At 73.8% G+C, this 56565-nt stretch carries 55 protein-coding genes and 1 pseudogene (1 of these 56 only partly in view); 34 read left to right on the top strand and 22 right to left on the bottom strand.

Going from position 1 to position 56565, the window contains the following annotated elements; genetic code table 11:
* Positions 1–78 precede the first annotated feature (78 nt).
* From ACZZ97_RS12035 to ACZZ97_RS12015, 5 genes are all read left to right on the top strand, one after another.
* Positions 79–1041, top strand: coding sequence for a carbohydrate ABC transporter permease (locus tag ACZZ97_RS12035; RefSeq protein WP_463473308.1), 963 nt, complete (start codon positions 79–81; stop codon positions 1039–1041).
* The gene (locus tag ACZZ97_RS12030) at positions 1038–2024 is read left to right on the top strand and encodes a carbohydrate ABC transporter permease (RefSeq protein ID WP_314103034.1); all 987 of its coding nucleotides are present in this window, start codon (positions 1038–1040) and stop codon (positions 2022–2024) included. Before ACZZ97_RS12035 ends, ACZZ97_RS12030 begins: the two co-directional genes overlap by 4 nt.
* Positions 2025–2028: 4 nt before the next feature.
* Positions 2029–3720 (top strand): beta-N-acetylhexosaminidase, encoded by a 1692-nt coding sequence (locus ACZZ97_RS12025; RefSeq protein WP_314103033.1) that lies wholly within the window; start codon positions 2029–2031, stop codon positions 3718–3720.
* A gap of 141 nt (positions 3721–3861) precedes the next feature.
* Positions 3862–5484: an N-acyl-D-amino-acid deacylase family protein gene (locus ACZZ97_RS12020; RefSeq protein ID WP_463473307.1), complete on the top strand. Its 1623-nt coding sequence runs from the start codon at positions 3862–3864 to the stop codon at positions 5482–5484.
* Between the two features lie 91 nt (positions 5485–5575).
* Positions 5576–6211, top strand: a complete 636-nt coding sequence (locus tag ACZZ97_RS12015) for an NAD(P)-dependent oxidoreductase (protein WP_463473306.1) — start codon at positions 5576–5578, stop codon at positions 6209–6211.
* A 57-nt stretch (positions 6212–6268) separates the two neighbouring features.
* Here ACZZ97_RS12015 and ACZZ97_RS12010 read toward each other — a convergent pair whose 3' ends face one another.
* Positions 6269–6673, bottom strand: a complete 405-nt coding sequence (locus ACZZ97_RS12010; protein WP_123547776.1) for a RidA family protein — start codon at positions 6671–6673, stop codon at positions 6269–6271.
* A 100-nt stretch (positions 6674–6773) separates the two neighbouring features.
* Here ACZZ97_RS12010 and ACZZ97_RS12005 point away from each other — a divergent pair, with 100 nt between their 5' ends.
* On the top strand, positions 6774–8105 hold the full coding sequence (locus tag ACZZ97_RS12005; protein WP_463473305.1) for an alanine racemase: 1332 nt from the start codon (positions 6774–6776) through the stop codon (positions 8103–8105).
* A 169-nt stretch (positions 8106–8274) separates the two neighbouring features.
* Here the strand turns inward: ACZZ97_RS12005 and ACZZ97_RS12000 are convergent, their stop codons facing one another.
* Both ACZZ97_RS12000 and ACZZ97_RS11995 read right to left on the bottom strand, forming a co-directional pair.
* Positions 8275–9255, bottom strand: coding sequence for an NAD-dependent epimerase/dehydratase family protein (locus ACZZ97_RS12000; RefSeq protein ID WP_463473304.1), 981 nt, complete (start codon positions 9253–9255; stop codon positions 8275–8277).
* A gap of 79 nt (positions 9256–9334) precedes the next feature.
* Positions 9335–10285, bottom strand: a complete 951-nt coding sequence (locus ACZZ97_RS11995; protein WP_463473303.1) for a copper homeostasis protein CutC — start codon at positions 10283–10285, stop codon at positions 9335–9337.
* A 231-nt stretch (positions 10286–10516) separates the two neighbouring features.
* Here ACZZ97_RS11995 and ACZZ97_RS11990 point away from each other — a divergent pair, with 231 nt between their 5' ends.
* A complete protein-coding gene (locus tag ACZZ97_RS11990; protein WP_463473302.1) occupies positions 10517–12244 on the top strand; it encodes an AMP-binding protein in 1728 nt (575 codons plus the stop codon).
* 161 nt (positions 12245–12405) lie between these two features.
* On the opposite strand, the gene nagB is transcribed toward ACZZ97_RS11990, so the two are convergent.
* A complete protein-coding gene (gene nagB, locus ACZZ97_RS11985) occupies positions 12406–13194 on the bottom strand; it encodes a glucosamine-6-phosphate deaminase (protein ID WP_314102109.1) in 789 nt (262 codons plus the stop codon).
* Positions 13195–13197: 3 nt separating this feature from the next.
* Entirely contained in the window at positions 13198–14454 is a 1257-nt protein-coding gene (locus ACZZ97_RS11980; RefSeq protein WP_314102108.1) for a PTS transporter subunit EIIC, read from the bottom strand.
* 255 nt (positions 14455–14709) lie between these two features.
* Between ACZZ97_RS11980 and ACZZ97_RS11975 the strand changes: the two genes are divergently transcribed.
* Together ACZZ97_RS11975 and ACZZ97_RS11970 are read left to right on the top strand one after the other, a co-directional pair.
* Positions 14710–14943, top strand: a complete 234-nt coding sequence (locus tag ACZZ97_RS11975; protein ID WP_314102107.1) for a glucose PTS transporter subunit EIIB — start codon at positions 14710–14712, stop codon at positions 14941–14943.
* On the top strand, positions 14940–15401 hold the full coding sequence (locus tag ACZZ97_RS11970; RefSeq protein WP_314102106.1) for a PTS sugar transporter subunit IIA: 462 nt from the start codon (positions 14940–14942) through the stop codon (positions 15399–15401). The genes ACZZ97_RS11975 and ACZZ97_RS11970 overlap by 4 nt, the downstream gene beginning before the upstream one ends.
* A gap of 59 nt (positions 15402–15460) precedes the next feature.
* Here the strand turns inward: ACZZ97_RS11970 and ACZZ97_RS11965 are convergent, their stop codons facing one another.
* The gene (locus tag ACZZ97_RS11965) at positions 15461–16213 is read right to left on the bottom strand and encodes a GntR family transcriptional regulator (RefSeq protein ID WP_314102105.1); all 753 of its coding nucleotides are present in this window, start codon (positions 16211–16213) and stop codon (positions 15461–15463) included.
* Between the two features lie 458 nt (positions 16214–16671).
* Here ACZZ97_RS11965 and ACZZ97_RS11960 point away from each other — a divergent pair, with 458 nt between their 5' ends.
* Complete coding sequence (locus tag ACZZ97_RS11960; RefSeq protein ID WP_314102104.1) at positions 16672–17547, top strand: M23 family metallopeptidase; 876 nt, start codon at positions 16672–16674, stop codon at positions 17545–17547.
* 185 nt (positions 17548–17732) lie between these two features.
* On the opposite strand, the gene ACZZ97_RS11955 is transcribed toward ACZZ97_RS11960, so the two are convergent.
* The 4 genes from ACZZ97_RS11955 to ACZZ97_RS11940 form a co-directional block, all read right to left on the bottom strand.
* A complete protein-coding gene (locus ACZZ97_RS11955) occupies positions 17733–18944 on the bottom strand; it encodes an N-acetylglucosamine-6-phosphate deacetylase (RefSeq protein WP_463473301.1) in 1212 nt (403 codons plus the stop codon).
* Positions 18941–19327: a YrdB family protein gene (locus ACZZ97_RS11950; RefSeq protein WP_192040801.1), complete on the bottom strand. Its 387-nt coding sequence runs from the start codon at positions 19325–19327 to the stop codon at positions 18941–18943. The genes ACZZ97_RS11955 and ACZZ97_RS11950 overlap by 4 nt, the downstream gene beginning before the upstream one ends.
* A 122-nt stretch (positions 19328–19449) precedes the next feature.
* Entirely contained in the window at positions 19450–20343 is an 894-nt protein-coding gene (gene purU, locus ACZZ97_RS11945; protein ID WP_314102102.1) for a formyltetrahydrofolate deformylase, read from the bottom strand.
* 30 nt (positions 20344–20373) lie between these two features.
* Entirely contained in the window at positions 20374–20781 is a 408-nt protein-coding gene (locus tag ACZZ97_RS11940; protein WP_463473300.1) for a DUF1304 domain-containing protein, read from the bottom strand.
* Between the two features lie 354 nt (positions 20782–21135).
* Here ACZZ97_RS11940 and ACZZ97_RS11935 point away from each other — a divergent pair, with 354 nt between their 5' ends.
* The 6 genes from ACZZ97_RS11935 (at position 21136) to rbsD (ending at position 27347) form a co-directional block, all read left to right on the top strand.
* Positions 21136–22167 carry a LacI family DNA-binding transcriptional regulator gene (locus ACZZ97_RS11935; protein WP_314102100.1) on the top strand — a complete coding sequence of 344 codons (1032 nt, stop codon included), beginning with the start codon at positions 21136–21138 and terminating at the stop codon, positions 22165–22167.
* A gap of 2 nt (positions 22168–22169) precedes the next feature.
* Positions 22170–23693, top strand: a complete 1524-nt coding sequence (locus ACZZ97_RS11930; RefSeq protein ID WP_463473299.1) for a sugar ABC transporter ATP-binding protein — start codon at positions 22170–22172, stop codon at positions 23691–23693.
* A gap of 92 nt (positions 23694–23785) precedes the next feature.
* Positions 23786–24757, top strand: a complete 972-nt coding sequence (locus ACZZ97_RS11925) for an ABC transporter permease (protein WP_146903122.1) — start codon at positions 23786–23788, stop codon at positions 24755–24757.
* Positions 24758–24781: 24 nt separating this feature from the next.
* A complete protein-coding gene (locus tag ACZZ97_RS11920) occupies positions 24782–25831 on the top strand; it encodes a substrate-binding domain-containing protein (protein ID WP_463473298.1) in 1050 nt (349 codons plus the stop codon).
* Entirely contained in the window at positions 25831–26967 is a 1137-nt protein-coding gene (locus ACZZ97_RS11915; protein WP_463473297.1) for a ribokinase, read from the top strand. The genes ACZZ97_RS11920 and ACZZ97_RS11915 overlap by 1 nt, the downstream gene beginning before the upstream one ends.
* Entirely contained in the window at positions 26964–27347 is a 384-nt protein-coding gene (gene rbsD, locus ACZZ97_RS11910) for a D-ribose pyranase (RefSeq protein ID WP_463473296.1), read from the top strand. The genes ACZZ97_RS11915 and rbsD overlap by 4 nt, the downstream gene beginning before the upstream one ends.
* Before the next feature lie 175 nt (positions 27348–27522).
* Here the strand turns inward: rbsD and ACZZ97_RS11905 are convergent, their stop codons facing one another.
* Positions 27523–28770, bottom strand: coding sequence for an AI-2E family transporter (locus ACZZ97_RS11905; protein ID WP_463473295.1), 1248 nt, complete (start codon positions 28768–28770; stop codon positions 27523–27525).
* A gap of 29 nt (positions 28771–28799) precedes the next feature.
* Here ACZZ97_RS11905 and ACZZ97_RS11900 point away from each other — a divergent pair.
* From ACZZ97_RS11900 to ACZZ97_RS11865, 8 genes and pseudogenes are all read left to right on the top strand, one after another.
* Positions 28800–29591, top strand: a pseudogene (locus tag ACZZ97_RS11900) (LacI family DNA-binding transcriptional regulator); the annotation flags it as partial.
* A 29-nt stretch (positions 29592–29620) separates the two neighbouring features.
* Complete coding sequence (locus tag ACZZ97_RS11895; protein ID WP_463473294.1) at positions 29621–30121, top strand: substrate-binding domain-containing protein; 501 nt, start codon at positions 29621–29623, stop codon at positions 30119–30121.
* 247 nt (positions 30122–30368) lie between these two features.
* Positions 30369–31841, top strand: a complete 1473-nt coding sequence (locus tag ACZZ97_RS11890; protein WP_463473293.1) for a glycoside hydrolase family protein — start codon at positions 30369–30371, stop codon at positions 31839–31841.
* Positions 31842–31943: 102 nt separating this feature from the next.
* Complete coding sequence (locus tag ACZZ97_RS11885) at positions 31944–33233, top strand: ABC transporter substrate-binding protein (RefSeq protein WP_463473292.1); 1290 nt, start codon at positions 31944–31946, stop codon at positions 33231–33233.
* A gap of 107 nt (positions 33234–33340) precedes the next feature.
* The gene (locus ACZZ97_RS11880; RefSeq protein WP_223269518.1) at positions 33341–34213 is read left to right on the top strand and encodes a carbohydrate ABC transporter permease; all 873 of its coding nucleotides are present in this window, start codon (positions 33341–33343) and stop codon (positions 34211–34213) included.
* A gap of 1 nt (position 34214) precedes the next feature.
* A complete protein-coding gene (locus ACZZ97_RS11875; protein WP_123547795.1) occupies positions 34215–35048 on the top strand; it encodes a carbohydrate ABC transporter permease in 834 nt (277 codons plus the stop codon).
* A 70-nt stretch (positions 35049–35118) separates the two neighbouring features.
* Complete coding sequence (locus ACZZ97_RS11870; RefSeq protein ID WP_463473804.1) at positions 35119–36132, top strand: glycoside hydrolase family 130 protein; 1014 nt, start codon at positions 35119–35121, stop codon at positions 36130–36132.
* 149 nt (positions 36133–36281) lie between these two features.
* Positions 36282–38396, top strand: coding sequence for a hypothetical protein (locus tag ACZZ97_RS11865; protein WP_463473291.1), 2115 nt, complete (start codon positions 36282–36284; stop codon positions 38394–38396).
* Between the two features lie 276 nt (positions 38397–38672).
* Here ACZZ97_RS11865 and ACZZ97_RS11860 read toward each other — a convergent pair whose 3' ends face one another.
* Entirely contained in the window at positions 38673–39350 is a 678-nt protein-coding gene (locus ACZZ97_RS11860) for an NADPH-dependent F420 reductase (RefSeq protein ID WP_463473290.1), read from the bottom strand.
* Between the two features lie 150 nt (positions 39351–39500).
* Here ACZZ97_RS11860 and ACZZ97_RS11855 point away from each other — a divergent pair, with 150 nt between their 5' ends.
* The gene (locus ACZZ97_RS11855; RefSeq protein WP_463473289.1) at positions 39501–40262 is read left to right on the top strand and encodes an HAD family hydrolase; all 762 of its coding nucleotides are present in this window, start codon (positions 39501–39503) and stop codon (positions 40260–40262) included.
* A 158-nt stretch (positions 40263–40420) separates the two neighbouring features.
* On the opposite strand, the gene ACZZ97_RS11850 is transcribed toward ACZZ97_RS11855, so the two are convergent.
* The 5 genes from ACZZ97_RS11850 to ACZZ97_RS11830 form a co-directional block, all read right to left on the bottom strand.
* A complete protein-coding gene (locus tag ACZZ97_RS11850) occupies positions 40421–40663 on the bottom strand; it encodes a hypothetical protein (RefSeq protein ID WP_463473288.1) in 243 nt (80 codons plus the stop codon).
* Between the two features lie 308 nt (positions 40664–40971).
* A complete protein-coding gene (locus ACZZ97_RS11845; protein WP_133738304.1) occupies positions 40972–41412 on the bottom strand; it encodes an OsmC family peroxiredoxin in 441 nt (146 codons plus the stop codon).
* Between the two features lie 81 nt (positions 41413–41493).
* Positions 41494–41940 (bottom strand): MarR family winged helix-turn-helix transcriptional regulator, encoded by a 447-nt coding sequence (locus ACZZ97_RS11840; protein WP_463473287.1) that lies wholly within the window; start codon positions 41938–41940, stop codon positions 41494–41496.
* A 117-nt stretch (positions 41941–42057) separates the two neighbouring features.
* The gene (locus ACZZ97_RS11835) at positions 42058–42747 is read right to left on the bottom strand and encodes a hypothetical protein (RefSeq protein WP_463473286.1); all 690 of its coding nucleotides are present in this window, start codon (positions 42745–42747) and stop codon (positions 42058–42060) included.
* The gene (locus tag ACZZ97_RS11830) at positions 42744–43913 is read right to left on the bottom strand and encodes a hypothetical protein (RefSeq protein WP_463473285.1); all 1170 of its coding nucleotides are present in this window, start codon (positions 43911–43913) and stop codon (positions 42744–42746) included. Before ACZZ97_RS11830 ends, ACZZ97_RS11835 begins: the two co-directional genes overlap by 4 nt.
* A 149-nt stretch (positions 43914–44062) precedes the next feature.
* Here ACZZ97_RS11830 and ACZZ97_RS11825 point away from each other — a divergent pair, with 149 nt between their 5' ends.
* Both ACZZ97_RS11825 and ACZZ97_RS11820 read left to right on the top strand, forming a co-directional pair.
* A complete protein-coding gene (locus ACZZ97_RS11825; RefSeq protein WP_463473284.1) occupies positions 44063–44296 on the top strand; it encodes a hypothetical protein in 234 nt (77 codons plus the stop codon).
* A gap of 74 nt (positions 44297–44370) precedes the next feature.
* Positions 44371–44946, top strand: coding sequence for a GIY-YIG nuclease family protein (locus ACZZ97_RS11820; protein WP_463473283.1), 576 nt, complete (start codon positions 44371–44373; stop codon positions 44944–44946).
* Between the two features lie 60 nt (positions 44947–45006).
* Here ACZZ97_RS11820 and ACZZ97_RS11815 read toward each other — a convergent pair whose 3' ends face one another.
* Positions 45007–46386: a zinc-ribbon domain-containing protein gene (locus tag ACZZ97_RS11815; protein ID WP_463473282.1), complete on the bottom strand. Its 1380-nt coding sequence runs from the start codon at positions 46384–46386 to the stop codon at positions 45007–45009.
* Between the two features lie 217 nt (positions 46387–46603).
* On the opposite strand from ACZZ97_RS11815, the gene ACZZ97_RS11810 reads away from it, so the two are divergent.
* The 3 genes from ACZZ97_RS11810 (at position 46604) to bla (ending at position 49500) form a co-directional block, all read left to right on the top strand.
* The gene (locus ACZZ97_RS11810; protein WP_314104644.1) at positions 46604–47149 is read left to right on the top strand and encodes an MOSC domain-containing protein; all 546 of its coding nucleotides are present in this window, start codon (positions 46604–46606) and stop codon (positions 47147–47149) included.
* Positions 47150–47297: 148 nt separating this feature from the next.
* The gene (locus ACZZ97_RS11805; RefSeq protein WP_463473281.1) at positions 47298–48344 is read left to right on the top strand and encodes a carboxypeptidase-like regulatory domain-containing protein; all 1047 of its coding nucleotides are present in this window, start codon (positions 47298–47300) and stop codon (positions 48342–48344) included.
* A 151-nt stretch (positions 48345–48495) separates the two neighbouring features.
* Positions 48496–49500 carry a class A beta-lactamase gene (gene bla / locus ACZZ97_RS11800; RefSeq protein WP_463473280.1) on the top strand — a complete coding sequence of 335 codons (1005 nt, stop codon included), beginning with the start codon at positions 48496–48498 and terminating at the stop codon, positions 49498–49500.
* Positions 49501–49648: 148 nt separating this feature from the next.
* Here the strand turns inward: bla and ACZZ97_RS11795 are convergent, their stop codons facing one another.
* Positions 49649–51040, bottom strand: a complete 1392-nt coding sequence (locus tag ACZZ97_RS11795; protein WP_463473279.1) for a LysM peptidoglycan-binding domain-containing protein — start codon at positions 51038–51040, stop codon at positions 49649–49651.
* A gap of 205 nt (positions 51041–51245) precedes the next feature.
* Here ACZZ97_RS11795 and ACZZ97_RS11790 point away from each other — a divergent pair, with 205 nt between their 5' ends.
* Complete coding sequence (locus ACZZ97_RS11790; protein WP_463473278.1) at positions 51246–51773, top strand: DinB family protein; 528 nt, start codon at positions 51246–51248, stop codon at positions 51771–51773.
* Between the two features lie 154 nt (positions 51774–51927).
* Here the strand turns inward: ACZZ97_RS11790 and ACZZ97_RS11785 are convergent, their stop codons facing one another.
* The 3 genes from ACZZ97_RS11785 to ACZZ97_RS11775 are packed head-to-tail and all read right to left on the bottom strand — an operon-like array spanning position 51928 to position 53178.
* The gene (locus ACZZ97_RS11785; protein WP_463473277.1) at positions 51928–52380 is read right to left on the bottom strand and encodes a DUF202 domain-containing protein; all 453 of its coding nucleotides are present in this window, start codon (positions 52378–52380) and stop codon (positions 51928–51930) included.
* A gap of 31 nt (positions 52381–52411) precedes the next feature.
* Positions 52412–52786, bottom strand: a complete 375-nt coding sequence (locus tag ACZZ97_RS11780; protein ID WP_463473276.1) for a YidH family protein — start codon at positions 52784–52786, stop codon at positions 52412–52414.
* Positions 52783–53178 carry a DUF2256 and DUF3253 domain-containing protein gene (locus ACZZ97_RS11775; protein ID WP_314102369.1) on the bottom strand — a complete coding sequence of 132 codons (396 nt, stop codon included), beginning with the start codon at positions 53176–53178 and terminating at the stop codon, positions 52783–52785. Before ACZZ97_RS11775 ends, ACZZ97_RS11780 begins: the two co-directional genes overlap by 4 nt.
* 270 nt (positions 53179–53448) lie before the next feature.
* Here ACZZ97_RS11775 and ACZZ97_RS11770 point away from each other — a divergent pair, with 270 nt between their 5' ends.
* The 3 genes from ACZZ97_RS11770 to ACZZ97_RS11760 form a co-directional block, all read left to right on the top strand.
* The gene (locus tag ACZZ97_RS11770) at positions 53449–53997 is read left to right on the top strand and encodes a DUF805 domain-containing protein (protein ID WP_463473803.1); all 549 of its coding nucleotides are present in this window, start codon (positions 53449–53451) and stop codon (positions 53995–53997) included.
* Positions 53998–54214: 217 nt separating this feature from the next.
* Positions 54215–55552 (top strand): MFS transporter, encoded by a 1338-nt coding sequence (locus ACZZ97_RS11765; RefSeq protein WP_463473275.1) that lies wholly within the window; start codon positions 54215–54217, stop codon positions 55550–55552.
* A 566-nt stretch (positions 55553–56118) separates the two neighbouring features.
* Positions 56119–56565 carry the 5' portion of a hypothetical protein gene (locus ACZZ97_RS11760; RefSeq protein ID WP_463473274.1) on the top strand. 186 nt of this gene lie beyond the right edge of the window, so only the first 447 of its 633 coding nucleotides appear in the window; its start codon is at positions 56119–56121; the stop codon falls past the right edge of the window.

Here is a 56565-nt window from a genome sequence, read left to right as displayed (position 1 = left end):
CTCCACCGCTCGACTCGATCACCGCTCGTTCCGATCACCGCTCGACCCGATCTGTGAGTCCCGACCCAGGAAGCAGCCATGGCCGTCACGACAGCGCCGCCCCTCCCACCCCGCCAGCACGCCCCCGAGGGCCCGGCCCCGCGGCCCGGGAAGAAGCGCCAGCTCGCCCCGCTCTGGCTGCTGAGCCCGGCCGGCATCGTCCTGCTCGTCGTGATGGTCGCGCCGATCGTGTTCCTGGTCTTCACCTCGTTCACGAACTACGACCAGCGCAGCCTGTTCACCGGCGCCTACGAGTCGGTCGGGCTGCAGCAGTACGTCACGCTGTTCACCGACAGCGACTTCTGGTGGTCGCTGCTCCGCACCGTCCTCTTCACCGTGGCGATGGTCGCCGGCAGCGTCGTCATCGGCATGGGCGTCTCGCACCTGCTGACGCGGATCCACACGAGCATGCGGTACGTCGTCACCGTCGTGCTGATCTTCGCGTGGGCGATGCCGAACGTCGCCTCCTCGCTGGTCTGGAACTGGCTGTTCCAGCCCGGCTACGGCGTCGTCAACTGGATGCTCACGCAGCTGCGGGTCTTCGGCGACATGACCGACACGCAGTGGTCGAACGATCCCCTGTTGTCGTACACGTCGATCTGGATGCTGATCGTCTGGCAGGCGGTGCCCTTCATCGCGCTGACCCTCTACGCCGCCGAGACGCAGGTGTCGCCCGAGTACAAGGAGGCGGCCCGTCTCGACGGTGCCGGCGAGTGGCGCGTGTACCGCGACGTCACCCTGCAGTTCCTCAAGCCGACCCTGCTGCTCGTGACGATCCTCTCGATCATCTGGGACTACAACGTCTTCAACCAGATCTGGCTCGTCTCGCAGGGCGGCCCCGACGACGCGACGTCGACCCTCGGCGTCTTCATGTACAAGACGGCGTTCGTCGGCTTCGAGATCGGACAGGGCGCCGCCATCTCGGTCGTCACGACCCTGCTGCTGCTCGGCCTCACCGCGTTCTACATCCGCAACCTCATCCGCTCGGGAGAAGACCTGTGACCACGACAGTTCCCACCGGCGTCGGCGCCTCGGCGACCGACGGCCCGTCCGAGACCGCTGCGGCCGCCGACTCGGCCGTCCCCGCCTCCGCCGGCCCTGCCGCCGGCTCCTCCGACGGCACCGCAGGAGGCGCGACGCCCGTCCGCCGGTCGCGTCGCCGCAAGAAGCCCCGCTGGTTCAGCAACTCGCTCGCGGTGCTGTTCAGCGCCGTGTGGATCTTCCCCGTCTACTGGATGGTCAACACGGCCTTCAAGCCACGGTCGGAGTCGATGACGTCGACCCCGCTCTTCCTGCCGCAGCACCCGACGCTCGACAACTTCGTCGTCGCGATCACGCAGAGCGGGTTCCTCGTCAACCTGCGCAACAGCGCGGTGGTGGTGATCGCGACGGTGCTGCTCGCGATCATCCTGGGCTTCTTCGCCGCCGCGGCGCTCTCGCGGTTCCGCTTCCGCGGGCGCCGCACGATCATGATCGTCATCCTCGCCGTGCAGATGCTGCCGACGACGGCGCTGCTGATCCCGTTGTTCCTGATCTTCAACAGCATCGGGCTGCTCGGCACCTACGCGGGCCTCGTGCTGGCGTACATCGCGACGGTGCTGCCGTTCTCGATCTGGGTGATGCGAGGGTTCTTCGTGGCCATCCCGATGGAGATCGAGGAGGCGGCCCAGCTCGACGGCGCGAACACCTGGCAGGTGCTGACGCGCATCCTGTTCCCGCTCGTGGCGCCGGGCGTCATCGCGACGAGCATCTTCGCCTTCATCGCGGCCTGGAACGACTACATCATCGCCTACACGTTCATGAAGGACCAGTCGATGTACACGCTGCCGGTCTGGCTCGCGTCGTTCGTCTCGCAGAACACCGGCACCGACTCCGGCGGGCAGATGGCGGCAAGCGTGCTGTTCTCGCTGCCGGTCGTCGTCTTCTTCGTCATCATCCAACGCAACCTGGTGTCGGGCATGTCCGCCGGCGCCGTGAAGGGCTAGAACCGTGACCGACCCCCTGCTGCTGCCCCGTGTCGACCAGCTGACCACCGCCTCCGGCGCGTACCTGCTCGACTCCGCCACCCGCGTCTCGGCGCCCGACTCGCTCGGCGGCACGGTCGCCTGGCTGCAGTCGGTGCTGCGACCCGCGACCGGGCTGCCCCTGCGCGAGGGCGACGGCGACGGCGCCGGCATCTCGCTCGACCTCGACCCCGAGCTCGACGACGAGGGCTACCGCGTCGAGGTGCGCCCGGCCGGCGTCCGCATCACGGGCGGCTCGGCCGCCGGCGTCTTCTACGGCGCGCAGGTGCTGCGGCAGCTGCTGCCGCCCGAGGTGTTCCGTCGCTCGCTCGTCGAGGGCGTCGAGTGGTCGGTGCCCGCGGTCGACGTCGCCGACTCGCCCCGGTTCGGCTGGCGCGGCATGCACCTCGACGTGGCACGGCACTTCATGCCGACGCACGACGTGATGCGCCTGATCGACCTCATGGCGATGCACCGCCTCAACACCCTGCACTGGCACCTCACCGAGGACCAGGGCTGGCGCGTGGAGATCGTCAAGTACCCCCGGCTGACGACGGTGGGCGCGTGGCGCGCGTCGTCGCAGGTGGGCGCCGGGCCCGAGGCGACGCAGGACGGCCGCCCGCACGGCGGCTTCTACACGCAGGCCGACATCCGCGAGGTCGTCGCCTACGCCGCCGCGCGGCACGTGACCGTGGTGCCCGAGATCGACGTGCCCGGCCACTCGATGGCCGCCATCACCGCCTACCCGCACCTCGGGGTCGGCGCGGTCGAGGCCGGCGGGATCCCCGTGCCCGAGCCGCGACAGATCGCGGTCGGCACCGAGTGGGGCATCTTCGAGGACGTGCTCAACACCGAGCAGTCGACCGTCGACTTCTACAAGGACGTCCTCACCGAGGTGATGGACCTGTTCCCGGGCACCTGGATCGGCGTCGGTGGAGACGAGTGCCCGAAGGCCCAGTGGGAGGCGGACCCCCGCACCCAGGAGCTGATGCGCGAGCGCGGCCTCGCCGACGAGGAACAGCTGCAGGCCTGGTTCATCGGCCAGCTCGACGAGCACGTGACGGCCGCGGGTCGCCGCACCTTCGGCTGGGACGAGATCCTGGAGGGACACAGCCGCGACGGGCACGCGTCGGACGGCGCCCGACCCATGTCGCCCGGCGCGACCGTCGCCTCCTGGCGGGGCATGACCGGCGCGGTGACCGCCGCGCGGCTGGGCTACGACGTCGTCGCCTGCCCTGACGACCAGGTCTACCTCGACTACCGCCAGTCCGACTCGCCCGACGAGCCCATCCCGGTCTCGATCGTGCTCGGCCTCGAGGACGTCTACGCGTTCGAGCCCGTCCCGGCCGAGCTGACCGCCGAGGAGGCGCGGCACGTGCTGGGCGGTCAGGCGAACGTCTGGACCGAGCACATGGACTCGCCCCGCACCGTGGACTTCCTCGTGTTCCCCCGCCTCTGCGCGGTGGCGGACGTGCTCTGGTCGGACGCGCCCCGGGACTTCGCGGGCTTCTCCGCACGGCTCGACCACCACCTCCTGCGCCTCGATGCGGCGGGGGTCGAGTACCACCGGGCGTCGGGGCCGCTGCCGTGGCAGACGCGTCCGGGCGTGCCCGGCCGGCCGGCCTCGCGAGAGGACCGCGCCGCGTACATCGCGGGCATCACCGCGAACATCGCCTGACCGCCCCGCCCGCCTGTCTCCTCTCCCTCTCTCTTCATTCAGGAACATCTGTCCTGATCCGCGCGGGGGAGGGAGCGAGAGTCCTGAGTCGTGCACTGATCAGGAACGTGCGGTCGCCCGTTCCTGAGTGAGGAGGATCCCGTGTCGACGACGGTCATCATCGGGGCGACGGTCCACGACGGTCGAGGAGGGGCGGCGCAGGTGGCCGACGTCGTCGTGCGCGACGGGGTGGTCGAGGCCGTGGGGCCCGGGGCTGCGGCGTCCGTCGTCGAGGCGGGCCGCGCGGGCCGGGTGGTCGACGGCCGCGGTCTCGAGGTGCTGCCCGGGTTCGTCGACGTGCACGCGCACGACGACGCGGCGCTGTTCCGTCCGGGCGGGATCACGCCGAAGACGTCGCAGGGCGTGACGACGACGATCGTCGGCAACTGCGGGCAGGGCGTGGCGCCGTCCCCGCCGCCGGCCGACCCGCCCGACCGTTCGCTCGAGCAGTACTCCCTGCCGGTGCTCGGCCCGTTCCCCGACCGTCGCTGGGCCACCTTCGGCGACTACGTCGAGGCGCTCGCCCGTGAGCCGCTCGGTGTGCACGCCCGCGCGCTGGTCCCGCACGCACCGGTCCGCGCCTCCGTGCTCGGCATGGTGCGGCGGCCTGCCGACGCGGCCGAGTCGTCGCGCATCGCGGGGGCGGTCGGCGACGCGCTCGACGCCGGTGCGCTCGGCGTCTCGCTGGGCCTGATGTACGCGCCCGGTGATGCCGCCGACCGGCCGGAGCTGCTCGCGATCGCCCGCGAGGTCGCGGCCAGGGACGGGCTGCTCGTCGCCCACGTCCGCAACGAGGCCGACGGGCTGCGCGCCTCCGTCGACGAGCTCGCCTCGCTCGGCCGGGAGTCGGGCGCCCGCGTGCACGTCAGCCACCTCAAGGTGACCGGACCGCGGAACGTCGGCGGCATGGAGTCGATCGTCGACCACCTGGACGACCTGCGCGCCGGCGGGCTCGACATCAGCGCCGACGTCTATCCCTACGACGCCGGGAGCACGACGGTGGCGTCGCTGTTCCCTCCCTCGACGGCCGACCGCGGCGTCGACAGCCTGCTCGAGGCGCTCGGCGACCCGACGAGCCGCGCCGCGGTGCTCGCCGGCCTCGAGCAGCCCTGGCCGGGCACGGCGCTCGAGAACCAGTGGGCGGCGATCGGGCCCGCGCGCATCCTGCTCGCCGGCTTCTCGCGACCGGAGGACGCCGGGCTCGAGGGCCGCAGCGTCGCCGACATCGCGGCCGAGCTCGGCGGCGACCCACGCGAGGTGCTCGCCGACCTCGTCCTCGCCGAGCGGGGCGCGCTGACCGTGATCGTGTTCCACACCGACCTCGAGGGGATGCGCACCGCCCTCGCCTGGCCGCACACGCTCGTCGGCTCGGACGGGCTTCCCCGCGAGTCGGGCACCGTGCACCCGCGGCTGTACGGCACGTTCGCCCGGCTGCTCGACGTGTACGGCGGCACCGGGCCGTCCGCGGTGCTGACCCGCGAGGAGGCGGTGCACCGGATGAGCGTCGCCGCGCACCGCCGCTTCCGGACCGTCGCCTCCTCGACGCCCGTGGGGGTCGTGCCCGGGGCGGCGGCCGACCTGCAGCTCGTCGACCCGGTCGCGTACGCCGACCGGGCGACGTACGCGGAGCCGCGGCGCCCGCCGTCGGGCGTGCGCGGCGTGTGGGTCGCGGGCGAGCTCGTCGCGGGCGAGCTCGTCGCGGGCGAGCTCGCGGGGCCCGCCTGAGGCTCACGGCCGCGACACTGCCGGGGGGTGTTCGCTCGACCACAGCTCGTCGACACCCGACTCGACGCGCGCCGGACGACGAGGAGACGCCATGAAGCTGCTGTTGCTGGGAGCCACCGGGGGAGTCGGGTCGCACCTGCTGCGCCAGGCGCTCGCCGCGGGCCACGACGTCACCGTGCTGGTACGTGACGAGTCAGGCCTCGACGACGCCGCTCGTCACGATGCGGACGGGGTGCGCGTCGTCGTCGGCGACGCCACCTCCGCGGACGACGTGGCCGAGGCGGTCGTGGGGCAGGACGCCGTCCTGAACGCGGTCGGCTCTCGCCGCGTGCGGCACCCCGTCGAGGTCGAGGTGGGCGAGGCGCTGCTGCCCGCGATGCGGGCGTCGGGCGTCCGCCGGTTGGTCGTCTGCTCGGCGTTCGGCGTCGGCGACTCGGAGGCCGACGCCGGCGCCCTGCAGAAGATCTTCTTCCACACCGTGCTCGGCAAGGTCTACGAGGCGAAGGAGGCGGCCGACGCGCAGGTGCGCGCCAGCGGCCTCGACTGGACCCTCGTCTACCCCACCCGCCTCGTGGACGACCCCGCGACGGGAGACGTCGTGGCGTCCGAGCACCTCGCCGACGGCGCGTCCACCCAGGTCACCCGCGCCGACGTGGCCCGCTTCATGCTCGCCCAGCTCGGCGACGACACCTGGCTCCGCCGCACGGCCGTGCTCACGGGCGCGTAGGCCGCCGGATCGGCGTCGACGCCTGTCGCTGCTGCTGCCGCCGCCGCTGCGAGCAGCTCAGCCGAGGACGGCGAGCGCGTCGATCTCGACGAGCATCGCCTCGTTCGGCAGCTCGACGAAGATCGTCGTGCGGGTGGGGAAGACGCCGCTGGTGACGTTCGCCCGCACCCAGGTCTCGTAGGCCGCGTTCATCTCGGCGAAGTCGCTCCGCTGCGTGAGGAACACGCGCAGGGACATGACGTCGTCGACGGTGCCGCCCGCCGCCTCCACGATCGCCTTCACGTTGTCGAGGGTGCGCAGGGTCTGCGCCGTCAGGTCTCCGCGGAACAGGTACTCGCCCGTGGCCGGGTCCTGCGGGCCCTGGCCGGAGACGGCGAGGAACCCGTTCTTCAGCACGCCCTGCGAGAAGATCGGCATGGGGGTGGGGGCTCCGGTGGTGATCACCTGGGTCTTGTCGCTCACAGGGGGTCTCTCTTCCGTGTCGATGGTGCTGTCGTGTCGGTGAGGCTGTCCTGCAAAGCTATCGGGAGACCGCCCCGCTCCACGACGAGAGGACACCCCCGTGCAGACGTCCAAGGCCACCTTCGCGAACGAGCGCCGGCCGGTGCCGCTGCTCCGCCTCCCCACGCCCCTCCTCACCGTCGACCTCGACGCCCTCGACCACAACGTCGACACGATGGCCGCGTGGTGCCGCGCGGCCAGGGTCGACCTGGCGCCGCACGGCAAGACCACCATGTCGCCCGACATCTGGCGGCGGCAGCTCGACGCCGGCGCGTGGGGCGTCACCGTCGCGACGGCGTTCCAGGCGGCGGTGGCCCGCGAGGCCGGCGTGCCGAACGTCGTGCTGGCCGGGACGACCTTCTCCGAGGAGGCGCTCGTCGCCCTCGCCGCCGACCCCGGCTCCACGCGCGTGCTGATGTGGGTCGACTCGGTCGCCGCCGTCCGGCTCGTCGACGAGGCGCTCGCGCGGGCAGCCGCCCGGGCCGCCGACGCCGACGCCGACGCCGCCGAGGTGCCGCCTCTCGCCGTCCTCGTCGAGATCGGCTCGCCCGTCGGCCGGACCGGGGCCCGCACGGTCGCCGAGGCGCTCGCCGTGGTCGACGCCGTCGTGGCGGCGCCGCACCTGGTCCTCGCCGGCGTCACCGGCTACGAGGGCGCCCTCACCCACGACGTCGACCCCGCGGGCATCGAGCTGATCGACGACTACCTGCGCACGGTGCTCGAGCTGCTCGACGCGATCGACCCCGAGGCGTTCGAGCCCTGGCTGGCGGGCTCTGGCGACGTCGTCGTGAGCGCGGGCGGCAGCGTCTACTTCGAGCGCGTCGTCGCCGTGCTCGCCGAGCGGCACGACCCGGACGGCGAACGGGGGCCCCGGACGCGCGTGGTGCTCCGCTCGGGGTCGTACGTCGCGCACGACCACGACCTCTACCGCCGGCTGACGCCCTTCGCCCGTGACACGACCCCGCCGATCGACGGCGTCTCGGGCCGCGAGTCGTTCCTGCCGGCGATCGAGCTCTGGGCGAGCGTCATCTCGCGGCCCGAGCCCGAGCTCGCCCTGCTCAACGTCGGGAGACGCGACACGGCCGACGACGAGGGACTTCCCCTTCCCCTCGACGCCTGGCGGCCGACCGCAGGAGGCGGCACGGACGACACGTCGGCGACGCGCCTCGACGGAGCGCTCGAGGGTGCCGTGGTGACCGCCCTGAACGACCAGCACGCGTTCCTCCGGCTGGGCGCCTCCTCGGGGCTGGCCGTGGGCGACCTGGTGCGCCTCGGCGTCTCGCACCCGTGCACGACGCTGTCGCAGTGGCGCGAGCTCTCGCTCGTGCGCGGCGGCACAGCCGTCCGCGAGCAGCCGCCCGTCGTCGAGGGCACCTGGCTGACGCGCTTCTGAGCACTGCCGAGGCAGGGTCCCCGAGACCGGGCGGGTTCGTCGTGGCCGGGCGGTGGCGACGGCCCGCCCACGACGAACCCGCCCGCACTCCGAGCGCCGTCGCCCTGACGAGCCGCACGGACGGCCGCGCGCGCCCGGACCGCGCACGCGGCAGCGGCCGGTCGGCCCGTCAGCCCGCGGCGAGCCGGTCGTAGAGGGCGTCGACCTCGGGGTCGACCACGCGCCTCGACGCGTCGGCGTCGTGCCACGCGACGATCTGGCGGGCGCCCTCGGCGAAGGGCACGCGCGGCTCCCAGCCGACGGCGACCTCGCGCACCTTCGACGAGTCGAACAGGGCGGGGTGGCTGCGGTCGCCGCGCAGGTCGGCGTCCCACTCGGGCGCCGCCGCGACGAGGTCGTGGGTCGTGCGGTGGACGACGTGCAGCGACCCGCCGGCCGCGTCCGAGAGGCAGCGCGCGATCTGGTTCCAGGTGAGCAGCTCGGACGACATGACGTTGAACGCCTCGCCCGACGCCTCGGGGGCGCCGAGCAGCGGGACGAATGCCCGCGCGAAGTCGTCCGCGTGGGTCATCGCCCACATCGAGGTCCCGTCGCCGTGCAGCACGACGGGGGCTCCGCGACGCATCCGCTCGATGACGGTCCAGCCGCCGAGCAGCGGCACGTGCGTGCGGTCGTAGGTGTGCGACGGACGCACGACGGTCGCGCGGACCCGGCCTGCGAGGTGCTCGTCGCGCAGCAGCCGCTCGCAGGCGATCTTGTCGCGGGCGTACGGCGACCACGGGTTGAAGAGCGGGGTCGACTCCGAGATCGGCAGCGCGGCGGGCGGCTTCTGGTACGTGGAGGCGGAGCCGATGAACACGTACTGCTCGGCGTGCGGCACCACGGCGCGCAGCATCGAGCGCAGCTCGTCGGGCGTGAAGGTCAGGAAGTCGGCCACGGAGTCGAACCGACGTCCTGCCAGGGCTGTGACCAGCGCCTCCTCGTCGCGGACGTCGGCGACGATCGACTCGACCTCGTCGGGGAGGGGGCGGCTGGCGGTGCTGCCGCGGTTGAGCACCGAGACGGACCAGCCGACGCGCACCGCCTCGCGCACGCACGCGGCACTGATCTGGCCGGTGCCGCCGACCACCAGGAGGGACTTCTGCGTCATCGCTCCACTGTGCACGCTCACGGTCGGGGCGGGCCAGGGGTGGCGGGCCAGGGTCGGCGGGCGGGGTCGCGCGGGTGCGTCAGGGGGTGCGAGGCGCGGGCGTCCGGGGCGCGACGTCGCGTGCCGCACCGGCCGCGGCGTCGACCGCCGCGCGCACGGCCCGGACGACGGAGGCGTCGGTCACGGCGTACGCGTCGGTCGCGCCCGCCGAGCCCAGCGAGACGAGCGACCGGCCGTCCTCGTCCCCGTCCCCGGGCGTCCCGGCCGCCGCGGTCGTGGCGGCGGTCGACGCCGACAGGTGCACCGCGGCGACGCCGGCCTCCACCAGCGCCGCGACGTCGTCGAGCCCCACGCCGCCGCCCGCCATGACCTCGACGCGGCCCGCCGCCGCGACCATGTCGGGCAGCACGCCCGAGGCGAGCCCGTCGCGTGCCCGGGAGGCGCCTCCCGACGTGAGCACCCGGTCGACGCCGAGCGCGGCCAGGGCGGCGACCGCGTCGACCGGCGAGGCCGCGCGGTCGACGGCGCGGTGCACGGTGACGTCGAGGTGCGGGCCGCCGAGCTCGGCGGGACGGGCGCCCGCCGCGTCGCGCGCAGCCGAGACGAGCCGCGCGACGGCGTCGACGTCGAGGGAGCCGTCGGCCCGCAGCGCGCCCACGACGACCCCGGCGACGCCGGCCGCGACGAGGGTGCGGACCTCGCGCTCCATCACGGCGAGGTCCGCGTCGTCGTAGACGAAGTCGCCGCCGCGCGCCCGGACGAGGGCGTGCACCGGCACGCCCGTCGCGACCGCCGCCTCCGCGAGGCCCTGGGACGGCGTGACGCCCCCGATCTCGAGCGCGGTGCAGAGCTCGACCCGGTCGGCGCCCTCGGCCAGGGCGGTCCGGGCGCCGGCGAGCGACGTCACCGCGATCTCGAGCGCGACACGTCCCGGGCGCGGGCCGGAGACGGCGGCGCCGGCAGCAGCGACGTCGGCAGCAGCGGCGTCGGTGGAAGCGGCGGGCGAGGAGGTGCGGGTGCGGTCGCTCATCCCCCGATCTTCCCAGAGGGGCCCGCCTGGGATCCTCCGTGCGAGGACGTCGAGGACGTCGAGGACGTCGAGGGCGGGTCGCCGTCGCCGAGGGCGGGTACCCAGCGACCCGCCCTCGGCGCCGATCACCCGCCCTCGGGAGAAGGAGAGGCCGTGCGGCCCGGCTGGCCGACGCCGGAGTCCGGCGCCCGCATGCCGCGCTCGGCATGGGCGGGCGAGCATCATGGGCACATGGTCCCCGTCGAAGCCTCCGCCGCCGAGAAGCCGTCCACCGCCGCGTTCCGCGCCGCCCGAGACTCGCTGTCGGCGCACGCCGGCGACCACGAGGCGGCCCGCGCGGCGTTCCGCTGGCCGGACGTCGGCGACTCGTTCAACTGGGCCCGCGACTGGTTCGACGTGATCGCGCGGGGCAACGACCGCGTCGCGCTCTGGATCGTCGACCAGGACGGCGTCGACCACCGGGTCACCTTCGACGAGATGCGCCGCCGCTCGGACCAGGTCGCCTCGTGGCTCGTCGAGCGCGGGGTCGCGAAGGGCGACCACGTCATGCTCATGCTCGGCAACCGCGTCGAGCTGTGGGAGGCGATGCTCGCGATCATGAAGGTCGGTGCGGTCATCCTGCCCACCTCCGTCGTCCTCGCTCCCCACGACCTCGCCGACCGGGTCGAGCGGGGTCTGGTCCGCCACGTCGTCGCCGCAGTCGCCGACGCCCCGAAGTTCGACGACATCGCCGAGGGGGTGGGACGCATCGTGGTCGGCGGGGACCGCCCGGGGTGGGCGTCGTTCGACGACTCGCGCCGCGCCTCCGAGACGGCGCCCGACGTCGCCACGGCGACGAGCGACCCGTGCCTCGTCTACTTCACGTCGGGCACGACGAGCAAGCCGAAGATGGTCGTCCACACGCACGCCTCGTACCCGGTCGGGCACCTCACGACCACGTACTGGATCGGCGTGCGTCCGGGCGACGTGCACCTCACCATCTCGTCGCCGGGCTGGGGCAAGCACGCGTGGAGCCTGTTCTTCGCGCCGTGGACCGCCGAGGCGACCGTGTTCGTCCACGAGCAGGCGCGCTTCTCGGCCGCCGCCCTGCGCGAGCAGCTCGACCGGGCCGAGGTGACCTCGTTCTGTGCTCCGCCGACCGTCTGGCGCATGCTCATCCAGTCCTCGCTCGGCGAGCGCCCCGTCGCGCTGCGCGAGGCGCTGTCGGCGGGTGAGCCGCTCAACCCCGAGGTCATCTCGCGCGTGCAGCAGGCCTGGGGCCTCGACATCCGCGACGGCTACGGCCAGACCGAGACGACTGCGATCGTCGCCAACCCGCCCGGGTCGGTCGTCCGGGCCGGCTCGATGGGCCACCCGCTGCCCGGCGTCGAGGTCGTGCTCGTCGACCCGGCGACGGGCGTCGTGGGCGACGCGGGCGAGGTCTGCCTCGACCTGCGGGTGCGTCCGGTCAACCTGATGGCGGGCTACCTGGGCGACGAGGCGCGGACGGCAGCGGCGCAGCGCGACGGCCTGTTCCACACCGGCGACGTCGCCACCCGGGACGCCGACGGCATGATCACCTTCGTCGGGCGCACCGACGACGTCTTCAAGTCGTCCGACTACAAGGTGTCGCCGTTCGAGGTCGAGAGCGTGCTGATCGAGCACCCCGCCGTCGCGGAGTCGGCCGTCGTGCCGGCCCCCGACGACGTGCGCCTCGCGATCGTCAAGGCGTACGTCACGCTCGCCGCCGGGTGGGAGCCGACGGCCGACACCGCCCGCGCCGTGCTCGCGCACGCCCGCACCGGCCTGCCGGCGTACGAGCGCGTGCGTCGCCTCGAGTTCGTCGACGAGCTGCCGAAGACCATCTCGGGCAAGATCCGCCGGGTCGAGCTGCGCGAGCGCGAGGAGGTGGCGGCCCGGTCGGGCGAGCGCCTCGCCGCGGAGTGGCGCGACGCCGACTTCCCCGACCTGCGGGGCTGACACCGCGCCTCCTGCGCCCCCCTCCCCCTCTTCATTCAGGAACTTCGGTCCTGATCCGTGCACGGTTCAGGAACGAGCGAGCCGCGCCTCCTGAATGCTGCAAGGAGGCGCGGCTCGGATCAGGACGGATGTTCCTGAACGAGGGGGCTCGCGACCCGGGGTCAGTGCTCGAAGCGCTGCCAGGCCGGCTTGTTCGCGTACGTGTAGCGGTAGTAGTCGGCGAGGGTGAGCAGCGCCGCCGCCTCCTCGTCGACGACGATCGTCGCGTGCGGGTGCAGCTGCAGCGCGCTGCCCGGGCACATCGCCGAGAGCGGGCCCTCGACCATGCCCGCGACGGCCGAGGCCTTCGACGAGCCGACCGCGACCAGCACGACCTCGTGGGCGTCGAGGATCGTGCCGAGGCCCTGGGTCATGCAGTGCGTGGGCACCTGCGACGGGTCGTCGAAGAAGCGCGCGTTGTCGGCCCGGGTCCGCGGCGCGAGCGTCTTGATCCGGGTACGCGACGCGAACGACGACGTCGGCTCGTTGAAGCCGATGTGCCCGTTCGCCCCGATGCCGAGGATCTGGATGTCGATGCCGCCCGCCGCGGCGATCGCCTCGTCGTACTCGACGGCCGCGGCCTCGATGTCGTCGGCGCGGCCGTCAGGCACCCGCACGCGGTCCTGGTCCATGCCGAGCGGCTCGACGACGTCGCGGCGGATGACCGACGCGTAGCTCTCGGGGTGCTCGAGCGGGATGCCGACGTACTCGTCGAGGGCGAAGCCGGAGGCGCGCGAGAAGTCGAGCTCGCCCGCCTGCACCCGGGCCGCCAGCGACGCGTAGATGCCGGTGGGCGACGAGCCGGTCGCGAGGCCGAGCACGGCCTCGGGCTTCCCCTCGACGACCGAGGCGATCTTCAGGGCGGCGACGCGGCCTGCCTCGGCGGCGTCGCGGACGATGACGATCTCCACGCGTCAGGCCTTCGTCGCCGCGTCGGCGGACTCGGCCGAGACGTCGTCGTCCTCGCGACCCGGCGTCTTGAGGTTCCACTTCTTGATCACGAAGCTGAAGACGACGTAGTAGATCACCGCGTAGCCGAGGCCGATCGGGATCAGCCAGATCGAGTTCTGCGAGATGTTGAAGTTCAGGACGTAGTCGATCAAGCCCGCCGAGAACGTGAACCCGGTGTGGATGTCCAACGCGTTGACCAACATCATCGACGTGCCGGTCAGGATCGCGTGGACGATGTAGAGCGGCCAGGCGACGAACATGAACGAGAACTCGAGCGGCTCGGTGATGCCGGTGATGAAGGCGGTCAGGGCGGTCGACAGCATGATGCCGCCGATGAGCTTCTTCTTCTCGGGGCGGGCGTGGCGCCAGATCGCGAGGGCCGCGGCGGGCAGGGCGAACATGAAGATGGGGAAGAAGCCGGTCATGAAGACGCCCGCGCTGGGGTCGCCGGCGAAGAACCGGTTGAGGTCACCACGGACGATCTCGCCGCTCGCGTCGGTGTAGTCGCCGACGAGGAACCAGACCACCGAGTTGAGGATGTGGTGCAGGCCGGTGGGGATCAGGAGGCGGTTGGCCACGCCGTAGACGCCGCCGCCGACGACGTCGTTCGACGCGACGGCCTGGCCGATGCCGGTCAGCGCGTTGTTGAAGAGCGGGTAGATGAACGACATGACGACGCCGACCACGAGGCCGGTGACGGCCGTGAGGATCGGCACGAGGCGTCGACCGGAGAAGAAGCCGAGGAAGTCGGGCAGCTTCGTCCGGTAGAAGCGCTGCCACAGCATCGCCGACAGGAGGCCCATCACGATGCCGCCGAGCACCCCGTAGTTGATGACGGCCGGGTCGCCCGTGGGGGTCTCCTGCCCGGCGAGCACCAGCGGCGACATCGCGGTGAAGACCCCGTCGATGACCATGTAGCCGACGACGGCGGCGAGGGCCGTCGAGCCGTCCGACTTCTTGGCCCAGCCGATCGCGATGCCGACCGCGAAGATCAGCGGCAGCCAGGTGAAGACCGCGTTGCCGGCGGCGCTGATGACCGAGCCGCCGGTCTCGAAGCCGGGGATCGCGCCGAGCAGGTCGGGCTGGCCGAGGCGCAGCAGCAGGCCGGCCGCGGGGAGCACGGCGATCGGCAGCATGAGGCTGCGGCCGAGGCGCTGCAGCACCGCGAAGGCGGCTGAGCCCTTCTTCGGCTTGGTGGCCGTCGTGTCGGTCGTGGTCATCAGGGGTCCTCTCGTCGGGGCGCTGAGTCGTGCGGCAGGGGCCGTGCCCGACGGGTCGTCGGAGGCGGGGGAGGGCCCTGGGGCAGGAGGTGCGGGTCGGCCGGTCCTGTCCGGTCATGACCAGTGAGTGGTAGTTTCCTCAGACCCGCCGGTGGTGTCAACTAGGAGGCGCGCCCGGTCCTCGGACGCACCGCTCGGACGCAGCCCGTCCGGACCCGCCGCGGGCTCGAGCCCCACGACGAAGGAGAACAGCTCATGTCGAAAGCACAGGCCATGATCGACGGACTCGGCGGCGCCGAGAACATCGAGGAGATCGAGGGCTGCATCACGCGCCTCCGCACCGACGTCAAGGACATCTCGCTCGTCGACGACGCCGCGCTCAAGGCCGCGGGCGCCACCGCGGTCGTCCACGCCGGCGGCAGCGTCCAGGTGATCGTCGGCACGATCGCCGACTCGCTCGCCGAGGACATCAACGACCTGCTGCCGTGACCATCGCGCTCACCCCCGTCACGGGCCGGGTCGTCTCGCTCGCGGACGTGCCCGACGCGGTGTTCGCCGGCCAGCTCGTGGGAGCGGGCGTCGCGATCGAGCCGAGCGCGCCTCCTGCGAGCGGTCGCCTCGTCGACGTCGTCTCGCCGGTCGACGGCGAGATCGTCAAGCTGCACCCGCACGCCTTCGCCGTCGTGCACGAGTCGGGCACGGGCCTGCTCGTGCACGTGGGCATCGACACGGTGAAGCTCGGGGGCGAGGGCTTCGAGCTCGCCGTCGCCGAGGGCGCGACCGTCGCGGCGGGCGACGTCGTCGTGCGCTTCGACCCGGCGGTCGTCGCGGCAGCGGGGTACTCGGCGGTCTGCCCGGTCGTCGTGCTCGACTCCGCACCCGACAGCGTCCCGCAGCAGTCGGTCGGCAGCGACCTCGAGGCGCGGTCGCCGCTCTTCGAGTTCTGAACCGGCGCTGCCCGGAGGGCTGAGGGCTCAGGTGTCCTGACCAGGTCGCGCCAGGGGGCTCAGGCGTCCTGGGGCCCGTCGGCCGACGTCACCTGCATCGTGAGGCGGTACCGGTCGGACCGGTACCAGCTCTCGGACCGCTCGATCGGCTCGTCGCCCGAGAACGACACCCGCTCGAAGTGCAGCACGGGGGCGCCGTCGGGCGTCCCCAGCAGGGTCGCGATGTCGACGGGCGCCTCGCGGGCGGCGACCGTCTGGGTCGCCCGGGTCACCGGCTGGTCGTACTCGTCCGCCAGCAGGCGGTAGAGCGAGAGGCTGAGGTCGCGGTCGAGCAGCCCCGGCAGCCGGGCGGACGGGTACCAGGCGTCGTCGATGCTGACCGGCTCGCCGTCGGCGAGGCGCAGGCGCTTGACGTGCAGGGCCGGCTCGTCGGGGCCGAGCCCTAGGGCCGCCGCGGTCTCGGGTGCGGGGACGCACTCGTCGCGCACGAGCACGACGGTGCTCGGGCGGTGGCCGAGCGACGTCATCTCGCTCGTGAACGAGTTGAGGCGCAGGGTCGACTGCACCGCGCGGTGCGCCACGAAGGTGCCCTTGCCGCGGACCCGCGTCAGCCACCCCTCGGCGACGAGCTGCCCGACGGCCTGCCGCACCGTGATGCGGCTGACCCCGTGGTCGACCATCAGCTGGCGCTCGCTCGGCACGGCGGCGCCGGCGGGCAGCTCGTCGGCCGCCAGGCGCTGCAGGATCGTGCGGAGCTGCTCGTGCTTCGGCACCGCCCCGTCGGTGATCCGCTGACCCGTCGCGTGCCCCATCGCCTGTCCCGTCGCCTGTCCTGATCCAGCCGGAGGCGGTGGTCCCGTCCGGTCATGACCTATCTGTCCGCTCCTGAGACTACGCACCCCCGCCGGGTCCGCGCTGGCCCGCGAGCGGGGCGCGGCCCCTGGCGTGCAGCGCGCCCCTGGCCTACACTCGACGGGACCCGTGGAGCGAGGAGGACCGTGATCGACAGCCCCGGCCCCTTCGTGACGGCCCCGTGAGCGCTCCCGACCGCGCCCCGGTCGAGCCTGGTGCTCCGCTGACCCGGCGTGAGGCGCTGGCACGGGAGCGCGCGGCGCTCGCCGGCTCGTCGGCTGCTGCCGCTCCGTCCGATGTCGCCTCGTCGGCTCCGGCACCCGCCGCTCCTGCGGCCCCTCCGGCCGTTGCGCCTAGCGCATCCGCATCCGCCGTTGCACCGGCAGCTGCGCCGGCCTCGGCCTCGCGTCGTGCCGTCGTGGCCGTCCGCCCTCGCCGGGTGCCCGCCTCGACCTCGCCGGCCCGCGCCTCCTCGTCGTCGCGGGTGCCGTCGGCACCACCCGTCGCCCGCGCGTCCATGTCGAAGGCTGCCCGTCGGCTGCGCGCCGCCGCGGTGCCCGCCGTCGCGTTCCTCGCGAGCGGGCTGTTCTTCTCGTCCAACGTCACGCCGGCGACCGCGAGCGACCTCGGCGGATCGGTCGTGCAGACCTCGGCCGCGGCGCCCGTCCCCGGCCAGACGCTCGCCGCCTCGCTCGTGGTGCTCACCGTCTCGGAGCGCGACGCGTTCGTCGTCAAGGACGCCCCGCCTCCGCCGCCCCCGCCCCCCGTCGTCGCGCCGACGCCCGAGAAGGGCACCTCCAACGCACCGTCGACCCGCAAGGGCGGCGTGGCGGCGGGCGGCGGCACCATCGTCAACGCGGGCACGGGCGACATCCGCTGGCCGTTCCCCGGCACGGTCGTCCTGAGCTCGGGCTTCGGCCCTCGTGCGGCGCCTTGTGCTGCCTGCTCGAGCATGCACATGGGCCTCGACATGACCCCGGGAGGCGGCACGCCCATCGGCGCCGTCGCCGCGGGCACGGTCCGCACGTCGGGCCTGCACGCACAGTTCGGCCAGTACGCGGTCATCGACCACGTGATCGACGGCCAGAAGGTCAGCACCCTGTACGCGCACATGATCGTCGGGTCGAGCCCGCTGGTCGTGGGCCAGCAGGTCGCCGTGGGCGAGCTCGTCGGGCTGGTCGGCCGCAGCGGCGTCGCCACCGGGGAGCACCTGCACTTCGAGGTGCTGATCGGCGGCTCGACCCAGGTCGACCCGCGCGCCTGGCTCGACGCCAACGCCGGCCGCACGCTCTAGCCTTCCTCGCGCCCGCGCCCGCGCCGGCGCCCGCCGTGGCCCCGGCTGCCGGTGCCTCTCCTCATTCAGGAACTCGAGTCCTGAGTTCGTACTGCGCAGGAGGCGCGGTCCTGAAGCGTGCACAGTTCAGGCACCTTGAAGTGTCGCTTCCTGGATCCCGGCCGGGCGATACGGGACGACGCGGCTCAGCGACCGTTCGTCAGCTCCCGGCCCGCGGCCCACACGCGGGACACGTGCCAGTCGTCGGTCCACGAGACGGCGTCCGCGACGTAGCCGGGGGCGAGCAGGCCGATGCGGGAGTCCTCGCCGAGCGCCTTCGCTGGCACCGTCGTCAGGGCCTCCACGGCGCACGTCGGCGACTGCTCGGCGCCGGTCAGGGCGAGGCGCAGGGCCGCGTCCTGCGTCAGGGTCGAGCCGGCGATCGTGTCGGTGCCGGCGAGCATCGCGACGCCGTCGCTCACGGTGACGGCGAGCTCGCCGAGCAGGTAGTCGCCGTCGGCCGAGCCCGCGGCGGACATCGCGTCCGTGATCAGGGCGACGCGGCCGGGGGCGGAGGCGAACACCATGCGCACGACCTCCGGGTGCACGTGGACGCCGTCGAGGATCAGCTCGATCGTGACGCGGTCGTCGCTGACGGCCGCGACGACGGGGCCGGGCTCGCGGTGGCCGATGCCCGCGATCGCGTTGAACGCGTGGGTCATCATGGTCGCCCCGCGGTCGAACGCGGCGACCGCGAGGTCGTGGTCGGCGTCGGTGTGCCCGACGGCGACGACGGCCCCGGCGGCGACGATGCGCTCGACGGCGTCGAGCCCGCCCGGCAGCTCGGGGGCGAGCGTGACCTGCCGAACCACGCCGGGCACGGCCCCGAGCAGGGCGTCGACGTTCTCGGGGGAGGGCACCGCGAGGTGCTGCTCGGCGTGCGCGCCCTTGCGGTGCGGCGCGAGGAACGGCCCCTCGAGGTGCGCGCCGAGGACGAGCGGGTCCCGACGTCGCAGGTCGGCGATCGTCTCGAGCGAGCCCCGGAGGCGGTCGATCGGGTTCGCGACCAGGCTCACCAGCGAGCGGGTCGTCCCGTGCGCGCGGTGCAGGGCCAGGCCGCGCTCGATCTCGTCGGCGCCTCCGTCGTGGCTGGCGCCGCCTCCTCCGTGGGTGTGCAGGTCGACGAGGCCCGGGGTGAGGCGGGCGCCGTCGAGGTCGACCACGACGTCGGCGACCGGCAGCGCGCCTCCCAGTCCGTTTCGGCCGTCGCGGTGCCGACCCGGAGCCTCGAGCGGGAAGGCCTGCTCGGCCGCGCTGCCGGTCGCGACGATGACCTCGCCGTCGACGAGCATCCAGAAGCCCACGGTCTCGCCCGTGGCGTCGACGGCGTGGGCGTTCGTGAAGAGGGTGGTGCTCATGCGCGGTCCTCCCGGCGGGCGGCGACGACGCCGGTGACGGCGGCGACGAGGGCGAAGACGACCGCGACGACCGGGTGCCCGAGCTGGGCCCAGGCGATCGCGGCCGCGCCCATCACGGCGATCTCGACGAGGCTGCGGCCGACCCGGTCGGTCGGCACCACGGCACGGGGCGAGCGGAAAAGGGCCCAGACGACGACGGCGAAGCCGGGCGCGCCGAGCATGAAGGCGAGGGCGGGCCACGGCCAGGCCCAGGCCAGGTAGCCCCACAGCGCGAGCGAGAACAGGGCGAAGAGCTCGACGGCGAAGCGGAGCAGGTCGAAGGGGGCGGGGCGGCGAGCCGCGGGCGGACGGTGGTCGGCTGTCGCGGCGTCGGTCGGGGTCACCGTGCCAGCGTACGACCGCGCGCGAGGTGCGCAGCGCCCGCGTGCACCCCGGAGTGGACGATGCACCCCGAAAGGACGGGGTGCATGGTCCACTCCGGGGTGTTCCGCGGGAGACAGGCAGGTCAGCGGAAGACGATGGTGCGGGCGCCGTCGAGCAGCACCCGGTTCTCGGCGAACCAGCGGACCGCCTGGGTGAGCGTGCGGCTCTCTTCGTCCTGGCCGATCGCCATCAGCTCGGGCGCGCTGCGGGTGTGGTCGACGCGTACGACGTTCTGCTCGATGATCGGCCCCTCGTCGAGGTCGCTCGTCACGAAGTGCGCCGTCGCGCCGATCAGCTTCACGCCGCGGGCGTGCGCCTGTCGATAGGGGTTCGCGCCCTTGAACCCGGGCAGGAACGAGTGGTGGATGTTGATCGCGCGCCCCTCGAGCGCCGCACAGAGCTCGGGGCTGAGGATCTGCATGTACCGCGCGAGCACGACCAGCTCGATGTCGTAGCGGTCGACGACCTGCAGCACGCGGGCCTCGAACGCGGCCTTGGTCTCGGCGTCCGAGACGGCGTGGTGCTCGAAGCGGGTGCCGTAGAACTCCGCGAGCTCGCCGAGGTCGGGGTGGTTGGCCAGCACGAGGGGGATCTCGACGGGCAGCTGTCCGGCACGCTGGCGGAACAGCAGGTCGTTGAGGCAGTGCGCCGCCTTGCTCGCGAGCACGAGCGTTCGGGTAGGCCGGCCGACGACGTCGAGCTCGTGCTGCATGCCGTAGCGCTCGACGACGGGGGCGAGCCGGGCCTCGAACGCCGCGCGCTCGCCGGGCGCCTCGACCTGCAGCCGCATGAAGAAGGTGCCGGTGTCGTGGCTCGAGAACTGGGCCGACTCGGTGATGTTGCCGCCCGCCTCCACCACCGCTCCGCTGATCGCGTGGACGATGCCGGGGGCGTCGTCGCAGACGAGCGTGAGGGTCCAGTGGGTCGTCGGCGCGGCGGGGGCGGCAGCCGAGGAGGCGGTGGTCGGGTCGGTCACCAGCCCAGGGTAGTGCGCGGCGTGCGCCTGCTACGCGACGGCCGACACCAGCAGCGCCAGCAGCGCGACGAGCGGGAACAGCCCCTGGGTCGCGGCGGCGCGCGCCTTGCTGCGGTCGGTGACGACGAGCACGAGGGCCGCGGCGAGCATCGACCCCGTGCCGGCGACGAGGAGGGCGAGACCGGCAGGGGAGGCCTCGGGGGCCGGGCCGACGCCTCCTGCGATCACCAGCACGACGCCGACGATCGTCACGATCGCGAGGAACAGGTTGTAGAAGCCCTGGTTCAGCGCGAGCGGCTTCGTGTGCTCGGCCTGGGCGTCGCTCGTGATGCCGAAGGTGGCGCGGACGCGCGGGGTCGTCCAGAGCACGGACTCCATCACGAAGATGTACACGTGCAGCAGGGCCGCGAGGGAGGCGGCGACGAGGGCGACGATCATGTGCCGACTCTAGGCCCGGGGGCGCGCTGCCCGCGAGGCGCTGTCCTCGCCTGTCACGTCCGGTTCCGAGCATCACGTCCCGCCGTGGCGGGACGGGACGCTCGGAACGAGACGGGACACCGCGAGGGCCAGGACGGGACACCGCGAGGGCCAGGACGGGTCACCGCGAGGGCCAGGACGGGACACCGCGAGGGCCAGCGAGCGAGTCGCGGCCGACCGCACCACGAACGGAGTTGACACTGCGGACGCTCGCGGCTACCGTCGTGGAATCGGTTCCATGGAATCGATTCCACGACCAGTGCCACCACCGCAGAGCGACCTGCCGCACCACACGAGCTCACGACGGAGTAGCTGATGACCGCTGTCACGATCAAGGACGTCGCCCAGCGCGCCGGGGTCTCTCCGGCGACGGTGTCGCGCGTCCTGTCGGGCAACCCGGCCACGTCGGCCGAGTCGCGCGAGCAGGTCGAGCAGGCGGTCCGCGAGCTCGACTTCCGCCCCAACGCCCAGGCCAGGGCGCTGCGCTCCACGCGGTCCGACACGGTCGGCCTGCTCGTCTCCGACGTCCGGAACCCGTTCTTCGCCGACCTCGCGCACACCATCGAGCAGGGCCTGCTCGAGCTCGGCTACGTGACGCTGCTCGGCAACGCCAACGAGAACCGCGAGCAGCAGGACCGCTACCTCGACACGCTCATCTCGCGCCGCGTCGACGGCGTCATCGTGGCCCCGCAGGGCGGCGACTCCGCGAGCATCGACGCGTTGCTGACGCGCGACGTGCCCACCGTCTTCGTCGACCGCACCATCCCGGGCGTCGACGTGCCGAGCGTCACCACCGACAGCGGCCCCGGCATCCGGGCGGCCGTGCGGCACCTCGCCGAGCTCGGGCACGTGCGCGTCGGCTACATCGCCGGTCCGCAGAGCGTCTCGACCGGTCGCGAGCGGCTCGAGTCGTGGACGAGCGCGGTCGCCGAGAGCGGCCTCAGCGACGACCCGGCCCTCGTGCACCTCGGCGACTTCCAGAGCGCCAGCGGCTCGGAGGGCGTGCACGCGCTCTTCAGCCTCGACGAGCCGCCGACCGCGATCCTCGCGGCCGACAGCCTCATGGCCGTCGGCGCGATCGCGATGCTCCACCGCCTCGACCTCCGCATCGGCGAGGACGTCGCCGTCGTCGCCTTCGACGACGTCGAGTGGTTCTCGCTGCTGAACCCGGCCCTCACCGTCATCGCGCACAGCGTCGACGAGATGGGGCGACGCGCCGTCGAGCTGCTGCAGGAGGTCATCGCGGGGCGCCGTCCCGACTCGGTGACGCTGCCGAGCGAGCTCGTCGTCCGCGCCTCCTCGTCCTCTCCCGTCCCCACCCCGTCCCGACCCCTCGGCAGGAACTGACCATGACCACCTCGATCAGCGACGATCGTCCCCTCCTCACCCTCGACCGCGTGAGCAAGTCGTTCGGGCCCGTCCGGGTCATCGACGACGTCACGGTGCACGTGCGCGCCGGCCAGGTGCAGGTGCTGCTCGGCGAGAACGGCGCGGGCAAGTCGACCCTCATCAAGATGATGTCGGGCGTGTACCAGCCCGACGGCGGCCGCGTGCTCGTCGACGGCGAGCCCGTCTCGCTGCCCGGCACCCTCGCCGCCGAGAAGCTCGGCATCGCCACCATCCACCAGGAGCTCAACCTCGTGCCGTCGCTCAGCGTCGCCGAGAACGTGATGATGGGCCGGTTCCCGACCCGGTTCGGCATGGTCGACCGGCGGGAGCTGAAGCGCCGGGCCCGTGCCGCGCTCGAGCTGATCGGGCTCGACGTCGACGTCGACACGAAGGTCGCCGAGCTCGGCATCGCGCGTCAGCAGCTGGTCGAGATCGCGAAGGCGCTGAGCATCGACGCGCGCATCCTCATCCTCGACGAGCCGACGGCGGCGCTCACCCGGCACGAGACCGAGCAGCTCTTCGCGGTCGTCGCGCAGCTGCGGGCCCGCGGCGTCGGCATGCTCTTCATCAGCCACCACCTCGACGAGATCGCCGAGATCGGGGACACGGTCGCGGTGCTCCGCGACGGGCGCTTCGTCGCCGAGGTGCCCGCGTCGACGCCCGAGGCGGAGCTCGTGCGCCTCATGGTCGGCCGCGACATCGACGAGCAGTACCCGCGCGGCACCGGCGCCGAGAACGGCGCGGGCGACGTGCTCGTCGTCTCGGGCCTCACCGGCGAGCGGTTCCGCGACGTGTCGTTCACGGTGCGGGCGGGGGAGGTGCTGGGCATCGCCGGCCTCGTCGGCGCCGGCCGCACAGAGGTCGTCCGCGCGATCGCCGGCGTCGACCGCTACTCGGAGGGCACCGTCAGCGTGCGGGGGACGGTGCTGAAGAAGGGCGACGTCGCCGGCGCGATCGCCGCGGGCATCGGCCACGTCCCCGAGGACAGGAAGGGGCAGGGCCTCGTCCTCGGCGCCTCCGTCAACGACAACCTCGGGTACGCGACCCTCGCCTCCAGCGCCCGGGGCGGGCTCGTCGACTTCACGGGACAGCGCGAACGTGCCGAGGCGGTCGCCGCCCGCCTGCGCATCCGGATGCGCGACATCGACCAGCCGATCGGCGCGCTCTCGGGCGGCAACCAGCAGAAGGCCGTCTTCGGCCGCTGGATCATCGCCGGCTCCACGGTGCTGCTGCTCGACGAGCCGACCCGCGGCGTCGACGTCGGCGCCAAGGTCGAGATCTACGAGCTGATCAACACCATCACGGCCGCCGGCGGAGCCGTCGTCATGGTCAGCAGCGAGCTGCCCGAGGTGATGGGCATGAGCGACCGGATCGTCGTCATGCGCGACGGCGTCGTGGCCGGCGAGCTCGCCGCGGCCGACGCCACCCAGGACGCGCTGATGACGCTCGCCGCCCGCGACGTCCCGGACTCCGACGCGGCCTGACGCGACCGCGCGCTGCGCACCGGAGGGCCGCCTCCCGCGCCGCCTCCTCCTCACCACGACCCGACGAACCCCACCAGACCAGGAAGACACCCATGACCACCACCACCGTGAAGGCGCAGCGACGCTCCTTCGACATCAAGGCGTTCCTCGCCGCCAACGGCGCCCTCGTCGGGCTCGTCGTGCTCTGCCTCGCCCTCTTCATCGCGACGCCCGACTTCCTGACCGGCCGCAACCTCCTCAACATCGGCATCCAGGTGTCGACCGTCGCGGTGCTCGCCTTCGGCATGACCTTCGTCATCGTCGCGGGCGGCATCGACCTCTCGGTCGGCTCGGTCGCCGCGCTCTCGGCGATGGTCTCGAGCTGGACCTTCGCCACGGCGGGCCTGCCCGGCGGGCTCGCGCTCGTCGTGGGCCTCGCGACCGGCCTCGTCGCCGGCCTCGTCAACGGGTTCGCCAGCGCCTACGGCAAGCTGCCGTCGTTCATCGCGACCCTGGCGATGCTCAGCGTCGCCCGCGGCCTCACGCTCGTCGTCAGCGACGGTCGCCCGATCTCGACGCCCGCCGCCGTGTCGTTCCTCGGCGGGAACGTCGGCCCCGTGCCGGTGCCGGTCATCGTGCTGGTCGTCGCCGCGGCGATCGCCTCGTTCATCCTCAACCGCACCGTGATCGGCCGCACCATGTACGCCGTCGGCGGCAACGCGGAGGCGGCCCGCCTGTCGGGCCTGCCCGTCAAGCGGATCGTCGTCACCGTCTTCGGCCTGGCGGGCCTGTTCGCCGCGCTGGCCGGCCTGCTGCTCGCCGGGCGCCTCGACTCCGCCCAGCCCCAGGCCGCGGCGGGCTACGAGCTCGACGCGATCGCCGCCGTCGTCATCGGCGGGGCCAGCCTCGCCGGCGGGGTCGGCCGCATCTCGGGCACCGTCATCGGCGCCCTCGTGCTCGTCGTCATCCGCAACGGGCTGAACCTGCTCAACGTCACGTCGTTCTGGCAGCAGGTCGTCATCGGCCTCGTCATCGCACTCGCCGTGGGCGTCGACGTGCTGCGCCGCAAGACACGCAGCGCGTGACGCGCAGCGCGTGACGCGTAGCGCGTGACCCCCAGCGCGTGGTCGCGACCCGACCCGCGCCTCCTCGCCTCCTCCTCTTCCCCTGAACACCACCCGCACCACCCGAACCCCACCGAAGGACACACGATGAAGTCTTCCTCGTTCCGCAAGGCCGCCACCGTCGCCGCCGTCGTCGCAGTGGTCGTGACCGGCACCGCCGGCTGCAACCGCACCCCCGCAGGAGAGGCCGACCGCCCCACGGTCGTCCTGTCGCTGTCGACCCTCAACAACCCGTTCTTCGTCGAGCTCCGGGACGGCGCCCAGGCCGAGGCCGACGAGAAGGGCGTCGACCTGCAGGTCGTCGACGCCCAGAACGACTCGGCGACGCAGAGCAACCAGCTGGCCACCGCCGCGTCGAACGCCGACGCGGTCATCCTCAACGCCGTCGACAGCGACGCCGCCGGCCCTGCCGCCTCCCAGCTCAACGACGCCGACGTGCCGATCGTCGCCGTCGACCGTGCGGTCAACGGCGCCGACGTCGCGTCGTTCGTCGCGAGCGACAACGTCGCCGGCGGCGAGCAGGCCGCGAAGGCGCTGGCCGAGGCCATCGGCGAGCAGGGGGAGGTCATCGTGCTGCAGGGCGTCGCGGGCACCTCGGCCAGCCGCGACCGCGGCGAGGGCTTCACGAAGGGCATCGCCGAGTTCCCCGGCATCACCGTCGTCGCGCAGCAGACCGCCAACTTCGACCGCGCCACCGCGCTCGACGTCACGACCAACCTGCTGCAGGCGCACCCCGACGCGGTCGGCGTCTTCGCCGAGAACGACGAGATGGGCCTCGGCGCGATCCAGGCGCTCGGCTCGCGTGCCGGCACCGACGTGAAGGTCGCCGCGTTCGACGGCACCGAGGACGGCCTGAAGGCCATCGAGGCCGGCACGCTGTCGAGCACCATCGCCCAGCAGCCGGGCGAGCTCGGCGCACTGGCCGTCGACCAGGCCGTCAAGGCGATCGACGGCGGCGAGGGCGACGACGGCCCCTCCGACCAGGCCGTCGAGGTCATCACGGTCACGAAGGAGAACGTGGGTGACTTCTCCTGATGCACGGCTCTGCTGAGGTGGTCGGCGCCGGCGCCGGCGTGGTCGTCGTCGGGTCGATCAACGTCGACCAGGTCGTGACCGTCGACCGCCTCCCCCTCCCCGGCGAGACGCTGATCGGCACGTCGATGACGCTGCTGCCCGGCGGCAAGGGCGCGAACCAGGCCGTCGCCGCGGCCCGGCGCGGCGCCGCCACGACGATGATCGGCGCGGTCGGCGACGACGTGCACGCCTCGGCGGCGCTGCCGCTGCTCGTCGAGAGCGGCGTGGACGTCGAGCGGGTCGCCACGGCGGAGGGCCCCACCGGGCTCGCCGTGGTGAGCGTCGGCTCCGACTCCGAGAACACGATCGTCGTCGTGCCCGGCGCGAACGCGTCGGTCGACGAGGAGGCGGTCGCGCGGCACGCCGAGGTCGTCTCCCGCGCCGCCGTGGTCGTGCTGCAGGGCGAGATCCCCGTCTCGGGGATCGAGCGCGCGGCACGGCTCGCGACGGGCCGCCTGGTGCTCAACCTGGCGCCCGTCGTCGCGGTCTCGGCCGAGGTCGTCCGGCTCGCGGACCCGCTGGTGCTCAACGAGCACGAGGGGCGCCTGCTGCTCGAGCTCGTCGCCCCGGAGGCTGCCGAGCGCCTCGCGGGACGGGACGCGTCGGACGACGCGACCGGCGCCTCCTCGGCTGCTGCCTCGCCGGACGCCTCGGCTGCTGCCTCGCCGGACGCCTCGGCTGCTGCCTCGTCGGACGCTGCGTCGGCGGGCGGCGACGCGGCCGTCGTCGCCGAGCTGCGCGGCCTGGGCGTCGCCTCCGTCGTGCTCACGCGCGGTGCGGCCGGCGCGCTGGTCTCGGACGCCTCCGGCTCGTGGTCGGTGCCGTCCCCTCGGGTGCGCGCCGTCGACTCGTCGGGAGCCGGCGACGCGTTCGTCGGCGCCCTGAGCGCCGCGCTCGCGGGCGGCTCCTCGCTGCTCGAGGCCGCGCAGGAGGCGGTGCGCGTCGGCGCCTACTCGGTCACGACCGCGGGCACGCAGCCCTCGTACCCGGGCGTCGACGACGAGCTGCCGTCGACGGACGAGCAGGTCACGGCGATCGACAGGGCTGCGGCTGACGGCCTGACGACCGAGAGCTCCGCGACCGAGGTGCGGGCGTGAAGCGCGGCGGGATCCTCAACGCCCAGCTGAACGCGGCGATCAGCGGCCTCGGCCACGGCGACCTCGTCGTCGTCGCGGACTGCGGCCTGCCCCTTCCCGTCGGCGTGTCGGTGGTCGACCTCGCGGTCGTGCACGGCCTGCCGTCGTTCGCCGGGGTGCTCGACGCCCTGCTCGCCGACGCGGTCTTCGAGGCCTGCACGGCGGCGGACGAGAGCGTCGGCACCGCGGCGGGCGAGCAGATCGCCGCACGGTTCGACGACGTCACGCACGTGTCGCACGACGAGCTGAAGACGCTGAGCGGGCGGGCACGGCTGCTCGTCCGCACGGGCGAGGCGACGCCGTACGCCAACGTCGTGCTGCGCTGCGGGGTCCCGTTCTGAGCTGAGCTGGGACCGCGGCGCGTCCCGCAAAGCGAGAGTGATCCGCTTTCTCCGGCCTGTCGATGCCGGGCCAGAGGGCGCAACCTCGGCGGATCACGCGCAAATTACTGGACTGGGTCGCACCCCTGGTCCTCGGCGCGGCTCTGCCCGGCCTGCGCTGCCGCCCGCCCGCGCCTCAGGCGCCGGCGGGCGGTGCGCCGTCGGCGGCGGTCGGGCCCTCGCGTCGGGCCTTCCACCGGCCCGACGCGACGTACTTGACCATGACGTTGACGGTCGCGGCGGTGGGGACGGCGAAGAGTGCTCCGGGGATGCCGGCCACGAGCGAGCCCGCCGCCACCGCGAAGACCACGGCGAGGGGGTGCACCTTCACCGCGCCTCCCATGACGAGGGGCTGCAGCACGTGCGCCTCGAGCAGGTGCACGAGCAGCACGCCGCCGAGCATCACCAGCGCCTGGACCGGCCCGGCGACGACGAGAGCGAGCACGACCGCGAGCGCACCCGTCACGATCGCACCGAGCACGGGGATGAACGACGCGAGGAACACGAGGATCGCGATCGGCACCGCCAGCGGCAGCCCGAGAAAGAACGCGAACAGGCCGATCCCGACGCCGTTCGCCGCGGCGACCACGACCTGCACCTTCACGAACGACGTGAGCGTCTGCCAGCCGGCCTGACCTGCTCCGTCGACGGCCGGACGTGCCGCCCGCGGGAACAGCCGGACGACCCAGTGCCACACGCCCCGACCGTCGATCAGCAGGAAGATCGTCGCGAAGAGCGTCAGCAGCCCGCCCGCGACGAGGTGCCCGGCCGCCGAGCCGATCGCCGCGACGCCGCTGAGGATCTGCTGGCTCGCATCCTGCAGCGCCTGCCCCGCCTGGCCGACGTACTGGTCGAACTCGCCGTCGGTGAGCTTCAGCGGCGACGTCCGCAGGAACTGCCGCAGGCTGTCGTACGCCGCCATGCCCTTGTGGCTCAGGTCGCCCGCGCCGGCACGCACCTGGGTCACGACGAGCACGAGCAGGCCGCCTACCACGACGACGAGCGCGAGCAACGCGATCACGATCGCGAGCCAGTGCGGCACCCGTCGTCGAGTGAGCAGCCGGACCACGGGCTGCAGCAGCGCACAGATCAGGATCGCGATCAGCAGCGGCACCACGATCTCCTCGAGGCGGGACACCAGCCAGCCCAGCACCGCGAGGCACGCCGCGACGACCAGCAGGCGCCAGCCCCAGGCGCCGGCCACGAGCATGCCCGGCGGGACTGCGCCGGGTGCGAGGGCGCGACCGGGGGAGCCGACCCGCGCCTCCTCGACCGGGGTCGTCGTGAGCACTCGAGGAGGCGCATCGGGCTCGCCGAGGTCGGCGCCGGTCGTCGAGGTGGTCGGGTCGGTCGCCGCGCGGCGGCGGCGCCAGGGGAGGTCCATGGTCGGAGTCTCCGGTCAGGGGGCTATCAGTGGGCTGTGACTCCGCCGATCCGGGCGTGGACGTGCGCTGGACGGCCATCCGTCGGGGCGTGCGCCAGTGCGTGCGCCGCGGCACGCGACTGCTCCTGCGTCGTCCCGGCGGCCGGGCACGGGACGCTCGCGGGGGCTGCCGTAGCATCGACGGGTCCCCGGCCGCCGCCGAGGACCAGCCGACAGGCCGACCGACGAGGAGGCGCGACGTGACGGACAGGGTCACCATCGTCGAGGTCGCCGCCCGTGCCGGCGTCGCCATCAGCTCGGTGTCCAGCGCGCTCAACGACCGGCCCGGCGTCTCGGAGCAGACGCGGGCACGGATCAAGCAGGCCGCCTCCGACCTCGGCTTCGTGCCCAGCGTCCGGGGCCGCTCGCTCAGCGCCAAGCGGGCCTTCGCCGTCGGGCTCGTCGTGCACCGCGACCCGTTCGTGCTCGAGTCGGACCCCTTCTTCGGCAGCTTCATCGGCGGCCTCGAGTCGGTGCTCGACCCGCGCGGCTACGCGCTGATCCTGCAGATGGGCTCGGCCGCCGACGAGACGCTCGACCGCTACCGACGCCTCGCTGCCGGGCGTCGGGTCGACGGGGTGTTCCTCAACGAGCTCGTCGTCGACGACCCGCGCGTCGCCCTCGTGCAGCAGCTCGGGCTGCCGGCCGTCGGCGTGAACCCGGCACCGGGGTTCCCCCTGCCCGCGGTGCACCAGGACGTCTCGGCGGGGGTCCACGAGCTCGTCGCCCACCTCGTGTCGCTCGGGCACCGACGGTTCGCCCACGTCGCCGGGCCGTCGCGGTTCGTCCACGCGGTGCACCGGGTCGAGGCGTGGCGCGAGGCGCTCGTCGCCGCGGGGTGCGACCCCGGCGTGCTCGTCGAGGCGGACTTTACGTACGAGGGGGACGGCGCGCCGCGGCCGAGCTGCTCGGCGGGGCTGCTCGCGCCGGGGGTGCCGGCGACGGGGGTGCCGACGACGGTGCCGCCGGCCGCGGCGACCGGCCGACTGCCGTGTTCTGCGCCAACGACCTCGCCGCGATCGGCTTCATGGCCGAGGCGGACGCCCGCGGCGTGCGCGTGCCCGAGGACATCAGCGTGGCCGGGTTCGACGGCATCGAGCTGGGCACCTACGTACGGCCGGCGTTGACCACGCTGACGACGGCGCCGCGGCTGCTCGGGGCTGAGGCGGCCCGGCTCCTGCTCGCCGCCGTCGAGGGCCCCGACGCCGGGGCCTCGCCCGGCGCCGGCTCCGCGGTGCCCGCTGTCGCGCAGGCGGACATCGAGCCGGCGCGCCTCCTGGTCCGGGCCTCCACGGGTCCCGTTCCGCGCTGACCCGGCAGAGCGGCTCGCTCCGTGGGCGCTGCCGTTCCGGCCGCCCACGCGGGCCTGCCTGCTTCTCGAACCGCGTTCCGAACCATGAACCGCGTTCTATCGCGGTTCATGGTTCGGAACGCGGTTCGCGGCGGCGCGAAGCGGCGCGGGGGCGGGGGTTACGCTCCGCACGGCTCCGTGCTAGCTTCACCCCTACCGAAACGTTTCGGTAGACCGAGACAGCCACCCGACGACGAAGTTGGTGCCCATGGACCCCGCGACGACCAGCGCCGCCCGCGACCTCGCCCGAGCCGCCTCCCGCGACGGCGAGGCTCGCGACGGCCAAGCCGCCCGCCACGGCGAGGCCCGCCACGGTGAAGCCGGCCACGACCGAGCTGCCGACGACGCGGAGCGCGCACCGGCCGACACCGGCGCGGTGGGCAGCGTCGACCACGACGCGACCGCGGCGACCGACGCGACCGGGGCGACCGACGCGACCGCGGGGACCGACGCGATCGGGGCGACCGACCTCGCGGCGCACCTCGTCCCGCTCACGCGCGACCGCCTCCGGCAGGTGCTCGACGACGCGCTCGCGCACCGGAACGCGCTGACCGGCGCGCTCGCCCAGCTCACGTTCTCGGGCGAGGCGGCCTACGGCCCCTACCGTCCCGACTGGGCCGTCGGCCCCTTCGCGCCCGACCCCGCGCTGACCTTCACGCTCGACCACCAGTGGGACGACCCCGACGGCATCGGCTGGACCAGCTCGTCGCTCTACAACCCGACGATGATCGAGCACGACGGCGTCCTGCACCTCTTCTACCGCGCCTCGCCCGTCAAGGAGAGCCTCGGCAGCCGCATCGGCCACGCCACCCGCGACCTGACCGGCACAGGCACGGGTACAGGCACAGCCACTGACGCTGGCGCCGACACCGGCACCGACACCGACACCGGCTCCGCCGCCGGCACCGGCACCGACAGCGACACCGGCTCCGGCACCGACGCCGTCTGGGTCGACGACCCGGCGAACCCGGTCGTCCGCCCGACCCGCGACCTCGAGCTGCTGGGCACCGAGGACCCCAAGATCTACCGGGCCGAGGGCCGCTTCTGGCTCTTCTACAACGGCATCTGGCCGATCACCGAGGAGGCGCGGGCCGCGTTCCCGAGCACCGGCTACCCCGTCGAGGCGGTCGGCTGCGACATGATGCTGGCCGTCAGCGACGACCTCGTCACCTGGGAGCGCCTCGGCCCGATCGCCGACCCCGAGCAGACGCGGCTGTGGGCGAAGGGCGCGGTGTTGCCGCGCGACGAGCACGGCGACGCCGTCCGCGTCGGGGGCGAGTACCTGATGTTCGTCAGCGAGGGCTTCGACGGCGTGCTGCACGTGGGGCACTCGGACGACATGCGCACCTGGCGCTTCGAGCCGACCCCGTACCTCGACCTGTCGAGCGTCGGCGGGCACCTGCACGAGGTCGCCGCCGCGATCGTCACCGGTGACGGACGGCTCGTGCTCGACGTGTTCCACGACGACGCCGAGGGCCGCTTCGCCGCGAGCCAGGCGCTCTACGACGTCGAGCGGCCGTTCGACCAGCTCGCGCTGACGGCCGGCGGCTCGCTCTGCTGGGGCGGGCTCGGCCGGGTCGACGGCCGCTGGACCTTCGCACAGGGCTGGGACGCGCCTCCTGGTCGCCGCGACCTCTACGTCTACCGCGAGGCGTCGACGACCGAGGCCCCCGCCACGTGACCCGCACGACACCGTGACCCGCACGACACCGTGACCCGCACGACACCCTCACCCGCACGACCCCTGCACCGCAGCGCACCACCCGAACCCAAGGAGAACACCGTGCAACGACGCACCGCACTCATCGGAGCCACCGTCCTGCTCACCGGCCTCGGCCTGACCGCCTGCTCGGGCGGCGGGGGAGGCGGCGGCGGCGACGCCCTCACCGCGAAGGGCCCCATCACCGTCTGGTACTCGAACAACGAGTCCGAGGTCGAGTGGGGCAAGGCCACGGTCGCGTCCTGGAACGCCGACCACCCGGACGAGCAGGTCAAGGGCCAGGAGATCCCGGCCGGCAAGTCGAGCGAAGAGGTCATCGGCGCGGCCATCACGGCCGGCAACGCCCCCTGCCTCGTCTACAACACGGCGCCGAGCGCGGTCGGCCAGTTCCAGAAGCAGGGCGGCCTCGTCGACCTGTCGAGCTTCGACGACGGCGCCGAGTACATCGAGGACCGCAGCGGCGACCTCGCCGAGCAGTACCAGGACGCCGACGGCAAGTACTACCAGATGCCCTGGAAGTCGAACCCGGTGATGATCTTCTACAACAAGGACCTCTTCACGCAGGCGGGCCTCGACGCCGAGGCCCCCGAGCTGTCGACCTACGACGACTTCCTCGCCACGAGCAAGACGCTCGTCGACGCCGGCGTCTCCGACTACGCGATCCACCCGGCCCCGACCAGCGAGTTCTTCCAGACGCAGTTCGACTTCATGCCGCTCTACGCGGCCGAGACCGGCGGCACCGGCCTGATCGAGGACGGCGAGGCCACCTTCGCCGACGGCGCGGGCGAGGACGTCGCCGGCTTCTGGCGCGACCTGTACGACCAGGGCCTGGCCGGCCAGGAGCAGTACACGGGCGACAGCTTCGCCGACGGCGAGGCGGCGATGTCGATCGTCGGCCCGTGGGCGGTCAACGTCTACGAGGACGTCAACTGGGGCGCCGTGCCGGTGCCCACCAAGGACGGCACCGACGCCGACGAGACCTACACGTTCAGCGACGCGAAGAACGTCGGCATGTACACGGCGTGCGAGAACCAGGGCACCGCGTGGGAGTTCCTGAAGTACTCGACCAGCGAGGACTCCGACCGCGCCCTGCTCGAGACCACGGGCCAGATGCCGATCCGCACCGACCTGGCCTCGACCTACTCGGACTACTTCGACGCCAACCCGTCGTACGCGCTCTTCGGCGACCAGGCCGCCCGCACCATCGAGGTGCCGTCGGGCCCGAACACCGTGGCCGAGCTGCAGGCCTTCCGTGACGCGTGGTCGAAGAGCGTGATCTTCGGCGAGGGCGACGTCGGATCGTCGCTGAAGGACGCCGCGTCCAAGGTCGACGAGCTCGCGGCCCAGGGCTGAGACCCGTGTCCTCCCTCCGTGCCGGGGCGACCGCCCCGGCCGCCGGCAGCCGACCCGAGGAGGCGCCCCCCGCCTCCCCGGGTCGGAAGGCCCGCGGGCGAGGCTCGCTGCTGGGCAAGAACCCGCTCGGCCTGCTCCTCAGCGCGCCGTACCTGATCTTCGTGCTCGCGGTCTTCGCGTACCCGCTGGTGTACGCGGTCTACATCGCGTTCCACGACTACTTCTTCACCGCGCCGGGCGCGGTCGTCGACCGGCCGTTCGTCGGGCTGGCGAACTTCGTCACGGCGTTCACGGACCCGGCCGTCCTCCGGTCGTTCGGCAACGTCGGGATCTTCCTGGTCATCAACGTGCCGCTCACGGTCGTGCTGAGCATGGTGCTGGCGTCGGCGCTCGACAAGGTGTCGCACTTCAAGGGCTTCCTCCGCGTGGCCTTCTACGTGCCGTACCTCGCGGCCAGCGTCGCCGTCGTGGCCGTCTGGCTGTTCCTCTTCACCGGGAGCGGCCTCGTCAACCAGGTGCTCGGGCCGCTGGCGCCGTCGCCGTCGTGGTTGATCAACTCGGCCTGGGCGATGCCCTCGATCGCGCTGTTCGTCACGTGGAAGCAGCTCGGGTTCTACATCCTGCTGTACCTCGCGGCGCTGCAGAACGTGCCGAAGGAGCTCTACGAGGCGGCGTCGAGCGACGGCGCCGGCCCGATCCGCTCGTTCTTCACCGTGACGGTGCCCGGTGTGCGCCCCGCGACCGTGCTGGTGCTGCTCGTGTCGACGGTGACCGGGGCGAACCTGTTCACCGAGCCGTACCTGCTCACCGGCGGAGGCGGCCCCAACGGCGCCTCCACGTCGCCCGTCCTGCTGATGTACCAGAAGGGCATCGAGCAGGGGAACCCCGACCAGGCGGCCGCGATCGGCGTCGTGCTCGTCGTGCTCGTGCTGATCATCGCGCTGCTGCAGAACCGGTTCGCCGGCGGCAAGGAGGACTGAGATGTCCAGGACCCAGACCACGCTGCGAGGCGTCGTGCTCGCGCTCGGGGCGCTCGCGTTCCTCTTCCCGTTCTACTACATGGTGATCGGCTCGCTGCAGGCGCGGCCCGACCCGACGGTCGCGGGCGCGTTCCCGCACCCGTCGAACCTCACCCTCGAGAACTACGCCGCGATCGACAGCCGCATCGGGCTGCTCACGGGGCTCGTCAACTCGGGCATCTTCACGGCAGGGGTGCTGATCTGCACCGTCGTGTTCGGGGTGCTCGTCGGGTACGCGCTCGCCGTGCTGCAGTGGCGGGGCCGCGGCGTGACCTTCGCCCTCGCGCTGCTCGTGCAGGTGGTGCCGTTCCAGCTGCTGGTCATCCCGCTGTACGTGCTCATCGCGCGTAACTACGGGCTGAGCGACAACTACCTCGGCATGATCCTGCCGTTCGCCATCAACTCGACGGCGGTGATCATCTTCCGGCAGTACTTCCTGCAGCTGCCCCGCGAGCTGTTCGAGGCGGCGCGCATCGACGGCACCGGCGAGTTCCGGCTGCTGTGGAACATCGCCCTGCCGCTCGTCCGCCCCGCGCTCGTCACGGCCCTGCTGCTGACGTTCATCGGGCCGTGGAACGAGTTCCTCTGGCCGTTCCTCATCACCAAGGAGGCGTCGATGCAGCCGCTCGCCGTCTCGCTGGCGAACTACATCTCGAACGTCGCCGCCACCGCCGCCAACCCCTTCGGCGCGACCCTGGCGGGAGCCGTCGTGCTCGCCGCCCCGGTCGTGCTGCTGTTCATCGTGTTCCAGCGCTACTTCATCTCGACCGACGTCGGCTCGAGCGTGAAGGGCTGACAGGAGATCCCCCGTGACCGACACCGCACCTCCTCCGTTCCCCTACCGCCTGACGCGCCTCGGCGTCGTCATGGCGCCCGACCCCGACGAGCCGCTCGAGACCGAGGGCGTGCTCAACCCCGGCTCGGGCCGCGGGCCCGACGGCGAGCTGTACCTGCTGCCGCGGCTCGTCGCCGCCGGCAACGTCTCGCGCGTCGGCCTCGCCCGCGTGGTCGTCGCCGACGGCGTGCCCGTCGGCGTCGAGCGCGAGGGCGTCGTGCTCGCCCCCGACCGCGGCTGGGAGCGCGGCGCCACGCACTCGGGCGTCGAGGACCCGCGCGTCACCCGGGTCGACGAACTCGGCCTGCACGTGATGACCTACGTCGCGTACGGCCCGCTCGGGCCCCGCACGGCCGTCGCCGTGAGCGACGACCTGCGCGAGTGGCGCCGCCTCGGGCCCGTGACGTTCGACTACGTCGACGAGCTCGACACCGACCTCGGGCTGTTCCACAACAAGGACACGACGTTCTTCCCGTCGTCCGTCACCGCGCCCGACGGGGTGCGCAGCTTCGCCGTGCTGCACCGGCCGATGTGGCACATCGGCGCCACCGTGCCGGGGGAGGGCAGCCCGCTGCCCGCCGGCGTCACGGACGGTCGCCACTCGATCTGGATCAGCTACGTGCCCGTCGACGCGGTCGCGGCCGACGAGCGCGCCCTGGCCCGCTGGGGGCAGCACCGACCCGTGGCCGGCCCCGAGTTCCCCTTCGAGGAGCTCAAGATCGGCGGCGGCCCGCCCCCGCGCCGCGTGCCCGAGGGCTGGCTGCTGCTGCACCACGGCGTCACGGGCGTCATCGAGGACGCCTTCGCGCAGCAGCAGAACGTCAACTACGCCGCGGGCGGCATGATCCTCGACGCGGACGACCCGTCCCGGGTCGTGACCCGGTCGGCGGTGCCCCTGCTCGAGGCCGAGACCGCCGACGAGCGCGACGGCATCGTCCCGAACGTGGTCTTCCCCACCGCGATCGAGGAGGTGGACGGGGTGCCGTTCGTCTTCTACGGCATGGCCGACTCGAGGATCGGCGTCGCCCGGCTCGACCGCGCCTGACGCGAGTGCCCGGGCTCGCGCGCCCGGGCTGCTGGCGAGTTGCCCCTTCGCGGGGGTGCTGACGCGTCAGAGGCCCGCGAACCGGCACGTCACGACCTGAGACCACCCTGGAACATCCCGCACCACGAGACAGAAGGAGGCGGTCGACGATGACCGCACGCACCTCACGATGGGCCGGGCTCGCCCTGGCCGCCACGACCGCGATCGCGCTGGGGGTGACGGGGGCGCTGCCGGCGTCCGCCGCGCCTCCTGCGGCACCGGCTGCGCCTGCGCCGGCTGCGCCGGTTGCGCCGGCTGCGCCGGCTGCGCCGAGCGCTGCCGCGCCGTCGGCTGCCGCCACGGCGGCGCCGCTGACGAACCTCGCGCACCTCGACTTCCTGCTCGACCAGACGACGCCCGCCGCCGAGGAGGGGCACACCTCGTACCGCCTCGACGCCGAGCCGACGCTGACACTGCCGTGGACCTACGCGGACGCCCGCGACGGCGGCACCTTCGCCCGGGTGGGCGGCGGTCCGCTCGACCCCGCGACCGGGTACTGGGGGCAGGGCGCGTACAACTCCGACGACGTGTCGCGCGCCGCGGTCGTGTACCTGCGCGACTGGCAGCAGACCGGGGCGGAGGCGAGCCGCGACAAGGCGTACGAGCTGCTGCGCGCGACCGCGTACTTCCAGACCACGACGGGGCCGGCCGCCGGCAACGTCGTGCTGTGGATGCAGCCGGACGGCACGTTCAACCGCAGCCCCGTCCCCGTCGAGCTGCCCGACCCCTCCGACAGCGGCAACAGCTACTGGCTCGCCCGCAGCATCTGGGCGTTCGGCGAGGGCTACGCGGCGTTCCGCGACGAGGACCCGGAGTTCGCCGCGTTCCTGCAGCAGCGGCTCCAGCTCGGCGTGACGGCGCTGCAGCGCGACACGCTGTCGCGCTACGGGCAGTACGACGTGGCCGACGGCACGCAGGTGCCCGCCTGGCTGATCGTCGACGGCGCCGACGCCACGGCCGAGGCCGTGCTCGGCCTCAGCTCGTACGTCGCCGCCGCCCCCGACGACGCGACCGTGCGCACCGCGACGACGCAGCTCGCAGAGGGCGTGGCGCGCATGGCGTCGGGCGACCCGCAGACCTGGCCGTACGGCGCCGTGCTGCCGTGGACGAACTCTCGCTCGATGTGGCACTCGTGGGCGTCGCAGATGCCCGCGGCCCTGGCGCGCGCCTCGACCGTGCTGGGGCGCAGCGACCTGCTCGCTCCTGCGGTCGTCGACACTGCCTCCTTCACGACGACCCTGCTCACGGCCAGCGGACCGGACAACGCCTGGTACCCGACGCCCGTCGACCAGACGCAGATCGCCTACGGCGCGGACTCGCGCCTGCAGTCGGCGCTCGCCGTGGCCGACGCCTCGGGCGGGGCGGGCTTCCGCCAGGTGGCCGCCGTCGCGGCGAGCTGGTACTTCGGCACGAACCGCTCGGGGAAGCCGGTCTACGACCGGGCGACCGGCGTGACGAACGACGGCGTCCAGGCCGACGGCTCGGTGAACCGCAACAGCGGCGCCGAGAGCACGATCCACGGCCTGCTGTCGATGATCGCGCTCGACGGGGCCCCCGACGTGTCGGCGCTGGCCCAGGCGTCGACCGCGGTCGCGTCACGGGACGGCCTCACGACGATCGAGGCCGAGGGCGCGTCGCCCACGACCGGCACCGTCGTCACCCCCGACTCGGCGTGGACGGGCGAGTCGCAGTACAGCGGCGGCGCCGCGCTCACGCTGCAGCCGGGACAGAGCGCCACGATCACGGTGCCCGCCGGGTCGGGGCTCCGCCACGTCGAGCCGGTGCTGCTCGGCGCCGAGGGAGTCGTGTCGACCTCTGTCTGGAGGGCCGGACGGGTGCCGCTCGGCACCCTGACGACCCGGGTGGGCGCGCAGGGCGTGACCGCCGCCTCGGGGGCGCTGCTGCCGCAGACGCTGCCGATCCCCGTCGGGCCGGGGACCACCTCCGTGACGGTGACGGCCCGCGGGTCGCAGCCGGTGACGGTGGACGCGCTGATCGTCCGGCCGCTCGTGCAGCGCCTGGCGCTGACCGGGGCCGGCGGACGGGCGACCGAGCTGGTCTCGTCGACCTCGCGCCTGCCGCTGCCGACCACGGTCGGCGCACGCGGCGTGAGGTCGACGGTCGCGAGCTACGACTCGCGCGGGGCGCTCGTGTCGCAGCGGACGGTCTCGGGTCAGTCGGTCGCGCTGGTGCGCGGCGGCGGGTTCGTCGTCGTGACGCGCTGACGGTCGCGCGCGCGGCCGGCCTGCGCGCGGGCTGGCCTGCGCGCGGGGCCAGCCTGCGCGCGGGGCTGGCCTGCGCGTGGGGCCGGCTGCGCGCGGGGCTGGCCCTGCGCGCCGGTCGGGCCCGCGCGCCGGGCTCACGAAGAACCGCGTTCCGAACCATGAACCGCGTTCTTTCGCGGTTCATGGTTCGGAACGCGGTTCATGGCGCTGCGGCACACGCGCACGAGGCGGTGTGCCTGCAGGAGGTGCGGGGCGCCTCCTGCAGGGGAGCTCCGGCTACGCCTCGTCGGCGTGCGGCGCCGGCTCGTTCGTCGCCGTCGCGCGGGTGGCCTTGGCCAGGTTCTCGACGAGCTCCGAGCGGGTCTGAGACACGACGTAGGCGGGCTGGTCGCGCTCGACGCGCCAGCTCTCGCTCAGCGGGCCGACGTTGACCGTGTCGAAGCCGACCTCGTCGTAGAGGCGCTGCACGAGCTCGGCGGCCTCCTCGAAGTCGCTCGAGGTGGCGAGCGCACGACGGCCCTCGGTGCCGGCCGGCTTGCCGTCGGTGGTGATGTCCTTCGCCATGATGTGGTTGAAGCCCTTGGCGACCTTGCTCTCGGGCAGGTGGCGCTGCAGCATGCCCGACACCGTGTCGAGGCCGTTGTCGAGGGCGGCGATGTGGCCGTCGCGCTCGAAGTAGTAGTTGTTGGTGTCGATGACGACCTTGCCCGCGAGCGGGGCGACCGGCACCTCCTCGTAGTTCTTGAGGGGGACCGTGACGACCACGACCTCGCCTGCCTCGGCCGCCTCCTCGGCCGTGGCGGCACGGGCCTTCTCGCCGAGGTCGGCGATCAGGTCGGTCAGCGTCTCCGGTCCGCGAGAGTTGCTGATCACGACGTCGTGGCCGTGCTCGATGAGGGCCCGGGCGACCTGGCTGCCGATGTTGCCTGCTCCGATGATTCCGTACGTAGTCATGTGACCAGCCAACGCCGGCCCGGCGGTCGGGTGTTCCCGCTCCCAGGAGGCTCGGAGGAGGTGCCCAGCTGTCGGGTGCACCTCGTACCCTGGTGAGCCGGTCGGCGCCACCCCCGGACGGTGCAGTCGCTGCAAGGACAGGGTGGAGGCATGACCGACTCGACCGTCGCCTCCGACACCCCCTCGACCGACGCCTCCGACGCTCCTGCGACCGACGTCTCCGACGCTCCCGCGGCGGGCGCCCGCACGACCGCCGTCCTCTTCGACATCGACGGGACGCTCGTGGACTCGAACTACGCGCACGTCGACGCGTGGTCGAAGGCGTTCGCCGACATCGAGCACCCGGTCGACAGCTGGCGGATCCACGAGGCGATCGGGAAGGACTCGACGCTGCTGCTCTCGGGACTGCTGGGGGACGAGGTCGCGGAGGCGCGGGGCGACGAGGCGAAGGAGCGCCACTCCGCCCACTACCTTCCCCACGGCGACACCGACCTGCACGTCTTCCCGCGGGCGACCGAGCTGCTCGACGAGCTCACGCGACGGGGCCACCGGGTCGTGCTCGCGACCAGCGCCCCCGAGGAGGAGCTCGCCGTGCTCCGCGACCTGCTCGACGTCGAGGGTGCGCTCTGGGCCGTGACCTCGTCGGAGGACGCCGAGACGGCGAAGCCGGACCCGGGAATCGTGCAGGGGGCGCTCGACAAGGCCGGGGTCGACGCCGCGCACGCGGTGATGGTCGGCGACGCCGTCTGGGACGTGGAGGCGGCCGGTCGTGCCGGGGTCAGCTGCGTCGGCGTCCGCTCGGGCGGGACGTCGGCGGCGTCGCTGACCGAGGCCGGCGCGGTCGAGGTGTGGGACGACGTGGCTGCGCTGCTCGCGGGGCTCGACGGGAGCGTCATGGGTCGGCTGCGCTGAGCCGCGCCGCGCCGCGCTGAGCCGCGCTGAGCCGCGCTGAGCCGCGCTGAGTTGCGCTGAGCTGCGCTGCGCTGCGTCTCGCCGTGTTTCGTGCACTGCACCGCGTCTAGTCCCGGTGCAGCGCCCGAAGCGTGGTGTGGTGCCGAGCGGGGTCGGCGTCAGCGGCGACCGCGCCGGCCGACGAGGCGGGCCCACGCGTTGCGGCCCCGGATCGGGCACGGCGCAGCGGCCGCTCGCGGCTCCTGCCGGGGCACGAACGTCGACGACGAGCAGGCCGTGCAGGTGAGCACCCAGGGGTGCACGCTCAGCCCGGAGCCGTAGTACGGGTTGTCGACGAGTCGCGCCGGGCCGTGGCAGTCGGGGCAGGTGGGGGTCGCCGTGGGGCGCGTCTCGTCGTGCATCGTCGGGCCTTCCGTGGAGGGGATCGCCCGGTCGTCCGTGCCCGAGCGCTGCTGCGTCGTCTCGGGTTCGGAATGCCGCCTCCTCGTGACTGGCCCCGACCTGGCCCCAGATCGGGGCTGAGGCCGCGGTGCTGCACGGGACGAGGGTGTGTCCGTGTGGGCTGATCCGCCCCGTGACGGATCAGGTGTGCGTGTGGGCTGATCCGTCTCGTGACGGATCAGCCGCACGAGAGAGCCCCGCCCCTCGCCGCGTCGTGCGCGGACGGTGAGGAGCGGGGCTCGTCGGTGCTGCGGTGCTGCGGTGCTGCCTAGCTCTCGAACGTCGCGTCGAGCGTGATCTCGACGCCGGTCAGCGCCTTGCTCACGGGGCAGGTCTCCTTGGCGTCCTTCGCGGCGGCCTGGAACTGGGCCTCGTCGATGCCGGAGACCTCGCCGCGGACGGTGAGGGCGATGCCGGTGAGCTTGAAGCCGCCGGCCGAGTCCGGGCCGAGCGAGACGTCGGCCTTGACGTCGAGCGCCTCGACGGTGCCGCCGGCCTGGCCGAGGACGGCGCTGAACTGCATGGCGTAGCAGGCCGAGTGGGCGGCCGCGAGGAGCTCCTCGGGGCTGGTCGAGCCGTTGGCGTCGTCGGCGGCGCGCTTCGGGAACGAGACGTCGTAGGTGCCGAGCTTCGAGCTGGAGAGCTCGACCTGGCCCTCGCCGGTCTCGAGGCTGCCGTTCCATGCGGTGCGGGAGGTGCGAGTGGGCATCGTGTCCTTCTTTCGTGTGGGGAGGGGGAGTCGGAGGAGTCGTGGGGGCCGGTGAGGCGGCGTGCCGACGCGGCGGCAGGCCTAGGAGGCGGCGCGGACGCTGTCGCCCAGCTCGCCGACCTGGGCCGTGAGGGCCGCGATCGCCGCGGGGTCGAGGCCGGTGGCGGCGCAGATGCTCGCCGGGATGCCGGCCGCCGAGGCCCGGAGCGCCTCGCCGTCGGCGGTGAGCTCGACGCGGACGCTGCGCTCGTCGTCGGGCACCCGGGTACGGGTGACGAGGCCCTGGCCCTCGAGGCGACGCAGCAGCGGGGAGAGCGTGCCCGAGTCGAGGTGGAGGCGCTCGCCGAGACCGGAGACCCCGGTCGGCCCCTGCTCCCACAGCACCAGCATCACGAGGTACTGCGGGTAGGTGATGCCGAGCGGCTGGAGCAGTTCGCGGTACCGGGTGGTCAGCGCCCGCGACGCGGCGTAGAGCGCGAAGCAGATCTGCTCGTCGAGCAGGGGGGTGGTCGGGGCGGCCGCGGTCATGCCCTCGACAGTATCACGTTGCGCGCAATTGAGTTGTGTGCAATCCACTTTCTGGCTCAGGTGCCTCCCGGGCTGGCCCACGTGTGGGCCGCGAGCCCGACGAGTTGCCCCGAAGGGTCAGTTCGACGAGGGAGCAGCAGCATCCCGGGGCAACTCGGTGCCCGCGAGGTGCGAACGGGACGGGTGCGCCTCGGCGAGGTCGAGGGCGACGGCGGCGCGGCCCAGCCCCTCGAGGCTGGCGGCCGTGGTGAACGGCAGGCTGAGGACCGAGAGGAGGGCGCCGGCGAAGCCGAACCCGGGGAACCCCTCCACGATCGCGATGGCCACCACGCCGACGATGCCGACCGTGAACGCGGCGGCAGCGCCGAGGGTCATCGTGAGCACGCCCACGAGGCCGAGCCGCTGCTTGCGGGCCGAGTCGAGGAGGCGCGGGGCCAGGGTCGCGGACAGCTCCGGCGCGCCCTCGGTCGTGTGGTCCACGACGAGCCGATCGTCCCGCCACGACACCGGCGCCAGCGACCGACGATCGCGCCGCAGCCAGACTCCGACGGCCACCAGGACGACGAAGGCGACGGACATCGAGGCGAAGGCGAGTGCGGCGACCGCCCGGACCGCGCCCGGCCCGTCGAAGGCGTCGACGCCCGAGAGGAGACGATCGGTGCCCAGGGCGGCCGCGGAGCCGACGACGGCGGCCGCCACGGCGAGCACGAGACGGCGACGCGGCGTGAGGAGCTGCGCGGCCCCGGCCCGCCACTCGTGCCAGCCGCGGCGGCGGAGGTCCCGTCGGCTGGGGAACGGCACGGTCACGAGGGCTCGCCGGCGGGCGCGGGAGCCGGGCCCGCCGGGCCCGCAGATCCCGCCGTCTCGGCCGCGCTCGGCGGCAGCAGGTGCGTCCGTGCCGCGGCGTAGCGCCGAGCACGCGAGGCCCGCGCCAGGAAGAAGGGCGCGAAGCCGAGCAGCATGGCGGTCATCGCGACCAGCAGGACACGGGAGAAGATCCAGCCGTCCTCGCCGAGGGCCTGGGGCAGCTGGTTGCAGATCAGGCCGGCGAACAGCGTCGCGCTCTGCGCGTACTGCACCGGGAGCGACACGGCGCTCACGGAGGCCCACCGGGCGGCGACCCGCTCGTCGTCGGGGCCCAGCTCGAGCGGGCGGCGGGACAGGACGGCCTTGCCGATCCTCCTGGCCCTGTCGTGGTCGCGGCCGATCACCGCCCCTGCCTGCTTCATCAGCCGGAACGAGACGACGGTGCACGCGATCGAGGCGGCGAGGAACCCCAGCCCGGCGGCGACGAAGAGAAGGTCCGCGCCTGAGTCGTCGTCGAGGGGGACGAACGAGAGGCCTACGGCGGCCGGGACGAACGTGAGGACGAACGCGAGCGTCACCGTGCGCACCCCGCGGCGCACCTCCCCGCGGGGGACCTCGCGCCACTCGACCGGCTTTGCGCCCTGCCGGACGTGTTCGCCGACCGCCGGGCCCGCGACGAGCGCGACCACCATGAGCGCGGCACCGAGGGCGACGAAGGAGGCGGGGAGCCAGGCGGGCGGGTCGCCCAGCCAGGCGGACAGCAGCACCAGGGCCGCTCCTCCCGCCTGGATGCCGAGCATCCACCCGAGCAGGCGGCGGGCGCGCTGCTGCTCCCGGTGGGTGGTGGGCGCGTCCCGCGCCGCGAGGACGGCGCCGAGCACGATCGGGGCGATCGTCAGCAGGGCCAGGCCGAGGGCCCCGAGCAGGAGAGCGGTCACGCCGCCGCCGTCCCCGAGCAGGACGAGGAGGACCGTGCCCCCGATCTGCGCCGCCGTGACGACGACGACCGCTGCGGCGAACGCGAGGGCGCCCACGAGCTCGCGACGGCCGGCGGGTCGGTGCTGCGTCGACGTTGCCCCGCCGGTGGCGGCAGCGGTGGCGGCGGGTGCGGCGGGCGCTGGTGCGGCGGGCGGCGGGCGCACGGGGCGGTGGTCGTCGTCGGTCACGCTCCCAGTCTGGCCGCCCCGCGTTCGGGGGGCACGGCGGTCGCCGGGTGGGAGCCGGCCTTGACGGGTGAACGACGGGCGAGCGGACTAGGCGCCTGCCCGGGGTGCAGCGAGGGCCGCGGGGACGGCGCCCGCGTAGCCTCGACCGCATGAGCAGCGACGCGACCGAGCACGACGACACGACCGGCGACCACGACGACCCGACCGGCATGACCGCCGACGAGAAGCGGCACGACCAGCTGACTCGCGCACCCAAGTCGGACGAGACCGACGCCGCTCCGCGCATCACCACCGAGGAGCGACCCGACGGCGTCACCCGCATCGACGTCGCCGACACCGCGAAGGTGCGTCCCGGCGGGGGAGAGGCGCGCACGCGCGACTGACCCCGCGGCGTGCCGACCTGTGTCGGTGAGTGGCCACCAGCTCCGATGTCGGGGGCGGGACCTACGGTGACGACGTGACCGGGTCCTCGAGCGCAGGCGGCGCCTCCTCCCTCTGCTGTGTCGACGGCTGCGGACGTCCGGTCGAGCCCGGCGGCCCGGCCCCGCTCTGCGCCTGGCACCTCGACGCCGCCGCCGACTGGTCGGAGCGCGAGCACGGCCTCACCGACCTGCTGCCCTCGCCGTGCGTCGCGTGCGGGTCCCGGCTCGGCGTGCACTGGCCGTCGGGCTGGCTCTGCGCGGTCTGCGAGTGGCGGCACGGCGACTCGCCGGACGGCGAGCTCGCCCCTCCGCGGGTCGACGTCGTCTACTACCTGCGCTTCGACGACCGGGTCAAGATCGGCACCTCGTCCGACCCTCGCCGCCGGCTCGCCCGCATCTGGCACGACGACCTGCTCGCCTTCGAGCGCGGCGACCGGGTCGTCGAGCACCGCCGGCACGTGCAGTTCGCCGAGCACCGCCTCGCCCGCACCGAGTGGTTCACGGCTGCGCCCGAGCTGCTCGCGCACGCGGCGGCGCTCCGGGCCGGCTCGGACGACCCGTGGAGCACCTATGCGCGCTGGTGCAGCGAGGCCCTCGCCCTCCGCTCCTGATCGCTGAGCGATCAGGTGACGCGTCGCGGGGGTGCATCGGTCGACGACGCCCCCGACGCGTCACATCGATCGGCCCGACGCGATCGGCCCGATGCGATCGGCCCGACGCGATCGGCCCGACGCGATCGGGTCGGCCCGCTCGGGTCGGCCCGCGCGGGTCAGCGCAGCCAGGCGTCGACGTAGAGGTCGCCGCGCACCTCGCGGAACACGTCGAGCAGCTGCGGCACGGTGCTCCGCGTCAACCCCGAGACGACGAGGTCGTGCGGGCCGAGCGCCTCGAGGCCGCCGGTCCGGATGCTCGCCGCGCACCTCGCGGAACACGTCGAGCAGCTGCGGCACGGTGCTCCGCGTCAACCCCGAGACGACGAGGTCGTGCGGGCCGAGCGCCTCGAGGCCGCCGGTCCGGATGCGGACGACCTCCCACCCTGCGGAGCGGAGCGCGCGGTCCTTGCGGCGGTCCGCCTCCTCGCGGTGGCCGACGTGCTCGAGCCCGTGTCGTCCCGTGGAGTCGTACTCGACCGCGACGCGCAGCTCGGGCAGCAGCACGTCGGGCCACGCCTCGAGGTGCTCGAAGAACGGCCGCGCGAGGCGGACCGCGTTGACCCCCGCCGTGAAGGTGATCGCGGCGGCGAGGTCGGCCCGCAGCTGCTCCTCGACCGCGGACGCAGGAGGCGGTGCGCACGCGCTCGAGAACGCCTCGCCGACGGGCAGGTCGGGGGTGCGGTCGCAGAGCTGGTCGCGCCTCCTCGGGACGCGGGCTGCGGGGGACGGCCGCGGCGGCGCCGACGGCAGGCCCGTCGCCCGTGTCCGGCCGCCCCGGGGCGCCTGCCCTCGCTGCGTCTCCTGCCCCGCGGGGGCTGCGCGGGCCGCCGGGGACGTCCGCCCTGCCTCGCCTGCCGAGGGCAGCTGACCGACCTCGGTCGATCGGCCCGTCCTCGGCGTCCGAGCGGGAGCAGGCCGGGACGCCGCGATGCGCCGGAGCAGTGCGGCCCGTTCGCCGCCGTCGACGACGGGACCCGGACCCGGGCTCCGACCCGGACGCGGATCCGTGGCCGCGGCGACCGGTGCCGTCGACCCGTCGGCGTCGCGCGGGCGCTTCGGCGCCGGGTCCATCGGGACGGCCGGCAGCCGCCTCGGCGAGGCGAGCTCGGCGCAGGTCGGGCACCACGACGACCTCCGTCGCTCACGCCCGGGCCGGTGGCGTTGCTCGTCGGGCGTCGCGACGAACTGGTGGCCGACGTCGCAGAGCCAGGTCAGCCAGACGTCGGCCGCGGGAGGCACCTGGCTCAGCAGCAGCCCCCGGTTGTGCTCGGGCCGGTACTGCCGCACGAGCACGGGGTAGCGGGCCCACGCGTCGCGGTAGGCGCCGGGCGCGTAGGGCACCTCGGCGGCGCGGGACCGCTGACGGCGGGCCCACCAGCTCTCGATCGGTTCGGGCACGCCGCGACGCTACGACCCGCCACCGACATCGGCGACCCGGGCACGACGCTGCGCGACCCGCGCTGGTGATGAACCGCGTTCCGAACCATGAACCGCGAAACTTCGCGGTTCATGGTTCGGAACGCGGTTCGAGGTGACGAGGCACACGGCGTGGCAGACCCGAGCCCCGAGGAGGCGCCCCCTCGACCCGGCGCCCGTCGCGGCGGATGATGGGGACATGACCTCCGCCTCCGTCGTCTCCGTCAGCCGCGACCCCGAGCACCGCTTCTCGAAGGAGGTGGTCGACGACATCGTCCTGATCGCCGGGCTCGGCGTCGAGGGCGACGCCCACGCCGGCACCACCGTGCAGCACCGCTCGCGGGTCGCCCGCGACCCCTCGCAGCCGAACCTGCGCCAGGTGCACCTCGTGCACGCCGAGCTGTTCGACGAGGTGCAGGACTCCGGCTTCGAGGTCGCCCCGGGCGAGCTGGGCGAGAACGTCACGACGCGCGGGGTCGACCTGCTGGGGCTGCCGCGCGGGGCCGTGCTGCGGCTCGGGCCGGACGCGGTCGTCGAGGTCACCGGGCTGCGGAACCCGTGCGTGCAGATCGACGGGTTCGAGGCCGGCCTGATGCGCGAGCTGGTGACCCGCGACGGCACGGGCCAGGTGGTGCGCAAGGCGGGAGTCATGGCCGTGGTGCTCGCCGGCGGCCGCGTCGCCCCGGACGACGAGGTCGTCGTGGAGCTGCCCGACGGCGAGCACGAGGCGCTGCAGCCGGTCTGAGGCCCGGCGCGCGGCGGGACCGCCCGGACGCCCGCGCGAGGACCGACAGGTGCGGCGTGCGCGCCCTGTGCCTAGGCTCACGGCGCCGGAGGCCCGAACCCCGGCTGGACCCGGCACCGTGCCGGGCCGCTGCATGCAGGGGGTCTCCGTGAACAGGTTCCTCGTCTCTCTCTCGGTCGTGGTGGTCGCCGGTCTCGCGACGTCCGTTCCCCTCGGAGCTCAGGCCGCTCCTCCTGCGGTCTGGTGGTCCGCCGCGGCTGCCGAGGCCGCCCCGGCTGCGGCACCCGTGCCGGCGACCGGCGCCGTCGCCGTCCGCCTGCTCAGCCCGCGGGGCGACCGGCTCCGCCTGGCTGGCGCGACCGTCGAGCTGGTCGGACCCTCGCCCGTCGTCGACCGGGCCACGACCGACGCGAGCGGCGCTGCGGCCTTCGCGACCGTGCCTGCCGCAGGGCGGTACTCGGTGCGCGTCGTCCCCGAGCCGACGGGTGCCTACGGCCTCCGTGCACCCGCCCAGGTGTACGGCCTGACCGTGCAGGCCGGTCGGACGACGACCGTCGACGTGACGCTCGCCGTCGGCGGCACTCTCTCCGGTCGGCTGCTCGGCCCCTGGCCCGACCCTCCCGCCGGGCTCACGGTCGAGCTCTACGGCAACCACGTCGGCACGTCCCTCAGCGCCGTCACCGACTCCGATGGCCGCTACGCGTTCTTCGGCCTCCCGACCGACCTCTACACGGCGACGATGGTCGCGACCCCGGGCGGCGTCCCCACCGTCTGGCGGCAGGACGTCGCCGCCGAGACCGCGACGACCCCGGCCGGCCACGTCTTCTCGGCACCCCGCTACGTGCACAGCAGCTACGACCTGCAGGTGGTGGTCGACGAACCCGACCCGGTGAACGCTCCCGGTCCCGACCTCGACGGTGCCGTGGTGACGATCACCGAGGTCGTGACCGGAGCGGTCTGGACCCAGGTGCTCGACGACCAGAGCTCGCGGCGCAAGGTCGCGCAGTTCGTCGTGCCGAGCGGGAGGTACACCGTGGGGGTCGAGACCGTGTCGCACCAGCGGTGGTGGTGGGCAGGACAGTACGTGCCGGTCCCGCTCGTGCCGACAGCCGCCCAGGCCGTCCCCGTGACGGTGACCTACGGCGCCCAGGACTCGACGGACGTCTTCCTGAGGCCGGAGTCGGCGACGCCCTGAGCCGCCTCGGAGCGGGTCGTCCTCGAGGACGAACTCCGCGCCTCCTCGTGTCGTCGTCGCCCGGACGGGGACGAGGTGAGGCGATGCTGGTGACGACGCCCTCGTCCCGCCGCGACCGCGGTCACCGCGCGAGGACGTCTGGAGGAGCCCTGTGAGGACCGAGACCACCCCCGCCGCCGTCACCAGCACCCGGCGCGCCACGGCAGCGCGCGCCACGGCAGCGCTCGCCACGGCCGCGCTCGTCGCGCTCGTGGTCGGCGGCTGCGCGCAGCAGACCGCGCCGTCCGACGGCGTGTCCGGACCCACGACGACGACGCCGAGCACGTCGCCGTCCGCGACGGCCGCGACCGTCGACGTCTCCGCCGACGTGGCCGACGACCTCGCCGCGCTCGAGGCCGAGTTCGACGCCCGCGTCGGCGTCAGCGTCGTCGACACGGAGACCGGGGCGACGGCCTCGCACCGCGCCGACGAGCGCTTCGGCTACGCCTCGTCGCTCAAGGCGCTCGCGGCGGCCCAGCTGTTGCACGACGTGCCCGCCGAGCAGCGCGAGGAGGTCGTCACCTGGACCGCAGCCGACGTCGAGGCCGCCGGCTACTCGCCGGTGACGAGCGAGCACGTCGCCGACGGGCTGACCCTCGCGCAGCTCGCCGAGGCGGCCGTGCGGAAGAGCGACAACACGGCCCTCAACATCGTGCTCGACCGCGTCGGAGGGCCCGCCGGGCTCGACCAGGGGCTCGAGGACATCGGCGACACGACCACCGAGGTCGTGGGGCGGGAGCCCGACCTCAACACGATCGAGCCCGGCAGCACCGACGACACGAGCACTCCCGCGGCCTTCACGGCCGACCTCGGCGCGCTGCTCGACGGCCGCTGGCTCGACGACCCCGACCGTGCGCTGCTGCTCGACTGGATGAGCGGCAACGCGACCGGCGACACCCTGGTCCGTGCCGGGGTGCCGGACGGCTGGGCCGTGGCCGACAAGTCAGGAGGCGCGGGCGGCATCCGCAACGACGTCGCGGTCGTCACCCCTCCCGGTCGGGCACCGGTCGTCGTCAGCGTGTTCACGACGCGGAACGACCCCGACGCCCGCTACGACGACGCCCTCGTCGCCCGCGCGGCCGCGATCGTGCTCGGGGCCCTGCCGACGCCCTCCTGACCTGGCTCGGCCCCGAGTGGGAGGTCGAGTGGTCAGTTCCGGTCGCTCGCTCGCTCCTGGAGGACTGGAACTGACCACTCGGCCGTCGCCGGTCGGCGGTCGGCGGCGGCCGGCGGCCGGCTGCCGGCTGCCGGTGCTCGCCGAACCGTCAGAGGCTGTCCGGGTCGAGCAGCAGCTCCGTGCCGTCGAACAGGCGCTGCTCGTCGTCGATCACCTCGAGGCCCTGGTTCAGGTAGATGAGGGCCGAGACCGTGATGCCGAAGCGGGCCGCGACGGCGTCGGCGGTGTCGCCGGTGGAGACCTGGTAGCGCTTGGGCGCCCCCGCGGCGGTGGTCGCCGTCACGACGCCGTTGGCGAAGTTCGCGACGCCGCCGTCGACCGGGACGATGTTGGTCGTCTTCGGGGGCACCGACCACCTGACCGGGGCGACCGCGAGGACCTTGCCCCGGCTGATCTCGACGGGCACGTCGGGTGCTGCCTCGGCGGTCGACACGACGAGGGTGCCGAGGTACGAGGGCTGTCCGATCGGCAGGGGCGCGGAGCCCGAGGTCGGTGCCGAGGTGGGCCCGCCGAGCACGGCCACGCCGTCGCCGGGGGAGGTCAGGCCGTCGAAGACCGCGGGCGCGATCTCGAAGTACGAGAGCTGCACCGTGACCGGCAGGGTCGAGGTGTAGCCCGACCACTCGGTCGAGAAGGTGCCGTCGCCCACGGCGACGACCCGGTAGTGGAAAGCGATGCTGCCCTTGGGTGACCGGACGTCGGCCTCGGCCACCACCGTGCCCGCCGCGACGGGAGTGACGTAGGGCGCCTCCTCGGCGGCCTCCGCGGGGGGAGGGGTGGCGGCACGCGGCGACGGCGAGGCGGACGCCGTCGGCGTCGCGCTCGGCGTCGGGCTGGTCGACGGGCGTGCGCTGGTCGTGATCGGGGAGGCCGGCTCCGACGTCGCGGCGGGGGCGCCGGACGCGAGCGGGCCGCCGCTCGAGAACGCGAGGACCGTGCCGAGCACCACGGCGACCACGGCCGCTCCGCCGACCACGGCCAGGATCGCGGCCGGGCGCATGCGTCGCCGCCCGGGTTCGTCGTCCTCGGAGTCGGAGTCGGAGTCGGTGTCGGTGTCGGAGCTCGCAGCGGCGGCGCCCGTCGCGCCCGCAGCCCCGGCTGTCCCCGCAGCCCCGGCTGTCCCCGCGGCACCTGCCGCCCCGGAGCGCCCCGAGGAGGCGGCGGCCGACCCGGCCGTGCCCTCCGACGTCGTGGGGCGGTGCGTCCACGGCACGAGTCGCGGACCCGCGCCCGTCGAGGGAGCCGGCTCGTCGCCGGGCGTGTGCGCCGTGGGCGCAGCGGGCTGCACCTCGGTGGGCTGCGTCGTCGCTCGAGTCGACGTGTCGGCCGCGCCGGGGCGCTCGTCAGCGCCGGCATGCTGCCCGGCGCCGGCCTGCTGTGCCGTCGTCGCCGCGGCGTCCTCGTGCGGCTCGGGCGCGCGTCCCGCAGCGTCGCGCTCGACGTCGTCGTCGTGCGGCCCTGGTGTGTGATCGTCCGTCATGTTCCCCCCTGCGGCGATCCTAGGACAGGCTGCCGACGCGGTCGAGCCGGGCCCGTCCACGGTCCCTCGCCGCCCGGGTGCGCCTCCTCGGGACCTGCCGTCGTGTCGACGCAGCCGCGCGGCGCCGCCGCTCGTGGCGGTCGCTCGACGCAGGTCGGCAGGATCTCCGTCGCGCGCCTCCTCGGCTCGTGGCTACGGTCGGGTCATGCCGATCGTCCCCGACACGAAGAACTGGACCTGGGTGCTCGACGCGCCCTGCCCCGAGTGCGGCTACGACGCCGCCGAGGTCGAGCTGGGCGACGTGCCCGGCCTGGTGCGGGCCAACGCCGCCGCGTGGCCCGCCGAGCTCGGACGCGCCGACGTCCGCGAGCGACCGGACGACGCGACCTGGTCGCCGCTCGAGTACGGCGCCCACGTGCGCGACGTGTTCCGCGTCTTCGACGGCCGCCTCCTGCGGATGCTCGGCGAGGACGCCCCCGCCTTCGAGAACTGGGACCAGGACGCGACGGCGCTCGCCGACGACTACGCCGGGCAGGACCCGGCCGTCGTCGCCGAGCAGCTGCGCGCCGCGGCCGAGGTCGTCGCCCGCCGCTTCGAGGAGGTGCCCGCCGACCAGGTGCACCGCACCGGCCTGCGCAGCGACGGTGCGGCGTTCACGGTCGAGACGCTCGGCCTCTACTTCGTGCACGACCCGGTGCACCACCTGCACGACGTGCGCCGGCCGGGCCGCTGACCGGCTGACTCGCTGTCACGTCACGTTCCGAGCATCACGTCGCGCGACCACGAGACGCGACGCTCGGAACACGACGCGACAGGAGGACACGACGCGATCCGACGACGACCCGAGGGCAGCAGCGACAGCAGCCGACGGCGGCGGACGCGTCGGGTCAGCGGACCCCGAGCGCCACGACGAGCGCGGCGAGGCCGGCCGCGAGCGCCAGCGCAGCGGTCGCCGCGGGCAGCGCGCCCCCGGTCGTGGGGACCCTGGCGGGCGAACTCGTCGACCCGGATCCGGCACCGGAACCGGCTCCGACTCCGGCACCGTCTCCGGCACCGTCTCCGTCGTCGCCCCCGGCTCGTCCCGCCACGCGGGCGGCCAGCAGGAGGCGGTGCACCCGTCGGTACCGCCGGTGTGCCGCCGCGAGCACGGCGAGCGACGCGACCACGCCCAGCCCGGCCAGCAGGTACGCAGCCGGACCGAGCAGGGGAGGCAGCACTCGCAGCCCGATCAGCGACCCGACGGTGAGCGCCAGGCCGGTGCGACGCCAGGCGAGCGCAGTGCGCTCGGGCTGCAGGCCGGGGTCCCAGGGGCGAACGGCACTCGCCGGCCCCTCGGTCACGACGCGTCCCCGGATGCTGCGCGGCGCAGGCTCACGCGAGCACGACCCCGAGCAGCACGAGCACCCCGGCGACCGCGACCGCGATGCCGAGCGGCAACGCCAGCGGCGCGGACGGCAGCGGCCGGTCGGCCCGCAGGGCGCGCTCGGTGCGGGCCCAGCCGACCCAGGCCTGTACGGGAGCCGCGATCCCGGCCACGATCAGCACGAGCGAGGCCGTGAGCCGCAGCCCGGGCTGCAGGCCGAGCCCCAGCGCCTCGAGGGCGACGCCGCCCGCCACGAGCGCGAGCGAGGTGCGCACCCAGGCGAGGAACGTGCGCTCGTTGGCCAGGCTGAACCGGACGTCGGGCTCCTGCCCCGTCCCGTAGACGCGACGGGGGAACCGGCGGTCGCGGTCCTCGGCGGTCACCGGCCGCCTCCTGCGCGCCGCCGGCGGATGCGGATCGGGCCCTTCGCCGTCGACGGATCGACCACCGAGCCGCCCTGCGTGATGTCGACCTCGCCGGCTGCGACGAGGCGCCGGGCGGCTCGTCGGACGGGCTCCATGAGGTCGCGCCAGGCGTCCTCGTCGTCGGGGGCGATCGACCGGGCGACGTCGGACGGGCAGATCGTCGACGTCGCGGCACGGGCGGCGAGGAGCTCCCGGATGCGATCCTCGAGCTGGCGGTCGAGAGCCGTGACCTTGCGGCGGCGGCAGGCGTCGCTGCAGTACGCGACCTCGTCCCAGTTCGACTCCCACTTCTTGCGCCACTCGATGCGGCGGCCGCACGAGCGGCAGGTCTTCTCGTCGGGCGTGCTCACCCCTCCATGCTGCGCCTCGCGGCTGACGCGTGGCCGACGACCCGACGCGAGGACGACGACCCGACGCGATCTTCCGTGGAGGTTCGTCGCTTCCGCGTCGCTCCCGCGTCGCGACCGCCTCGCCTGCGCGTCGCCCCCGCGTCGCGACCCGCCGGCTGGCCTGCCCTCGACAGAGCGGTCTGCTCTCGCTAGCGTCGAGGGGCGACGGCGCCGACCGAGCCGCCGCACGACCACGACGGCCACGGCCGTCCGACTCGAGGAGGCGCGCGCATCCGACTGCCCGACTCGCTGACCGTCGCCGGCCCCGTCCCCGTCTCGCGGCCCTGGATCGCCTGGGCCCGGGCCGTCACCCGCCTCACCACCACGGGGCGGGCCAGCCGCGCGGAGTTCTGGTGGACGTGGCTGCTGCAGATGGTCGTCGCGGCCGTGCTGCTGGTCGCGGTCCCGGTGCTGAGCGGTCAGACCCGCGAGCTCCGACTGCCGACGGGGCCGTTCGGACCCGGGCTGCTCGGCACGGTGCCGGTGTTCTCATGGAACGACACCTCCGGCGACCCGGCGGACGGCGCCTCCGTCGTCGTCTGGACGGTCTGGTCCGTGCTCACCCTCGCGCCGATGGTCGCCCTCGCGATCCGGCGGCTGCACGACGCCGACCACTCCGGATGGTGGGCACTCGGCGCCGTGCTCGTGCCGGTGCTGTCGTTCGTGGTGCTCGTGCTGCTGGCGCAGCGCTCGAAGACGGCCGGCATCCGCTTCGACCCGGCGCCGGTCGACCGGCCGGGGCCCGAGCCGGCCCTGGCGTCGCCGGAGGGCAGCCGGTAGGATCGGCCACGGTCGCGCGTCACGTGCGGCCCCGGGCGTGCACGACAGCGCGCAGTCGGGATCACCATCCTCCCCGCCGAGCCGGCCCCGCAGCGTCGCTGAACTGCAGCACCGCTGAAGTGCAGCACCGCTGAACTGCAGCACCGCAGCACCGCTGCCGGAGCCACGGCACCTCGGGTCGAGGGAACGGCGCCCGCCGACTGACCGAGACCCTTCCATGACACCTGCTGCCCAGGGTCGTCCCTCGACGACCTCCACTTCTCCTTCTCCCTCGACCCGCGCCTCCTCGACGGGTCGCCCTGTCACCCCCGCGAAGTTCCCCCTCGCCGGGCTGCTCGCGCTCGCCGTCGCCACGTTCCTCAGCATCTCCGGCGAGATGCTGCCCACCGGTCTGCTGCCCGAGATGAGCGGCGAGCTCGGCGTCAGCGAGTCGAGCATCGGCCTGCTCGTCAGCGTCTTCGCGTTCACCGTGGTGCTCACCAGCACCGGGCTCACGCACCTGACCCGCAAGCTGCCCCGCCACCTCATCGTGGTCGGCCTCATCACGGTGCTCGCGATCAGCGCGGCGCTCACGGCGATCGCGCCGACCTACGAGCTGGTCGTCGCGTCGCGGGTGCTCGGCGGGCTCGCGCACGGCATGTTCTGGGCGATCGGCGGCGCGTACGCGGCCCACCTCGTCCCGCGGGAGCAGGTCGGGCGCGCGCTCGCCGTCGCGATGAGCGGCGGCACGCTGGCGTTCGTGCTCGGCGTGCCCCTCGGCACGGCGCTCGGCCAGGCCCTCGGCTGGCGTGCCGCCTTCGGCATCCTCGCCGGGGCGATGGCCCTCGGCGCGGTGCTCGTCTGGCGGCTGCTGCCGCCTGTCCCGTCGACGCACACGGCGCGGCCCGCAGGCGACTCCGAGGAGGCGCTGGCCGCCTCGACCGCGACGGGCAGCGTCCCGACGCTCACCGGCTCGACGCCGACCGCGTCGCGGCACCTGCCGCCGCCCTCGGTCATGGGCATCGTCTTCAGCTGCCTGATCACGGCCGTGTTCATGGTCGGCCACTACTCGTTCTTCACCTACATCGCGCCGTACCTGCTGCGCTCGACGGGCATCGCGGAGTCGAGCCTCAGCGTCGCGCTCTTCGCGTTCGGCATCGCGGGCGGCGTCGGCCTGCTGATGGTCGGCTGGTTCCTCGGCAAGCGGCCGCGGGTCAGCATCCCCGTCGGCGTGGGCCTCGTGGTGGTCTCCGTGCTGGCGCTGGTGCTGCTCGAGGGTCAGCCGGGCCCCTCCCTCGTGGCCTTCGTGATCTGGGGCGTGACGTTCGGGGCGCTGCCGCCGCTGTTCCAGACGAAGATGCTGCAGGTCAGCCCCGAGAAGCACCGCGACATCGCCAGCGCGTTCTACACGACCGCGTTCAACACCGGCATCGGTGGAGGCGCGCTGATCGGAGCCCTCGTGCTCGACGGGTCGGGGCTCGACACCCTGCCGCTGCTCTACGTCGGCATCGCCGCCGTGGTGCTCGTGGCCGTGGTCGTCACCGACCGCGTGCTGGTCGCCCGCGCGCGCCGCTAGCTGCGCGCGGAGGCCGAGGCCGAGGTCACTGCGTCGCGGACCGCTGGCGACGCCACCGAACACGAAGAACCTCGTTCCGAACCATGAACCGCGAATATTCGCGGTTCATGGTTCGGAACGAGGTTCATGGTGCAAGGGCGACGTGGGGACGTCGCCGACGCGAGTTCCGGTGTGCGCCTAGCGGCGGCGACCGGAACCGGCCTGGCCGTTCCCGCCGCCCTTCCGGTTCTGGAACTTGCGGATGATGATGGGGATGAGCAGGGGCGCGAGCCTGCGGAGCAGCGAGGCCATGGGTGACTCCGTATCGTCGGTGGACGCTCGACGGTACCCGCACGCCGCCGCGAAGGCGCACGGGCGGGCACAGGCACCTGCCGACTTGCGCCCAGCGGCCAGGCCAGGCAGCGCAGCGAGGCAGAGCGGCCAGGGCAGTCAGCCCTGCCAGGGCGGGCAGGCCGGCCCCGAGGAGGTGCGCCCCCGTCACCGGGACCGCCGTCGGAGCCCCTCGGTAAGGTGGCACGGCCCGTCGGCGCAGGGAGCCGGCGGCGAGTCCCCAGGGGGAGACACCCATGACACCGACCATCTCGACGACCCGCTCGCGCAGGGCCGTGGCGACCGCCGCCTCCGGCGCGCTGGCGCTGGCGCTCCTCCTCACCGGCTGCACGAGCGGCGGCGACTCCGACGACGAGGCGAGCCAGGGGGCGACGGGCGGGTCGGGCGGCGGCAGCTCGGCGGCCGCCGGCGACGGCGAGCCCGGCACGATGATCGCCTTCGGGTCGTGCGATGCCGTGGGCGAGGCCCTGGGCTCCGCGATCGAGGGCCTCGAGCTGCGTGACGAGAGCACGGCGACCGACGAGGGCTTCCAGTGCTCGTGGGCGTCGTCGACCGAGGACACCACCGACGCGAGCGCCGTGCAGGCGGTCATCGCGGTCGCCCAGGTGCAGGAGTTCGACGCCGACACCATCGCCGAGCAGGCCGACACCGTGGCCGCGACCGAGGGCGTCACCGCCGTCGAC

Source organism: Frigoribacterium sp. AC512, assembly GCF_979258295.1.
The sequence above is the reverse complement of the archived record's forward strand: the minus strand, read 5'-3'. Positions and strand labels throughout refer to the sequence as shown.

Coding starts and splice junctions, on each gene's coding strand:
- ACZZ97_RS12035 (WP_463473308.1), top strand. CDS start 79: ATGGCCGTCACGACAGCGCCGCCCCTCCCACCCCGCCAGCACGCCCCC.
- ACZZ97_RS12015 (WP_463473306.1), top strand. CDS start 5,576: ATGAAGCTGCTGTTGCTGGGAGCCACCGGGGGAGTCGGGTCGCACCTG.
- ACZZ97_RS12000 (WP_463473304.1), bottom strand. CDS start 9,255: ATGACGCAGAAGTCCCTCCTGGTGGTCGGCGGCACCGGCCAGATCAGT.
- ACZZ97_RS11995 (WP_463473303.1), bottom strand. CDS start 10,285: ATGAGCGACCGCACCCGCACCTCCTCGCCCGCCGCTTCCACCGACGCC.
- ACZZ97_RS11990 (WP_463473302.1), top strand. CDS start 10,517: ATGGTCCCCGTCGAAGCCTCCGCCGCCGAGAAGCCGTCCACCGCCGCG.
- ACZZ97_RS11980 (WP_314102108.1), bottom strand. CDS start 14,454: ATGACCACGACCGACACGACGGCCACCAAGCCGAAGAAGGGCTCAGCC.
- ACZZ97_RS11975 (WP_314102107.1), top strand. CDS start 14,710: ATGTCGAAAGCACAGGCCATGATCGACGGACTCGGCGGCGCCGAGAAC.
- ACZZ97_RS11965 (WP_314102105.1), bottom strand. CDS start 16,213: ATGGGGCACGCGACGGGTCAGCGGATCACCGACGGGGCGGTGCCGAAG.
- ACZZ97_RS11955 (WP_463473301.1), bottom strand. CDS start 18,944: ATGAGCACCACCCTCTTCACGAACGCCCACGCCGTCGACGCCACGGGC.
- ACZZ97_RS11940 (WP_463473300.1), bottom strand. CDS start 20,781: ATGATCGTCGCCCTCGTCGCCGCCTCCCTCGCGGCCCTGCTGCACGTG.
- ACZZ97_RS11935 (WP_314102100.1), top strand. CDS start 21,136: ATGACCGCTGTCACGATCAAGGACGTCGCCCAGCGCGCCGGGGTCTCT.
- ACZZ97_RS11930 (WP_463473299.1), top strand. CDS start 22,170: ATGACCACCTCGATCAGCGACGATCGTCCCCTCCTCACCCTCGACCGC.
- ACZZ97_RS11925 (WP_146903122.1), top strand. CDS start 23,786: ATGACCACCACCACCGTGAAGGCGCAGCGACGCTCCTTCGACATCAAG.
- ACZZ97_RS11915 (WP_463473297.1), top strand. CDS start 25,831: ATGCACGGCTCTGCTGAGGTGGTCGGCGCCGGCGCCGGCGTGGTCGTC.
- ACZZ97_RS11905 (WP_463473295.1), bottom strand. CDS start 28,770: ATGGACCTCCCCTGGCGCCGCCGCCGCGCGGCGACCGACCCGACCACC.
- ACZZ97_RS11890 (WP_463473293.1), top strand. CDS start 30,369: ATGGACCCCGCGACGACCAGCGCCGCCCGCGACCTCGCCCGAGCCGCC.
- ACZZ97_RS11875 (WP_123547795.1), top strand. CDS start 34,215: ATGTCCAGGACCCAGACCACGCTGCGAGGCGTCGTGCTCGCGCTCGGG.
- ACZZ97_RS11870 (WP_463473804.1), top strand. CDS start 35,119: ATGGCGCCCGACCCCGACGAGCCGCTCGAGACCGAGGGCGTGCTCAAC.
- ACZZ97_RS11865 (WP_463473291.1), top strand. CDS start 36,282: ATGACCGCACGCACCTCACGATGGGCCGGGCTCGCCCTGGCCGCCACG.
- ACZZ97_RS11860 (WP_463473290.1), bottom strand. CDS start 39,350: ATGACTACGTACGGAATCATCGGAGCAGGCAACATCGGCAGCCAGGTC.
- ACZZ97_RS11855 (WP_463473289.1), top strand. CDS start 39,501: ATGACCGACTCGACCGTCGCCTCCGACACCCCCTCGACCGACGCCTCC.
- ACZZ97_RS11850 (WP_463473288.1), bottom strand. CDS start 40,663: ATGCACGACGAGACGCGCCCCACGGCGACCCCCACCTGCCCCGACTGC.
- ACZZ97_RS11845 (WP_133738304.1), bottom strand. CDS start 41,412: ATGCCCACTCGCACCTCCCGCACCGCATGGAACGGCAGCCTCGAGACC.
- ACZZ97_RS11840 (WP_463473287.1), bottom strand. CDS start 41,940: ATGACCGCGGCCGCCCCGACCACCCCCCTGCTCGACGAGCAGATCTGC.
- ACZZ97_RS11825 (WP_463473284.1), top strand. CDS start 44,063: ATGAGCAGCGACGCGACCGAGCACGACGACACGACCGGCGACCACGAC.
- ACZZ97_RS11810 (WP_314104644.1), top strand. CDS start 46,604: ATGACCTCCGCCTCCGTCGTCTCCGTCAGCCGCGACCCCGAGCACCGC.
- ACZZ97_RS11795 (WP_463473279.1), bottom strand. CDS start 51,040: ATGACGGACGATCACACACCAGGGCCGCACGACGACGACGTCGAGCGC.
- ACZZ97_RS11790 (WP_463473278.1), top strand. CDS start 51,246: ATGCCGATCGTCCCCGACACGAAGAACTGGACCTGGGTGCTCGACGCG.
- ACZZ97_RS11765 (WP_463473275.1), top strand. CDS start 54,215: ATGACACCTGCTGCCCAGGGTCGTCCCTCGACGACCTCCACTTCTCCT.